The sequence below is a fragment of the Ruegeria sp. CDSA236 genome (assembly GCF_059611285.1).
Window position 1 is genome coordinate 1 of record NZ_JBXWPG010000005.1, and the last position, 57,671, is coordinate 57,671.

At 57.2% G+C, this 57,671-nt stretch carries 51 protein-coding genes and 1 tRNA gene (1 of these 52 running past the window's edge); 20 read left to right on the forward strand and 32 right to left on the reverse strand.

Going from position 1 to position 57,671, the window contains the following annotated elements; translation table 11 throughout:
• Positions 1–45: 45 nt before the first annotated feature.
• A complete protein-coding gene (locus tag AC2FLB_RS09485) occupies positions 46–621 on the reverse strand; it encodes a TetR/AcrR family transcriptional regulator (protein ID WP_496709140.1) in 576 nt (191 codons plus the stop codon).
• Positions 622–917: 296 nt separating this feature from the next.
• On the opposite strand from AC2FLB_RS09485, the gene AC2FLB_RS09490 reads away from it, so the two are divergent.
• The 7 genes from AC2FLB_RS09490 to AC2FLB_RS09520 all read left to right on the forward strand — a co-directional run bounded on the left by AC2FLB_RS09490 (position 918) and on the right by AC2FLB_RS09520 (position 9,339).
• Positions 918–1,382: a nuclear transport factor 2 family protein gene (locus AC2FLB_RS09490; RefSeq protein ID WP_496706332.1), complete on the forward strand. Its 465-nt coding sequence runs from the start codon at positions 918–920 to the stop codon at positions 1,380–1,382.
• A gap of 12 nt (positions 1,383–1,394) precedes the next feature.
• Positions 1,395–2,015 (forward strand): pyridoxamine 5'-phosphate oxidase family protein, encoded by a 621-nt coding sequence (locus AC2FLB_RS09495; protein WP_142635772.1) that lies wholly within the window; start codon positions 1,395–1,397, stop codon positions 2,013–2,015.
• A gap of 47 nt (positions 2,016–2,062) precedes the next feature.
• Positions 2,063–2,224: a hypothetical protein gene (locus tag AC2FLB_RS09500; protein ID WP_185956647.1), complete on the forward strand. Its 162-nt coding sequence runs from the start codon at positions 2,063–2,065 to the stop codon at positions 2,222–2,224.
• 103 nt (positions 2,225–2,327) lie between these two features.
• A complete protein-coding gene (locus AC2FLB_RS09505) occupies positions 2,328–4,808 on the forward strand; it encodes a heavy metal translocating P-type ATPase (RefSeq protein ID WP_496691711.1) in 2,481 nt (826 codons plus the stop codon).
• Positions 4,805–5,194 (forward strand): Cu(I)-responsive transcriptional regulator, encoded by a 390-nt coding sequence (cueR, locus tag AC2FLB_RS09510; protein ID WP_142635768.1) that lies wholly within the window; start codon positions 4,805–4,807, stop codon positions 5,192–5,194. The genes AC2FLB_RS09505 and cueR overlap by 4 nt, the downstream gene beginning before the upstream one ends.
• A 97-nt stretch (positions 5,195–5,291) precedes the next feature.
• Positions 5,292–6,164, forward strand: a complete 873-nt coding sequence (locus AC2FLB_RS09515) for an NAD(P)-dependent oxidoreductase (protein WP_496700757.1) — start codon at positions 5,292–5,294, stop codon at positions 6,162–6,164.
• A 109-nt stretch (positions 6,165–6,273) separates the two neighbouring features.
• Positions 6,274–9,339, forward strand: coding sequence for an aminotransferase class III-fold pyridoxal phosphate-dependent enzyme (locus tag AC2FLB_RS09520; RefSeq protein ID WP_496709141.1), 3,066 nt, complete (start codon positions 6,274–6,276; stop codon positions 9,337–9,339).
• Positions 9,340–9,391: 52 nt separating this feature from the next.
• Here the strand turns inward: AC2FLB_RS09520 and AC2FLB_RS09525 are convergent, their stop codons facing one another.
• Both AC2FLB_RS09525 and hemP read right to left on the reverse strand, forming a co-directional pair.
• The gene (locus AC2FLB_RS09525; protein WP_496709142.1) at positions 9,392–9,868 is read right to left on the reverse strand and encodes a hypothetical protein; all 477 of its coding nucleotides are present in this window, start codon (positions 9,866–9,868) and stop codon (positions 9,392–9,394) included.
• Entirely contained in the window at positions 9,865–10,032 is a 168-nt protein-coding gene (hemP, locus tag AC2FLB_RS09530; protein WP_142635762.1) for a hemin uptake protein HemP, read from the reverse strand. The genes AC2FLB_RS09525 and hemP overlap by 4 nt, the downstream gene beginning before the upstream one ends.
• Positions 10,033–10,252: 220 nt before the next feature.
• On the opposite strand from hemP, the gene gph reads away from it, so the two are divergent.
• Complete coding sequence (gene gph / locus AC2FLB_RS09535; RefSeq protein WP_496700763.1) at positions 10,253–10,918, forward strand: phosphoglycolate phosphatase; 666 nt, start codon at positions 10,253–10,255, stop codon at positions 10,916–10,918.
• A gap of 324 nt (positions 10,919–11,242) precedes the next feature.
• Here the strand turns inward: gph and AC2FLB_RS09540 are convergent, their stop codons facing one another.
• From AC2FLB_RS09540 to AC2FLB_RS09560, 5 genes are all read right to left on the reverse strand, one after another.
• Positions 11,243–11,998, reverse strand: a complete 756-nt coding sequence (locus AC2FLB_RS09540; RefSeq protein ID WP_142635758.1) for an ABC transporter ATP-binding protein — start codon at positions 11,996–11,998, stop codon at positions 11,243–11,245.
• 9 nt (positions 11,999–12,007) lie between these two features.
• Positions 12,008–12,763 (reverse strand): ABC transporter ATP-binding protein, encoded by a 756-nt coding sequence (locus AC2FLB_RS09545; RefSeq protein ID WP_142635756.1) that lies wholly within the window; start codon positions 12,761–12,763, stop codon positions 12,008–12,010.
• Between the two features lie 9 nt (positions 12,764–12,772).
• Positions 12,773–13,978 carry a branched-chain amino acid ABC transporter permease gene (locus tag AC2FLB_RS09550; RefSeq protein ID WP_142635754.1) on the reverse strand — a complete coding sequence of 402 codons (1,206 nt, stop codon included), beginning with the start codon at positions 13,976–13,978 and terminating at the stop codon, positions 12,773–12,775.
• Positions 13,979–13,981: 3 nt separating this feature from the next.
• On the reverse strand, positions 13,982–15,013 hold the full coding sequence (locus AC2FLB_RS09555) for a branched-chain amino acid ABC transporter permease (RefSeq protein WP_142635752.1): 1,032 nt from the start codon (positions 15,011–15,013) through the stop codon (positions 13,982–13,984).
• Positions 15,014–15,109: 96 nt separating this feature from the next.
• Positions 15,110–16,456, reverse strand: coding sequence for a substrate-binding protein (locus AC2FLB_RS09560; RefSeq protein ID WP_142635750.1), 1,347 nt, complete (start codon positions 16,454–16,456; stop codon positions 15,110–15,112).
• A 781-nt stretch (positions 16,457–17,237) separates the two neighbouring features.
• Here AC2FLB_RS09560 and AC2FLB_RS09565 point away from each other — a divergent pair.
• The gene (locus AC2FLB_RS09565) at positions 17,238–18,083 is read left to right on the forward strand and encodes a helix-turn-helix transcriptional regulator (RefSeq protein ID WP_246097200.1); all 846 of its coding nucleotides are present in this window, start codon (positions 17,238–17,240) and stop codon (positions 18,081–18,083) included.
• The gene (locus tag AC2FLB_RS09570; RefSeq protein WP_142635747.1) at positions 18,083–18,574 is read left to right on the forward strand and encodes an A24 family peptidase; all 492 of its coding nucleotides are present in this window, start codon (positions 18,083–18,085) and stop codon (positions 18,572–18,574) included. The genes AC2FLB_RS09565 and AC2FLB_RS09570 overlap by 1 nt, the downstream gene beginning before the upstream one ends.
• 13 nt (positions 18,575–18,587) lie before the next feature.
• Here AC2FLB_RS09570 and AC2FLB_RS09575 read toward each other — a convergent pair whose 3' ends face one another.
• The 9 genes from AC2FLB_RS09575 to AC2FLB_RS09615 form a co-directional block, all read right to left on the reverse strand.
• A complete protein-coding gene (locus AC2FLB_RS09575; RefSeq protein ID WP_142635745.1) occupies positions 18,588–19,571 on the reverse strand; it encodes a type II secretion system F family protein in 984 nt (327 codons plus the stop codon).
• 13 nt (positions 19,572–19,584) lie between these two features.
• The gene (locus tag AC2FLB_RS09580; RefSeq protein WP_142635743.1) at positions 19,585–20,613 is read right to left on the reverse strand and encodes a type II secretion system F family protein; all 1,029 of its coding nucleotides are present in this window, start codon (positions 20,611–20,613) and stop codon (positions 19,585–19,587) included.
• A gap of 11 nt (positions 20,614–20,624) precedes the next feature.
• Positions 20,625–22,022, reverse strand: coding sequence for a TadA family conjugal transfer-associated ATPase (locus AC2FLB_RS09585; RefSeq protein WP_496691717.1), 1,398 nt, complete (start codon positions 22,020–22,022; stop codon positions 20,625–20,627).
• A 48-nt stretch (positions 22,023–22,070) separates the two neighbouring features.
• Entirely contained in the window at positions 22,071–23,276 is a 1,206-nt protein-coding gene (locus tag AC2FLB_RS09590; protein WP_496691718.1) for a CpaE/TadZ family protein, read from the reverse strand.
• 11 nt (positions 23,277–23,287) lie between these two features.
• Positions 23,288–23,926 carry a TadE/TadG family type IV pilus assembly protein gene (locus AC2FLB_RS09595; RefSeq protein ID WP_496709143.1) on the reverse strand — a complete coding sequence of 213 codons (639 nt, stop codon included), beginning with the start codon at positions 23,924–23,926 and terminating at the stop codon, positions 23,288–23,290.
• The gene (locus AC2FLB_RS09600; RefSeq protein ID WP_271948250.1) at positions 23,923–24,414 is read right to left on the reverse strand and encodes a TadE/TadG family type IV pilus assembly protein; all 492 of its coding nucleotides are present in this window, start codon (positions 24,412–24,414) and stop codon (positions 23,923–23,925) included. Before AC2FLB_RS09600 ends, AC2FLB_RS09595 begins: the two co-directional genes overlap by 4 nt.
• On the reverse strand, positions 24,411–25,895 hold the full coding sequence (locus AC2FLB_RS09605; protein ID WP_496709144.1) for a pilus assembly protein TadG-related protein: 1,485 nt from the start codon (positions 25,893–25,895) through the stop codon (positions 24,411–24,413). Before AC2FLB_RS09605 ends, AC2FLB_RS09600 begins: the two co-directional genes overlap by 4 nt.
• 30 nt (positions 25,896–25,925) lie before the next feature.
• Positions 25,926–26,753, reverse strand: a complete 828-nt coding sequence (cpaB, locus tag AC2FLB_RS09610; RefSeq protein WP_142635731.1) for a Flp pilus assembly protein CpaB — start codon at positions 26,751–26,753, stop codon at positions 25,926–25,928.
• Positions 26,754–26,916: 163 nt separating this feature from the next.
• Entirely contained in the window at positions 26,917–27,108 is a 192-nt protein-coding gene (locus AC2FLB_RS09615) for a Flp family type IVb pilin (protein ID WP_496676410.1), read from the reverse strand.
• 381 nt (positions 27,109–27,489) lie between these two features.
• Between AC2FLB_RS09615 and AC2FLB_RS09620 the strand changes: the two genes are divergently transcribed.
• Positions 27,490–28,488 (forward strand): LacI family DNA-binding transcriptional regulator, encoded by a 999-nt coding sequence (locus tag AC2FLB_RS09620; protein ID WP_496709145.1) that lies wholly within the window; start codon positions 27,490–27,492, stop codon positions 28,486–28,488.
• Here AC2FLB_RS09620 and AC2FLB_RS09625 read toward each other — a convergent pair whose 3' ends face one another.
• On the reverse strand, positions 28,489–29,622 hold the full coding sequence (locus AC2FLB_RS09625) for a Gfo/Idh/MocA family protein (protein ID WP_496709146.1): 1,134 nt from the start codon (positions 29,620–29,622) through the stop codon (positions 28,489–28,491). It abuts the gene before it with no gap.
• A gap of 37 nt (positions 29,623–29,659) precedes the next feature.
• A complete protein-coding gene (locus AC2FLB_RS09630; RefSeq protein ID WP_496706315.1) occupies positions 29,660–30,763 on the reverse strand; it encodes a Gfo/Idh/MocA family protein in 1,104 nt (367 codons plus the stop codon).
• A gap of 126 nt (positions 30,764–30,889) precedes the next feature.
• On the opposite strand from AC2FLB_RS09630, the gene iolC reads away from it, so the two are divergent.
• The 3 genes from iolC to AC2FLB_RS09645 are packed head-to-tail and all read left to right on the forward strand — an operon-like array spanning position 30,890 to position 33,540.
• On the forward strand, positions 30,890–31,858 hold the full coding sequence (gene iolC / locus AC2FLB_RS09635; RefSeq protein WP_271948662.1) for a 5-dehydro-2-deoxygluconokinase: 969 nt from the start codon (positions 30,890–30,892) through the stop codon (positions 31,856–31,858).
• Positions 31,859–31,867: 9 nt separating this feature from the next.
• Positions 31,868–32,704 (forward strand): 5-deoxy-glucuronate isomerase, encoded by an 837-nt coding sequence (locus AC2FLB_RS09640; protein ID WP_496709147.1) that lies wholly within the window; start codon positions 31,868–31,870, stop codon positions 32,702–32,704.
• Entirely contained in the window at positions 32,701–33,540 is an 840-nt protein-coding gene (locus AC2FLB_RS09645) for a class II fructose-bisphosphate aldolase (RefSeq protein ID WP_496709148.1), read from the forward strand. Before AC2FLB_RS09640 ends, AC2FLB_RS09645 begins: the two co-directional genes overlap by 4 nt.
• Before the next feature lie 49 nt (positions 33,541–33,589).
• Here AC2FLB_RS09645 and AC2FLB_RS09650 read toward each other — a convergent pair whose 3' ends face one another.
• From AC2FLB_RS09650 to iolG, 9 genes are all read right to left on the reverse strand, one after another.
• Positions 33,590–34,348 (reverse strand): SDR family NAD(P)-dependent oxidoreductase, encoded by a 759-nt coding sequence (locus AC2FLB_RS09650; RefSeq protein WP_496709149.1) that lies wholly within the window; start codon positions 34,346–34,348, stop codon positions 33,590–33,592.
• Entirely contained in the window at positions 34,345–35,151 is an 807-nt protein-coding gene (gene iolB, locus AC2FLB_RS09655) for a 5-deoxy-glucuronate isomerase (protein ID WP_496709150.1), read from the reverse strand. The genes AC2FLB_RS09650 and iolB overlap by 4 nt, the downstream gene beginning before the upstream one ends.
• Before the next feature lie 39 nt (positions 35,152–35,190).
• The gene (locus tag AC2FLB_RS09660; RefSeq protein ID WP_496700782.1) at positions 35,191–36,372 is read right to left on the reverse strand and encodes a phytanoyl-CoA dioxygenase family protein; all 1,182 of its coding nucleotides are present in this window, start codon (positions 36,370–36,372) and stop codon (positions 35,191–35,193) included.
• 48 nt (positions 36,373–36,420) lie between these two features.
• The gene (gene iolE, locus AC2FLB_RS09665) at positions 36,421–37,320 is read right to left on the reverse strand and encodes a myo-inosose-2 dehydratase (RefSeq protein WP_496709151.1); all 900 of its coding nucleotides are present in this window, start codon (positions 37,318–37,320) and stop codon (positions 36,421–36,423) included.
• Complete coding sequence (iolD, locus tag AC2FLB_RS09670; RefSeq protein ID WP_496709152.1) at positions 37,317–39,149, reverse strand: 3D-(3,5/4)-trihydroxycyclohexane-1,2-dione acylhydrolase (decyclizing); 1,833 nt, start codon at positions 39,147–39,149, stop codon at positions 37,317–37,319. Before iolD ends, iolE begins: the two co-directional genes overlap by 4 nt.
• An 82-nt stretch (positions 39,150–39,231) precedes the next feature.
• Positions 39,232–40,053 carry an ATP-binding cassette domain-containing protein gene (locus AC2FLB_RS09675; protein WP_142635708.1) on the reverse strand — a complete coding sequence of 274 codons (822 nt, stop codon included), beginning with the start codon at positions 40,051–40,053 and terminating at the stop codon, positions 39,232–39,234.
• 1 nt (position 40,054) lies between these two features.
• Positions 40,055–41,161 (reverse strand): ABC transporter permease, encoded by a 1,107-nt coding sequence (locus AC2FLB_RS09680; RefSeq protein WP_142635706.1) that lies wholly within the window; start codon positions 41,159–41,161, stop codon positions 40,055–40,057.
• Positions 41,162–41,229: 68 nt separating this feature from the next.
• On the reverse strand, positions 41,230–42,150 hold the full coding sequence (locus AC2FLB_RS09685) for a sugar ABC transporter substrate-binding protein (RefSeq protein WP_142635704.1): 921 nt from the start codon (positions 42,148–42,150) through the stop codon (positions 41,230–41,232).
• Positions 42,151–42,267: 117 nt separating this feature from the next.
• Entirely contained in the window at positions 42,268–43,281 is a 1,014-nt protein-coding gene (gene iolG, locus AC2FLB_RS09690) for an inositol 2-dehydrogenase (protein WP_496691726.1), read from the reverse strand.
• A gap of 364 nt (positions 43,282–43,645) precedes the next feature.
• Here iolG and AC2FLB_RS09695 point away from each other — a divergent pair, with 364 nt between their 5' ends.
• The 6 genes from AC2FLB_RS09695 to AC2FLB_RS09720 are packed head-to-tail and all read left to right on the forward strand — an operon-like array spanning position 43,646 to position 54,344.
• Positions 43,646–45,073, forward strand: coding sequence for a tyrosinase family protein (locus tag AC2FLB_RS09695; protein WP_496691727.1), 1,428 nt, complete (start codon positions 43,646–43,648; stop codon positions 45,071–45,073).
• Between the two features lie 6 nt (positions 45,074–45,079).
• A complete protein-coding gene (locus AC2FLB_RS09700) occupies positions 45,080–45,781 on the forward strand; it encodes a copper chaperone (protein ID WP_496709153.1) in 702 nt (233 codons plus the stop codon).
• Positions 45,768–47,375, forward strand: a complete 1,608-nt coding sequence (locus AC2FLB_RS09705; RefSeq protein WP_496709154.1) for a S8 family peptidase — start codon at positions 45,768–45,770, stop codon at positions 47,373–47,375. The genes AC2FLB_RS09700 and AC2FLB_RS09705 overlap by 14 nt, the downstream gene beginning before the upstream one ends.
• Positions 47,376–47,382: 7 nt before the next feature.
• The gene (locus AC2FLB_RS09710) at positions 47,383–49,191 is read left to right on the forward strand and encodes a S1 family peptidase (RefSeq protein WP_496691730.1); all 1,809 of its coding nucleotides are present in this window, start codon (positions 47,383–47,385) and stop codon (positions 49,189–49,191) included.
• Positions 49,188–52,310 (forward strand): ATP-binding protein, encoded by a 3,123-nt coding sequence (locus AC2FLB_RS09715; protein WP_496709155.1) that lies wholly within the window; start codon positions 49,188–49,190, stop codon positions 52,308–52,310. Before AC2FLB_RS09710 ends, AC2FLB_RS09715 begins: the two co-directional genes overlap by 4 nt.
• Positions 52,311–52,361: 51 nt before the next feature.
• Positions 52,362–54,344 carry a DNA/RNA non-specific endonuclease gene (locus AC2FLB_RS09720; RefSeq protein ID WP_496709156.1) on the forward strand — a complete coding sequence of 661 codons (1,983 nt, stop codon included), beginning with the start codon at positions 52,362–52,364 and terminating at the stop codon, positions 54,342–54,344.
• A gap of 37 nt (positions 54,345–54,381) precedes the next feature.
• Here AC2FLB_RS09720 and AC2FLB_RS09725 read toward each other — a convergent pair.
• The 4 genes from AC2FLB_RS09725 to hutC all read right to left on the reverse strand — a co-directional run.
• Positions 54,382–54,459: transfer RNA gene (locus AC2FLB_RS09725), tRNA-Arg, on the reverse strand.
• 625 nt (positions 54,460–55,084) lie between these two features.
• Positions 55,085–56,461: a formimidoylglutamate deiminase gene (locus AC2FLB_RS09730; RefSeq protein ID WP_496696299.1), complete on the reverse strand. Its 1,377-nt coding sequence runs from the start codon at positions 56,459–56,461 to the stop codon at positions 55,085–55,087.
• A gap of 44 nt (positions 56,462–56,505) precedes the next feature.
• On the reverse strand, positions 56,506–57,309 hold the full coding sequence (hutG, locus tag AC2FLB_RS09735) for an N-formylglutamate deformylase (protein WP_496709157.1): 804 nt from the start codon (positions 57,307–57,309) through the stop codon (positions 56,506–56,508).
• 96 nt (positions 57,310–57,405) lie between these two features.
• A protein-coding gene (gene hutC, locus AC2FLB_RS09740; protein ID WP_496709158.1) for a histidine utilization transcriptional repressor HutC crosses the window boundary here: on the reverse strand, positions 57,406–57,671 show its final stretch. The gene runs 439 nt beyond the window's last position; the window shows 266 of its 705 coding nt (coding positions 440–705); the start codon falls outside the window, past its right edge — the gene reads right to left on this strand; its stop codon occupies positions 57,406–57,408.

Genomic DNA, 57,671 nt, shown 5'->3' on the forward strand with positions numbered 1-57,671 from the left:
GTTGGATGAAACGCTACGCAACGTCTTTTGGAAGATTTCGCCGGGTCACGGGATCGGTGCGGCCAACGCGTTTTCCAGCAAGACCCGCGCTGCAGCTTTGGCATCTTGCGCGGGATCACAGCTTTTCAACAGAACCGCCGTCACGATTGCCCCTTCTTTCAGCAGAAGAATCTGACATCCCAGGCTTTCAGGATCGCAGGCACCGGCTTTGCGGGCCAGATCCGTGAAATATTCCAACAACAACCGCTTGTGTTCCGCCGCCTGCACGTGGATCGGGTGCTCTTTCTCCTGGAACTCGGCGCCAGCCTTGATGAACATGCAGCCGCGAAACCCGTCTTCGGCGAACCACTCGCCCAGTGCATCAAAGCTTGAAATCAACTGGTCCGCAGGGGTGTGGGCCAATTCCTCGACACGACGCATGAACCAGTTGCGGAAATTCTCGTCCCGCAGACGCAAAGCCGCCAGAATCAGATCTTCCTTGGTGCGGAAATGTTTGTACATCGAAGTCTTCGACACACCCGTCTCAGCCACCAGCTTGTCCATGCCGGTCGCATGAAAACCGTCACGATAAAAGACCTTCAGGGCCTTGCGGACCAGCTCATCCCTTTTGTTTGGGCGCATGATTCGCCTCCTATACGTACCGATCTGTACATAATTGTACCCTCCATAATCCGCAAGGGCCACCAATGTTCAGGAAATTCTCTTTGTTTTCCACCTGGATAGAGAGAAATTTTAGATATTTTACAGGCGCCCCTTGCAAAGAGGTACCGATCAGTACACCTTAACGACACGATGTACCGATCAGTTAACTATGGAGCCGTCATGAAACGCCGTACCAGCCCCTTCAACCGCCAGTACATCCCATTTCTGTTGACCCTTGCGCTGCTCGCTGCATCGCTGACCTGAAAGATCATGACATGAGCCGCCCCCCTCTGCCGCCATTCACTGCTGAGACCGCTACACAAAAGGTCCGCATGGCTGAAAATGCTTGGAACAGCCGCGATCCGGATATCGTGACGCCCGCCTATACCGAGCACAGCCAATGGCGGAATCGGGCCGAGTTTGTCGCGGGCCATGCTGAAATTCACGCGCTTTTGACCCGCAAGTGGAGAAATGAGCAGGAGTACCGGCTGATCAAAGAACTCTGGGCCTATTCGGAAACCCGTATTGCCGTGCGCTATGCGTATGAATGGCGGAACGACAGCGGCCAGTGGTTCCGCTCATATGGCAACGAGAACTGGGAATTCGATAGGGATGGTCGGATGGCTAAACGTCATGCCTCGCTGAACGACCTTTCGATCAGGCAACAGGATAGGGTTTTCCTTTGGCCTCTTGGTCCGCGCCCTGACGACCATCCCGGCCTGTCTGATCTGGGCCTGTAGAAAGGACCTATTATGCCACGTGCTTTTTCCAAACTAACCTTCACGCCTGCTGTTCTCACCCATCAAGAAAGGATGGGATCGGCAAAAACCTATGCGAAATTCCTGGAAAGCGGCCCTGTGCAGGGTCACGAAATCAGAGCCGCCGAAAAAGAGTTCATCGAGGCCCGCGACGGGTTCTACCAATCAACCGTGTCCGAGACCGGCTGGCCATATGTGCAGTATCGTGGCGGACCCGCGGGGTTTTTACGAGTACTTGATGCGCAGACCATCGGGTATGCTGATCTTTCGGGCAACAAACAGTATATCTCGCGCGGGAATTTGGATGGCAATGACCGGGTTGCGCTGATCCTGATGGATTATGCCAACCAGCGACGCCTGAAAATACTTGGGCGTGTCGAAATTGCCGAAGGCGCTGCGGCGGCTGCCAGCCTCTCCCCCGAAGGCACCCAGACCCCGGCCGAGCGCGCCGTCATTATCAAGGTCGAAGGTCTGGACTGGAATTGCCCAAGTCACATTACCCCACGATTCACCGAGGCCGAGCTGCGCCCCCACCTGAACGAATTGGGCCAGCAGCTGGCCCAACTTCAGGCGGAAAATGACCGGCTGAAACGGGAACTGGAAAATAAGAAATAAGCCCCAGTGCCAGGCATTCCCCAACTTGTGATTTAAGGACTGACACCATGATAACGTTAACGCTGCACCGAGCCTTCATAGTCCTGTTTGGTTTCGCTCTGTCGATTGCCTTTCTTATGCTGGGATTTTTCGCATCCCCCGAAGCTGTTCGGACATCCCCGCCCGCGCTTTATAATTCGCTGCTGCTGGAAAAACTGGCCCAAGACTAAGAACCGTACGGCCCTCGAAACAATAGATTGTGCCTAAATCATGATCTCTGCCCTTGACCTTCCTGTGACTGGAACCCCCATCTAGGGTTGGAAACAGGACAGGATGAGTCGATTGGCCACTCCACATACTATCAGACTGAAGGTCACCGGAATGAACTGCGCATCCTGCGTAGGCCGCGTGGAATCTGCGTTGCGCAATGTTCCCGGGGTTACCGAGGCTTCGGTCAACTTCCCAACCGAGACCGCACAGGTCACTTATGACGGGCCGATCAGCGACCTGACCGGCGCGCTGGACAAAGCTGGTTATCCGGTGTCAGTGGCAGAAGCCGTTCTGCAAATTGACGGTATGAATTGTGCTTCTTGCGTCGCAAGGATTGAACGAGCACTCTGCGCAGATCCGGCCGTCATAAGTGCTCGGGTCAACCTGGCCACTGAAACCGCGACCATTCGTTTTGCCGACGGGGCAACTGATCCTGTGAAGCTGGCGCAGCTAAGCACCAAAGCGGGCTATCCGGCGCACCCTTCCAGGATGGCCGAAAGCAACGATGAGAAACCGGGCGAAGCCTCTGCGCTGATCCGCACCACCCTGATCGCTGCAACGCTGGCTTTGCCTGTGTTTATACTCGAGATGGGCGGGCACATGATCCCAGCCTTTCATCACTGGGTTCAGGCGACAATCGGGCTTCAGACCAGCCATCTCATCCAGTTTGTGCTGACATCGGTTCTGCTGATCGGCCCCGGAAGGGTGTTCTATGCCAAGGGTATCCCAGCCCTGCTGCGCGGGACACCTGATATGAATGCGCTGGTCGCAATGGGAACCGGTGCCGCCTATCTGTATTCCGTCCTGGCCACCTTTGCGCCTCAGGTTCTGCCGCAAGGCAGTGCAAATGTGTATTACGAGGCCGCCTCGGTCATCGTGGTCCTTATCCTGCTGGGTCGCGCGATGGAGGCGCGGGCAAAAGGCCGGACCGGGGCCGCTATTCGCAAACTGGTCGGGCTTCAACCGAAAACAGCCCGGCTAGAACAGGACGGGGGCACGGTCGATCGGCCCATATCCGAAATCCTGGTTGGCGATGTGCTGCAGATCCGACCCGGAGAGCGCGTCCCAGTGGATGCTCAAGTGTTGGACGGCACCTCATACGTGGATGAAAGCATGATTACCGGCGAACCCGTTCCTATAGGGAAATCGGCCGAAGATCAGGTGATAGGGGGCACGGTCAACGGCACGGGCGCGCTGCGCGTGCGCGCCACGCGGGTTGGGTCCGAAACGGTGCTGGCGCAGGTGATCCAGATGGTTCAGCAAGCTCAGGGTGCCAAGTTGCCGATACAGGGGCTAGTCGACCGGATCACGGCGTGGTTTGTTCCCGTTGTGATTGGCGTTGCCCTACTGACCATTGCGGTCTGGCTGGTCTTTGGCCCCGCTCCTGCCTTGCCGATGGCATTGGTCGCAGGTGTTTCGGTTTTGATCATTGCCTGTCCTTGCGCCATGGGGTTGGCGACTCCGACTTCGATCATGGTGGGGACTGGGCGAGCCGCCGAACTGGGCGTCCTGTTTCGCAAAGGCGATGCGTTACAGCAACTGCAACAGGTCAAAATCATCGCGCTGGACAAGACCGGGACGCTGACAATGGGGCGCCCCGAACTGGCGAATGTCACGACCACGAACGGGTTTGACAGCGACACCGTTTTACGGCTGGCTGCTGCGGTCGAGTCGCGATCTGAACACCCGATTGCCTCGGCAATCACGCGGGCCGGACCGGCGAACCTTCCCCCCATTTCCAGTTTTGAATCGCTGACCGGGCTGGGTGCGCGCGCGTCCGTTGATGGGCACGATCTGTTGATCGGTTCACCCAGATTAATGGCGCAGAACGGCATTGATCTATCCGCGTTGAGCCAACAGGCCGACCAGCATGCCGCCGAAGGGGCGACACCTGTGTTCGTCGCGATCAACGGTCAGGCTGCGGCACTTCTTACGGTCTCGGATCCGGTCAAACCGGGCACGATCGAAGCTTTGCACAGGCTGCACACGATGGGCCTGACATTGGCGATGGTCACCGGGGACAACGCCCTGACTGCGCAGGCCTTGGCAAACAAGCTGGGCATCGATCATGTCACAGCCGAGGTCCTGCCGGACGGAAAGCTCGCCACAATCAACGCCCTGCGCGACCAGTTCGGAGAGCTGGCCTTTGTCGGAGACGGGATCAACGACGCCCCGGCATTGGCTGCGGCGGATGTCGGCATTGCAATCGGAACTGGCACGGATGTGGCGATTGAAACGGCGGATGTGGTGCTGATGTCGGGCGATCTGCGCGGGGTCGCCAATGCGGTTGAAATCAGCCGCCGTACTATGGGCAATATCCGTCAGAATCTGGGCTGGGCGTTTGGATATAACGTTTTGCTGATCCCCGTCGCCGCCGGGCTGCTGTATCCTTTTGGCGGCCCGCTTCTTTCCCCGGTTCTGGCGGCTGGAGCCATGGCTTTGTCCAGCGTCTTTGTCGTCACCAACGCGTTGCGACTTCGCAGGGTTCGCGCCAGCCTGCCCGAGGAATCACAAACGGCGGCTCCACAAATGGTGACGTCATGAATATCGGCGACGTTTCCAACCAAACCGGTCTCCCGGCCAAGACCATCCGCTATTACGAAGATATCGGACTGATCAAACCGCTGCGCGATGATAATGGCTATCGCCGGTTCCGCAGTCAGGATGTGCACAAACTGAACTTTTTGGGCCGGGCCCGCGCATTGGGATTTACGATCGAAGATTGCCGGACCCTGATGGCCTTGTATGAGGATGAAACCCGCGCAAGTGCAGATGTGAAGAAGGTTGCCCGCGCGCATATGGTCCAGATCGAAGCGAAGATCGCCGACCTTAATGCGATGCGCGATACGTTGGGTCATTTAATTGACGCCTGCGCCGGCGACGACAGGCCTGATTGTCCGATCCTGAAGGATTTGGGCGGACAACCCTGACGCGGGGTTGCCCTTTGTCTTCAGCTTTGCTTTGTCTCTGCCAAACAATCCGGCTTGCGGCATCTGACCGGGCCTGGACAGCAGAGAGGTTCACCAAATGGCAAAAGTTGCGTTCCTTGGTTTGGGTGTCATGGGATATCCAATGGCCGGCCACCTGCAGGCTGCAGGTCATGAGGTCACGGTTTTCAACCGAACCACCGCTAAGGCCGAGGCTTGGGTCGCCCAATATGGCGGCTCAATGGCCGCTACCCCGCGCGAGGCGGCTGAGCGAGCCGAGTTTGTCATGGCTTGTGTGGGCAATGATGATGACCTTCGCATGGTCTGCACCGGCGACGATGGCGCCTTCGGCGCAATGTCCAGCGGCGCGGTTTTCGTCGACCATACGACCGTCTCGGCAAAGGTAACCCGAGAGCTTTATGGTGCCGGGAAAACTGCAGGAATCGCTTTTGTAGATGCGCCGATCTCGGGCGGACAGGCCGGTGCCGAAAACGGCGTTCTGTCGATCATGTGCGGGGGGGATCAGGCTGCCTATGACGCGGCCGAGCCCATTATGCAGGTCTATTCCAAAATCTGCCGCCGCATTGGGGACAGTGGCGCCGGTCAGATGACCAAGATGTGCAACCAGATCGCCATTGCCGGACTGGTTCAGGGCCTCAGCGAGGCGCTGCATTTCGCAGAAAAAGCCGGGCTGGATGGCCGTGCGGTTGTGGAGGTGATCAGTCAGGGTGCCGCTGGCAGCTGGCAGATGGCGAACCGCTATGAAACCATGTTGGACGATCATTTTGAGCACGGTTTCGCGGTGGACTGGATGCGCAAGGATCTGGGAATTTGCTTGGATACCGCAGATGAAACAGGGGCATCCCTGCCGGTGACGGCTTTGGTTGATCAGTTCTATAAGGATGTGCAGAAAATGGGCGGGAATCGGTGGGATACGTCCTCGCTTATTAAACGGTTGCGCGCATTGGGGTAACGGGAAAAGGGGGCTGTCTGCCCCCTCTTGGCCCGCAGGGCCAATTCACTCCCGAAGATATTTTATAGCCAGATGAAAAGGACCCCGGTTTACTGGGACAGGGTTTCAAATGAACGACATCATCGCATTTTGGGCTGATGCTTTGCGGCAAAATTGGGGGCTGGACGCGCGGCTGACCCGATTGGACGGCGAATACGATCTTAATTTTCTGGTCCGGGCAACCAACGGACAGGATTATGTTCTGAAAGTCATGCGCCCCGGATGCGAAGCAGAGCTTGTGGACCTCCAGGTCAAAGCCTTAGAACATATCGCCTCAGAAGCACCGGGGCTGCCATTTCCTACAGTGTTTCCCGATTTGCAGGGGGATTATCTGCCCAGGATCGAAGATCACGAGGGGGGACCGCGCCTTGTTTGGTTGCTGGAATGCCTGCCTGGGCAATGCTATGCGAAATCGGCACCCAAATCCGAAGAGTTGATCCTAAAGCTGGGTCGCGTTCTGGGTGCTACAGACCGCGCATTAGAGCGGTTCACGCATGAGGGTTTGGCCCGGGGCGATTTCAAATGGAATCTGACGCAGGCAGGGTGGATCGAACAGCATCTGGACACCGTTAGTAGCCCCGCACGGCAGGCAGTGCTGGCCGAGATATGTTCCGAATTCAATGCGATATCAGACAAGTTGGCAGGCTTGCCCAGTCAGGCGATTCATAATGACGCCAATGACTATAACGTTCTGGTCGAAGCAGAGCCTGGCCAGCGCCCGGGGGTGTCGGGCTTGATTGACCTTGGCGATATGTGTGCCGCGCCACGCGTTTGCGATCTGGCGATTGCCGGGGCCTATATCGTATTGGATCATCCGCAACCCGAACGCGCATTGGCGGCACTGGTGCGCGGCTATCAGGCGGCAAACCCCCTGCGCGCGGACGAAGTCGATCTGATCTGGCCTCTCTTGCGGATGCGACTGGCTGTGTCGGTTGTGAACTCGACCCTGATGGCCCTTGAAAACCCGGATGATCCTTATGTCACCATCAGTCAGGCGCCGGCCTGGCGGTTTCTTGAGGACCAAAACGTCAACGGCGGATTGATGCCAGCGCGCCTGCGCGTCGCCTGTAGTCTGCCGGTCACCGATGGGGCCGAACGCATCCACGCCTATCTGTCCGCGCATCGCGGTCAATTCGCCGAGATGTTTGGACAGGGTCTAAAAGATGTGCCCATGGGCTCGCTATCGGTCGAAAACTCGGTGTGGCCGCAAAACCCATTCCACATGCCCCTGGCCGAGGCGGCACGTGTTGGCGAGGAAAATGGCACAGACTTCTGGTTGGGATATTACAATGAACCCCGCCTGATTTACGCAGAGCCGGGGTTCCGCAAAGGGCCATGGAAAGCTTCGGACCGACGCACCGTGCATCTAGCGGTGGATGTGTTCGCGCCTTCCAGCACTGTCCTGAATGCCCCGATCAGTGGCCGGGTCGAGGCGGTCGAGAACCGCGACAGTCACCTTGACTATGGCGGGGTGGTGATCCTGCATCACGAAACACCCCAAGGCGATCCGTTCTATACACTCTACGGACATTTGGATCCCGAGGTCTGCGACAGGCTGAACCCGGGCGATCCAGTCGCACAGGGAGCGGCTTTTGCACGGCTTGGGGATGTCACACAGAACGGGGGCTGGGCCCCACATGTACATTTCCAGCTGGCCCTGACTACGAACGGGATGCAGGCCAACTGGCCGGGTGTTGGCGACCCTGACGAGCTTGAACTGTGGCACGCCGTCTGCCCGAATCCGGCGGCTCTGCTGAACCTTCCCGATGACAAGGTGTTCTATCGGCCGACCGATAAACAGGCGATCCTGCAGGGACGGCAGGACCACTTCGGAGGCAACCTGTCCCTGACCTATGACGATCCAGTCTTGCTGGTACGCGGTTGGAAGCATCACCTGTTTGACGAATGGGGTCGCCCTTATCTGGATGCGTATAACAATGTACCCCATGTGGGCCACGCCCACCCGCGCATTCAGGCTGTCGCAGCAGATCAGCTCAAGCGGATGAATTCCAACACCCGGTATCTGCATCCGGCCCAGACGGCTTTTGCCGATAAGGTTCTGTCCAAGCTGCCCGATCACCTCGAGGTCTGCTTCTTTGTGAATTCCGGCACCGAAGCCAATGAGCTCGCCCTGCGGCTGGCCCGCGCCCATACCGGCGCCAAAGGGATCGTGACGCCCGATCATGGGTATCACGGCAATACCAACGCCGCGGTGGCAATTTCGGCCTATAAGTTCAACAAACCGGGCGGAGTTGGTCAGGCGGATTGGGTGGAACTGGTTGAGGTCGCGGATGACTACCGAGGGTCTTTCCGGCGCGACGACCCCGATCGCGCCCAGAAGTTTGCAGATCTAGTGGACCCAGCGATTGCAGCCCTACAGGACAAAGGTCAGGGCGTTGCCGGTTTCATTGCCGAGACCTTCCCTTCAGTTGGCGGGCAGATCATACCACCCAAAGGCTATCTGCCCGCGGTTTATGAGAAAATCCGCGCCGCTGGGGGTGTCTGCATCGCCGACGAGGTGCAGACAGGTCTGGGGCGTCTGGGCAAATATTATTTCGGCTTTGAGCATCAAGGCGCGCTGCCGGATATCGTGGTCATGGGCAAACCCATTGGCAACGGTCATCCATTGGGCGTTCTGGTTACTACCAAAGAGATCGCCCGCAGCTTTGACAACGGGATCGAGTTCTTTTCGACATTTGGCGGATCGACCCTGTCCTGCCGCATCGGCAAAGAAGTTCTGGATATCGTCGATGATGAAGGCTTGCAGGACAATGCCCGCCTGATGGGCGACAGGTTGATGACAGGCCTGCGTCAGATCGAAACCGATTTCGGATCTGTCGGTGATGTGCGCGGCATGGGCCTGTTCGTTGGAGTCGAACTGATCAACCCCGATGGCTCTGAAGGCCGTGAGATCTGCAAATATGTCAAGAACCGGATGCGCGACCACCGGATTCTTATTGGCAGCGAAGGCCCAAAGGACAGCATCCTGAAAATTCGCCCGCCGCTGACGATCGAAGCGGAAGATGTGGACATGATCCTGTGGGCATTACGGGATGTGCTGGCAGAAGTTGGTGATTACAGCCCGCCACCCTCATGCGATCATGACCATCACCACGCAGGGTGCGGCTGCTGCTGAGGGCACGGAACCCCGGCGCGCATTCGCCGGGGTTCTGCACCTGCCCTGCTGCTTAGTGCAGCGTGGCAGTGGGGTTCTGATGTCTTGAGGTTGGCATCGGGATCGAGACCGTCATGCGTCGCAAAGCCAGCCCTAATTCCTCAGACAAAGCGGCCAATGCGGGGGCAAAATCGGGGCGGACGATCAGGGACGCCATCATCATAGCGTCTTCGCGCGCGCCTTCTGATGCCGCCGCAATCATCTGGGCGAAACAGTTTTCATCCGCGCCAAGGCAGGCACAGCCCAACCCATGCCGGATCAGCGGGCGTCGCCCGTGATGGGCACAAAGCGAGCACAGCCGGTCCAGCGTCAACATCGCTGCCCGGCCCTGATCCGTACCCAGGGCGATCTGAAAGTCCTGCGCCGCATCCATACGCGTTTGCATTCCGTCCCCCCAGAGGCGCAGATACATGACCGCACCGGCCTCGACAGGGCTTAGGTCGGACAGACGGCCAACGGTCGCGCCACCCCGGGCTGTAGGCGCGCTCATTTCGTCAAGATCAGTTTGCCCGCGCGCGTGATGCGCAGGGTATACAGCTGATCGCCCAGCTCGATATGGGCCAGATTGCCCCCTTTGGTCAGATCTTCAGCCTTATGTGCAGGCAGCATTGATACGGCAAAAGACTGGCTGGGATTCGGGTTCTGAACATTCATCAGGATCACTCCAGAGGGTTTCGGGCAATGCGCCTTATCGGTTTACTTTTCGGGTATCTGGCTGGCCCGATTCCGGGGTTGCTGACGGCTTGAAATATAATCTGATTATTTTAGTCAGGTATGTCAAGCCTCAATATCCCACTCTCGCAACCGGGTTGAATTGCACTGCCTGAACACACCAGTTAGGACTTGCGGTGCAGCTTCAGAGGCAAGGATTTCAATGAGCGCTACAATTATGTTCGATTTGGACGGAACACTGGTCGACAGCCTTCCGGACATCACCGCCGCTGCGAATGCAATGCTGCGGGACACTGGTGTCCCGCCCCTGCCCCAGGACACGATCAAACAATTCGTCGGCAATGGCCTCCCGAAATTGGTAGAACGTATGATGTTTCATTGCGACCTGCCTATGGATCGCCATGCCGAGCTATCGGAACTGACGCTGACCCACTACAACGCAGCCTCCAGCGACAAAACCGTCGTTTACCCTGGCGTGGCCGAAGCGCTTGAACAGCTGCGCCAGATGGGTTGTGTTCTGGGTGTTTGTACAAACAAACCCAAAGCACCGGCTGACCATGTTCTGAAGTCGATGGGCCTGACCCATCATTTCGATGCCACCCTGGGTGGTGACAGCCTGGCCACGCGCAAACCAGACCCAGCCCATCTTGAGGCAAGTTTTAGCGCAGTGGCCGCTATAGGTCCGCGCCTGTTCGTGGGTGACAGTGAGGTCGATGCAGAAACCGCTGAACGGGCCCAGGTGCCCTTTTTGCTATTCACGGAAGGCTATCGGAAAAGCCCGGTTTCTGAACTGTATCATACCCGTAACTTCGCCGACTGGCACGAAGTGCCTGCGCTTGTAAGTGAGCTTTTGGGGGAATTGGGTTGATGTCCCCCAACTAGTGAGGGGCCGGCCGAGGGGGTAAGTAGCCAGCCCCTCAAGGGGGAAAAGTGGTAGGTCCTTGGAAACTCCTTGGATGATTTGAAGTTAACGAATCGCTCCAATCAAAGATATAGGGGGTTTCCCGTAGCCCTAGATAGGGTGTTGAAATTAAATAATAAATTATCCGTAAATTCTAGAAATTCGTTGAATATTGTCATTTTCCGTTGGTGACCCGAACCCAGGTCACCGCCAATCGAAAGCTGAACAACGAAAACGGGCGGGGATGAACACCCCGCCCGACGGTTCAGAACAATTGCTGAATCCGCATGTTCAGATTGCCAGATATTCCTCGCGCAGCTGTGGATTCTCTAACACCTCGCTGGCGGCTCCATCAAACACGATGCTGCCCGTATCCAGAATGATCGCACGGTCCGCCAATTCCAGGGCGCGCACCGCGTTCTGCTCGACAATGATCGTGGTCATACCCTGCTGTTTGACGTGAAGCAGAGTCTTTTCGATCTCATCCACGATCACCGGGGCAAGCCCTTCATAGGGTTCATCCAGAAGCAACACCTTGATGTCCCGTGCCAAAGCCCGCGCAATCGACAGCATCTGCTGCTCTCCGCCAGACAGGGTAATGCCTTCTTGCTTGCGGCGCTCACCCAGCCTTGGGAACAGCTCATAAAGCCGTTCCAGCGACCAGCCGACAGGTGGAGCGATCTGGGCGAGTTGCAGGTTCTCTTCGACCGTCAGACCGGGGATGATACGACGATCCTCGGGCACAAGGCCAAGGCCTGCGGCGGCAGCCTCATAGCTGGTCATTTTGTGCAGCGGCTTGTGATCCAGCCAGATCTCACCATGACGCACCTCGGGGTCACTGACCCGCGCGATGGATCTGAGCGTCGAGGTCTTGCCAGCACCATTCCGGCCCAGCAGGGCCAGAATTTCACCTTCGTGCACGTTAAAGCTGACGCCCTGCACGATATAGCTTTCGCCATAGTATGAATGCATGTCCCATACGGATAAAAACGCAGGGGCGGTGCTGGCCATATTGGCGTTTTTCGAAAAGTCAGGTTTCTCGTTCATTGCTTTTCCTTACGCGGCCTCACCCAGATAAGCTTCGCGAACCTTGGGATGCCCGCGGATGTTTTCTGGCGTATCTTCGACCAGAGGTGTTCCCTGCGCCAGAACGGTGATGCGCTCGGCCAGGCTGAACACCACATGCATGTCATGTTCAATGATGGCGATGGTAATGTCACGCTCGTCCTTGATCTGTTTGAGCAGGTCGATCGTGTTGTTGGTATCTGCCCGGGCCATCCCGGCGGTGGGTTCGTCCAGCAAAAGCAGGCGCGGGTTCTGGCTGAGGCACATGCCGATCTCAAGTCGTCGCTTGTCCCCGCGTGACAGCGATGCCGCGTGCATCTCGCGTTTGTCAGCCATGTTCATCTCTAACAGCATCGCCTCGGCCTGCTCGACAATCGCCTTTTCACTGGAGATGGTTTCATAGGCGTGCATCCGAAACGCGCCGTCCCGCATCGCAAAGATCGGGATCAACATGTTCTCCATCACAGTCAAATCGCCGAAAATCTCGGGCGTCTGGAACACACGGCTGATACCCATCTGGTTGATCTGATAGGGTTCCAACCCCAGAACAGAATTGTTGTCGAACAAAACAGAACCGGTATCCGGCATCAGCTTTCCCACCAAACAGTTCAGCAAGGTTGACTTGCCCGCACCGTTCGGGCCGATGATCGCGTGGACCGAGTTTTCTTCGACGTTGAGGTTCACATCCGACAGCGCCTTGAGGCCACCGAAGCGTTTGCTGACGTCTTTGACTCGTAGAATTGCCATGGTGCCCCCTTATTCCGCTGGCTCGGTTTTGCCCTTCGGGGCATCATCGGCGCCCGGTTTCTTACGCTTGAACCAACCCATCAGCCGCTGACCACCTTCAACCAGCCCACCCGGCAGATAGATCACCACCAGCATGAACAGGATACCCAGCGTCAAATGCCAACCCTTGCCGATGAACGGATGGATCAGGAACACAACCGCGTCCTCAAGCCCATCGGGCAGGAAAGCGAACCAGCTGTGCAGAACATTGTCGTTGATCTTCGAGAAGATGTTTTCGAAATACTTGATAAAGCCTGCTCCCAGTACCGGCCCGATCAGAGTCCCTGTACCGCCCAGAATGGTCATCAGAACCACCTCGCCCGAGGCGGTCCATTGCATCCGTTCGGCCCCCGCCAGCGGGTCCATCGCGGCCATCAACCCCCCCGCCAGACCGGCATACATGCCCGAGATCACAAAGGCCGCCAGCGTGTAGGGTTTGGAGTTCAGGCCGGTATAATTCATCCGCTGCTGGTTGGATTTCACCGCCCGCAGCATCATGCCAAAGGGCGAGCGGAATATGCGGATAGAGAGATAGAACACGGCCATCATGATCACCGCACACAGGTAATAGCCCGCGTTAAAGTCAAAGCTCCAGGCACCCACATCCAACGTATAGGTCGCGCGCATGGGAATGCCGAACAGATGCGGTAGGTTCGGCGCGCTGGCCGATTGCAGGATCTGCGGATCGTCCGCATATACCTGCAAGCCGGTCTCACCATTTGTCAGGTTGAATTTTGGGTTCGAAAGCACCGAATAGGCCAGAGCAAAGCTCATCTGTGCAAAAGCCAGCGTCAGGATCGAGAAATAGATGCCCGACCGACGCAGGCTGACAAATCCGATCAGCAGCGAAAACACCCCGGCGACAAGAACGCTGAGCGCGATGGCCGGAACGACGTTATAGCTGAGCAGTTTGAACATCCACACTGCGGAATACGACCCCACCCCAAGAAAGGCCGCATGGCCAAAGGACAGGTATCCGGTCAATCCAAACAGAATGTTGAAGCCGATCGCAAAGATCCCAAAGATCACGAACCGCTGCATCAAATCGGGATAGCCCGCGTTGAACTGCGCCATGGCGCTGCCTTCAGGGAACGGGTTCAGGATAAAGGGCGCCAACAGGGTCAGTATGGCGACGATGATCAGCAGGCTGGTATCTCTCTTGTTCAGTCCCAACATGGCTTATTCCTCCATCACGCCTTTGCGCCCCATCAACCCGCGTGGACGGGTCAAAAGCACGATGATGGCGACAAGGTAGATGATGATCTGGTTGATGCCGGGGATCGTGGTCGTGGCCCAGGTGGTCGACGCAAAGCTTTCGAGCACGCCCAGCAGGAACCCGGCCAGAACCGCGCCCGGCAATGAGCCCATCCCCCCCACAACCACAACCACAAAGCTGAGAACCAGAAAGTCCATGCCCATGTGATAATTCGGGGGGTTGAGCGGCCCGTACATCACGCCTGCGAGGCCCGCGACCGCGGCCGCAATCCCGAACATGATGGTAAACCGCCTGTCGATATTTATCCCCAGCAGGCCCACCGTTTCACGATCTGCCATGCCAGCCCGCACGACCATGCCAAAGGTTGTGAATTGCAGGAACGAGAACACAGCTCCGATAATGCCAACGGCAAACCCGAAATAGACCAGCCGCCAGATCGGATAGATGATGGCGTTGGGATCGAATCCAACCATGATGCCAAGATCAACAGACCCACTCAGCATATCGGGGGGCGGGGTCTGGATCGGATTGGCACCGAAGAAATATTTGATGATCTCCTGCAGCACGATCGCCAGGCCAAAAGTCACAAGGATCTGATCCGCATGAGGGCGCTTGTAAAAATGTTTGATCAGCCCGCGCTCCATCACGTAGCCGACAAACAACATGATCGGGATCGCGAACAGGACAGCCAGAGGAACGGACCAATCTATGATTGACGCGCCAATCTCGGGGCCGAACCAGGCCTCAATATACGGGGTTTCAACCTTCAGCGGGTTGCCCAGAAAATCTTTCTGACTTTCATCAAGGGTCACGTAGCTCAAGTTAAAGAGTTTTTGCAAAGACACGGCGCAGAACGCACCAATCATGAACAGCGCCCCATGGGCAAAGTTCACAACTCCAAGCGTTCCGAAAATCAGCGTCAGGCCAAGCGCGATCAGCGCATAAGCCGACCCCTTGTCCAACCCGTTCAGAATTTGCAGAAGAATGGCGTCCATAGTCCCCACCTTTGGCCTGTCCAGTGGACTCCCCCATAGGTGGGAGAGCCCGTTTTCTAGGTCAGAGAATTTTCGTCGAAAATTCTCGCGCTTGTGTTACGCGCCCGGATTGCATTTACCCAGTTCGCCACCGGCAAACATCGGGTGCTCGGGATCGTATTCGACCTGCGCGCGTGGGGTGATCTCGACGATCTCCAGCGTGTCATAGGCGTTGGTCGGGTTCTCGTTGCCCCGCACCACCAGCACATCCTTGAAGCACTGATGATCCGCGCCACGATACCATGTCGGTCCGTTGCCCAGACCGTCGAACTCGAAATCTTCCAGCGCTTCGGCGACACCACAGGGGTTGAAGGTACCCGCCCGTTCACACGCATCCGCATAGAGCAGAACCTGCGCATAGCAGGTCTGAGCCGAATTGGACGGCGGCTTGCCGTATTTCTCACCAAAGGATTTCACAAAGGCCTTGGTGCCTTCGTCTTGCAACTGCCAGTTCCAGTTCATCGAACCCAGCACGCCCTTGATGTTCTCGCCAGCACCGGCAGCCATCAATTCGGAATACAGCGGCACGACAATCTTAAAGTCTTTGCCGTTGGCCACCTTGTCGAGCAGGCCGAACTGAATCGCATTGGTCAGCGAGTTCACCATGTTACCGCCATAGTGGTTCAGAACCAGCACATCCGCGCCCGAGTTCAGAACCGGCGCGATATAGGACGAGAAGTCCGTCGACGCGAGCGGTGTTTTGACCGTGTTGACCGTTTCCCATCCCAGGGCTTCGGTCGAGGCCACAATCGACTCTTCCTGAGTCCAGCCCCAGTTGTAGTCAGCGGTCAGATGATAGGCCCGGCGTTCACTGCCCATTTCGGCAGCAAGAACCGGCGCCAGAGCAGCGCCCGACATGTAAGCATTGAAGAAATGGCGGAAACCGTTCGCCTTCTTGTCCTTACCGGTCGTGTCGTTGGCATGGGTCAGGCCAGCCATGAAGATCACGCCCGCTTCCTGACACAGACCCTGAACTGCGACAGCCACGCCCGAGGACGAGCCGCCGTTGATCATGATCGCACCGTCTTTTTCGATCATCGACTTGGCCGATGCGCGTGCGGCGTCAGATTTGGTCTGGGTGTCGCCGGTTACGAACCCGACTTTTTTACCAAGAATCCCGTTCCCTTTCAGGGCCTTGGACGTAAAGGTGTTCAGGCAACCGCCATCGCCCTCACCGTTCAGATGCTCGACTGCAAGCTGCTGTGCCAGCAGTTCATCATTACCCTCTTCTGCATAAGGCCCGGTCTGCGGAACATTGAAACCCAATGTGACGGACGACCCAGAAGGTTCGTTAGTATATGCAGCAGCCGACGATGCGGTAAAAATCGTAGGTAGGGCCAGACCGGTACCGGCAACAGCACCAGACTTCAGCACGCCGCGGCGTGTGACAGATTTATTAGTCATTCATTCCTCCCAGTTCCCTGTTTTACGTCTGTTGGCTCCTCTTCCAGCAAACGATTGCGCAGGTTTACGCACCGCGAGTATGGCGGGGGTTCTGAAAATTTCTCAATAACCTATTCAAAAAGCAGCTATGTTATGTAAACAAATGAACACCTAGGTGCGGATTTTTGTAAATTTTCAAACATCTTATGCTTCTTAAGAGTTGAAATTAAAAGGTATTATTTGAAAACATGCGGGTGATCGCCATGCAGGCAGTGCCGCTCTGCTCGGCAAGCAAGAAGTTGTTGCTAAATCTACAAGAAGTTGTTGCTAAATCTAAAGGAGAGCCCGGGCCGTATGATACAGCTCAGATGGTCACCGGGACGAGCTGACTTCCCCTGGAGATCAAGCCGTTTGAACCTGGGTTCTCAAACCCGAAGCATCGTGCAAATCAAGAATTGTGACAAATTGAAAAACGCTTAATCCCTCCACGGCTGTATCGGTGAATACAGGCAACCGCCCGACCAACCGACGACCAAACAAGCGCAATAACCTTACAAAAAAGGCATAAACCACTACGCTTCACCCCGTATTCCGCGAATAGGTCAAAGAAATAGTCCGCGGATTTTGTGCAGTTTGTTTACTGAAACGCGACGAATTGATCGTACATAATTAGGTTAATGATTTTTTAGATGAGTTTTAGACGATTATATAGAACTATAGGAATGTAAAGAATCGGTAGGAGGTTGCGCACTCTTATATTGCAAATGCGCGTTTATGTTTGTTCGAGTACAGGTTGTTATCTATGGTCCGGGGGAATGCTCAGAGCGCTGCGTGGTTGCCAAACGCGCTTCATGCCAGAGCCATCATTAATTTCATTCATTGGAGCCAGGCAGGCGTCGTTCTTGATGCCGCGCTTGAAGGTATCGTCAAAGCATTTGGCGCCGATTGTGCTGTCATCAGCCGTGTGTGGCTGAACAAAGGGGCCCATCGTGTTGCCGCACGGGCTGACACACGGGATCCAAAATTCCAAAGACCATTGTTTCATTCTTTCGCCAACGACGCCCTCGGCCCGTTTCGGAACAAACCAAAACGCGCCTCGGTGTTTAGTCTGCGAGATGACGGGGCAGACCCCAGTGATATCTCCGCAGTTTTGTTGGATTGGATGTCGCACCGCAAGCTGGATGACATTCTGTTCATATGCCTGGACCATAACGGCGGCGAAATCGACTTTCTGGAACTTCATTTCGGGCAGAGTTCCGAACCCGGTTACCGCGAAGCCATTGAACAGGTGGCTCCGCAACTATCCGAGACCTATCAGGCCCGCCGAGCCGGACTGATCACTGAATCACTGTCTCGGCAATCAGTCACCGCACTCAGGAAATCATACAGTGAAGCACCTATTCTCAGCACCGAGAACCCAACGGGCCTGACCCGTGCCGAATGGCGTGTTTGCGTTCTTGTTTCACGCGGGCTGTCGCCCCAGTCCATTGGTGCCGAACTTGAGATCGGACCAGCGACAGTTCGCACGCATCTCAAGCATATCTATTCAAAAACGGCGCTGGACACCTTCCACATGCTGGCCCGGCGCTTGGTATCGGTAGAAGAACGCGAGGCCCTTTTTGGGAAACCTGGCCAGGCACGTGCTTGATGCCTGAACTGGACTGGCAGTCCTGGCTGACATTGTGGGTATTCACACCGCTGTTCGTAATGATCGCCTGGACGGATTTCACCCAAATGCGCATCCCTAACCTGTACTGCCTGCTGGGCGGTGCAGTCGTGCTTGTGACCGCGCCGTTTCCGGATTGGAACCAACTGCTGCTGCGCCTTCTTGTGGCCGCAGCGTGTTTTGCGATTTGTTTCGGTCTGTTTGCTGCGGGTTGGCTTGGCGGCGGCGACGCCAAGATATTGCCAATCGTATTTGCCGCAATTCCGGTCCCGGTCGTATCGACCTATCTGCTAATACTGGCAGGCTGCATGGCAGCGGGGCTGATCGGAATGTCGCTGTTTCGGCGCCTCGCCCGACAAACTTCCCCGCATATCAAGTCGACCGCCCAGTCGCGCGAATTTCCTCTTGGAATCGCTATCGGATCATCCGGGGTGATCCTAGCAATCTGGTCGGCTACTGCGCTTTGGTTCTGACCATGTCAGCGTCTTAGGGGCCAAACGCATCCATATAACGGATCACGATCGGGGCCAGGATCAGCCCAGCGATTGCAGGCAGCATAAAACTGGCCATAACCGCCGACATTTGGACAGGCAACTTATTGGCCTTTTCCTGTGCCCGCACCTCGCGCAGTTCACGCATTTCTTCGGCATAAGTGTTCAAAGCCGCAGCCAGGGGAACGCCAAACCGGGTCGATTGCAGCACAACGCTTACGAATGAGCTCATTTCCTCGATACCTGTTCGACGCGCCATACGCATCAGCGCGGTATCTCGGTCGCGCCCTGCCTGAATCTCGGAAAGCGCAATCAGCATCTCTTCGGACATTTCCGGCGCGACAAGCTGCATTTCGACCGCCACTTTCAGTAAGGCCTGATCAAAACCGAGGCCAGCCTCGATACCGATCTGAAGCAGATCCAGCATGTTCGGAAACGCATTTTCCATCAGACGCTTGCGCTCTTTGATCCGGGCGCCCATCCATAACTGCGGTATGAGATACCCGATCCCGCACAATACGCCGACATTCCGGATAATCTCGAACGCGTTCAGGCTGGACGTATATTCCGCGATCCGCGCACCCAAGTTGTTTGCCGGTTGCCAGGACATCAGGAAGAGGAAGGCCAGCGGCAGGAACGTCGCCAGCCCCAAACGGATAAGATAGAAATTCACGATTGCGTTTTTGCTACGAAATCCGGAACGCGCCAACACTTGCCCAACTTCGAAACGTACACTGGCATCGCTGGGTATCAGGGCCGCACTCAACCCTGTCGGCGCTTCGCCCTCGACTTTTTCAGGAACTGCCCGTGACAAAGCCTGACGTGGTCGGCTTGACACCATGCGCTCTGCGGCTGTGGACCGTTCGCTAAGCGAGGACGAGATACCAAGAAACGCTACGACCGCACCTATCAGCACACAACCCAGAACCAGGATCTGCGTTGATAATTCGCTATCAAAAATCGAACTCAAATACTCCATCGAATACGCCTCTTCAAATCCGGAAATTCACAAGCTTGAACATCACAATCGCGTTCAGGACGATGGTCACGGCGATAACGCTCATGACTGGCACAAAGGCCGGAGAGTCCGCGACATCGCCATAATATGTGGGCGTCATGATGGTCATGAACACGGCAATGCCAACGGGAATGGATGACAAGATATATGCTGTCATGCGGCCTTCGGCCGAGATGGCCTTGACCTTGCGACGCAATGACATGCGCGCTCGGATCACGCGAGCCAGCGTGCGCAAGATGCCGGCCAGGTCGCCACCTGTGCCGTGCTGCATCATCAGCGCAACAGCTAGATATTGGATATCTTCTTCATCGATGCGGTCAGCCATGCTTTTGATCGCAGTTGTCAGTTCTTCGCCATAAGAGACCTGATCAACGACCAGCCCAAACTCGGTTCCAATCGGGTCAGGCATTTCTTCGGCGACACTTTGTAAGGTTGTGTTCAGTGGGTGCCCCACCTTCAATCCACGGGACATCAGGTCCAGCGCATCGGGCAACTGCTTGATCAACGCCGCCTTGCGCTTGCGCAACGTCACACCCAACGCAACCAGTGGCGCAATCAGGAAAACAAGGGCGCAGGTGGGGACCACTTTCAACGGATCAGCCACCATAGACCCACCAATGGCCGAGATCAGAAAGGCTGCGCCACAACCGGCCAGAAACATTTCGGGAACCATGTTCAGGCCCGAAACCTTCAACGCCAGAGGCAAATCCCCCACCAGCGGGAAACTCCGCAACAGTGGCTTGGCTTCCTGCGGTTTCAACAGGCTGAGGACATCCTCACCCGACTTCCCCTCGGACAGCATCTGAATTCGGCGGTTGATCGCCTCTTCGCGGTTTTCGCCACGCCGCATAAACTGACGCAGCCCTTCAAAAGCAATCAGCGCACCCAGGAAAACCGCAAGCGCAAGAACAAACCTGACATCGAACCCGGCAACTTCCATTTCCGGGCCGATCAGGTTGTTGATGTTCAAATTGGCCAGATATGACCTGATTTTCTCGAACATCCCAGACCTCCTTAGTTGAACTTGACGGTGGACAGGTCGACCCCGGCAGCCGCCAGTGCATCACTGGATTTTGGTCGAATTCCCGTGGGCATGAACCGGCCCAGAACCTTGCCGTTTTCATCCTTGCCTTCGCGCTTGAAGACAAAGATGTCCTGCATGGTGATGATGTCGCCTTCCATTCCAGTCACTTCCGAGATCGAAGTAACCCGGCGCGTCCCGTCTGACAGTCGGTTCAACTGAAGCACAAAGTGGATGGCCGAAGCGATGGTGGCCCGGATCGCCGAATGCGGCAGCTCCATCCCGCCCATCTGTACCATCTGCTCGACCCGAGACAGCGCATCGCGTGGACTGTTGGCATGAACGGTCGTCATCGAACCGTCATGGCCGGTATTCATCGCCTGCAGCATGTCGAAGGCCTCTGATCCGCGCACCTCGCCGACCACAATACGGTCAGGGCGCATCCGCAGCGCATTGCGGACAAGATCACGCTGGGCCACAGCGCCGGTCCCGTCCAAACCGGCTGGGCGGGTCTCCATGCGGAGAACATGTTCCTGCTGCAGTTGCAGTTCAGCAGCGTCTTCGATGGTCACGACCCGTTCGTTGCCGCCGATATAGGAAGACAAGGCATTCAGCATCGTCGTTTTACCTGATCCGGTTCCTCCGGAAATCAGGACATTCATCTTTGCCTCGACCAGACCGCGCAACAACGCCGCGGCACTGTCATTCAATGCATCGTTCTTAACCAACCGCTCCATCGTCAGCGGTACGCGTGCGAATTTACGGATCGACAAGGCCGGCCCGTCCAGCGCGCAGGGCCGAATGATCGCGTTTACACGGCTGCCATCCTCAAGCCGCGCATCCACCCAGGGTTGGCGTTCATCGATACGACGGCCGACACGACTGACAATCTTGTCGATGATCCGCAGCAAATGACGTTCATCCCGAAAACGGGCCGAGGTTTTTTCCAGAATACCCGAACGTTCGACGAAAATCTGCTTGTGACCGTTCACCAGAATATCGTTGATCGAAGGGTCGGCCAGCAAAGGCTCCAGTGGCCCAAGCCCAAGCACCTCGTGCATCAGTTCTTCGACCAAAAGCTTGATTTCCTCGGACCGCATGGCCCGGCCCTCGGACCGCAACAGATCAGTTGCGTGTTTGCCGATTTCGCCCCGCAATGTGTCTTCTTCGACCTTGTCGATCACAGCCAGATTCAGCTTATCAAGCAACGAGTTGTGCATCCGGGCCTTGAGGTCAATACGGTCCATCTCGCGCTCGCGCTCCATGGCACGGCGTTCGGCGTTCTTGACCTCGATATCAGCAACATTTCCGTTCGGCTGTTTCGTGTCCAACGGCACAACTTTTGGGGATTGGGATGTTGTGCGACCCGTTCTGTCAAATTCACGAAACATTCTGCTTTACCTTTTACTTAACTAATCTTCACATCTTCGGACTTCGATTTACTGTTTGCCCACGCGTGGCGGCAGAGAAACTGTGGTTTCCTGCGCGATGCGGCGGATGGCCCGTGTCAGAGGCGCCCGATTTGAGACCTCTTGCAGAGGTACGCCCCGGTCCACGCATTCACGAACGGTTCGCTCATCCTTGGGAACCCAGTGGGCGAAATCCTGTTCCAACAACTTTGCCGCTGCGCGGTGGTGCGCGGCCGGGATCAGGGGTTTCTTTTCCAGGCTCGCAACCAGCTGGATTTCCAAGGCCGGGTTTTCGGCGTGATAGAAATCCATCAATTTCCGCGCTGACCGGATCGAAGGTACCGCGACATCTGTCACCAAAAGCAGCCGGTCGGCTTGGGACAAAACCGGCGTGATCCACTCGACCAGAGCTCGCGGCAGATCAATAATCACATAATCATGGCTGCGCTTAAGGCTGTCCAAAATGGCCGAGATCTGTTCTTCATTAATGGCACTGAGAGGACCAAAGCGCGACGGTGCAGCCAGAACATCAACCCCACAGGGGGATTTGGTCATGGCCTGTTCCAGAAAGGCGCCATCGGGAATGCTCTCATCCATCGCCATCCGCCACATGGCGTCACTTTCCTCAACATCCATCAGGGCGGCAATAGATCCGAACTGAAAATCCAAATCGACAACCGCGACTTCGTTGGCGGCTTTCTTCTTGAAGAACCCTTCCTTGGCCTGTAGCTCGTTGGCCAGATTGGCAGCGACGATAGACGATCCAACCCCACCACGGGATTTGGCCACGGCGATCACTTTGCCCAGGGTTGCTTGACCGCCCCACACGGCCGGCAACTGCGCTTGACGGCGGGCCCGGATTGCGTCCACCTGCGGCACAATTTCCTCGTCGATCCACTTTCTCGGAAGAACGTCGTCGACACCAAGCTTTTTCAGCTGGCGCGCCTTTTCCAAGGGCAGATCCTCGTGGGCCAACGCAATGATGATCGCATTTGGCATACGGGCATCACAGATTTTCCGTGCGGTTTGCAGTAGGTCCCCGGAATTCTCATCCACATCGAACAGAACAACATCATGCTCTGCAGTCAGCGAGATCGCAGAGCCGTTTACCCCCGCAACGGTGTCCTGACGACCGGTGAACCGGCAGTTCGCCTGCCCCCGCAACGAGCCTTCTATGGCCGAGTAAATCTGCTCGTCCGGTGAAATCAACAATACTGAAATCTGCTTGGCACTCATTATGTTTCTCCTTACTCACTCGCCCCGGCCGCCAGATCTTCGGCGGGAACCGATGTGCTCATCGCGGGAAGAGAAATACTGTTGGGGGTATTTGACGCAGGTGTTGTGCCGTTCGACGCAAGAGCGGCAAGACCGGCGATTGGCATCATGAAGTTAAAGTTTACGTTAACAAGTTCGGCGGTAACGACCGGCGTGTATGGCCCCCCTAAAAATCCAAGGCGCGCGTCATGCGAATATCCGATCTGTACGTTGGCGGCAGTCGTTCCCGGTGGCAGCAACATGCGGATATCATTCCAGACACGTGCGCCGTAATCCGTCGCGGTATTCAAAGGGCAAGGCGCAGGCAGGGCAGGCACGGCACAGACATTGCCACTGCGGCAGAGCACCCCAAATTTCGTACTTGTAGGAGCGCCGCTTGCCAGCGTGTGCTCGGTCGGCAACGCGCCGCAAAGCGGAGGCCCAAGAGTTGCCAGCCGGGATGCTTTTTGCATCGCCTTCTGCGCCATGGTAGTCGACCAGAACAACCGGCCATAATCCACAATGCCGAACATCAGCAACAGGAACAGTGGAATGACCATCCCCAATTCGACCAGGGCAGCGCCACGCTCCTGATGCCGGAAGGTCCGCAGGATATGCGACAACCGGGTCATACGCCGAACACCCGGCTCTGATCCGAAATCACCGTGTCAAGCGTGCTAACAGCCCCGCCGAACAAGCCCAGAACATTGCCCAGGATAAAATCAATCTGGATTTTCGCGGTCACTTCGACCACTGAGGTCGGGTCAATACGATAGCTGCCAGACCGCGATATGCAGGTCGGGGTTACATCCACCAGCGTTGTTCCGACCGGCAAATGCGCCCCACCGCCCAGTCGGTTGGCTACAATATCTGTGGCCATTGCATCATAGCTTGCGACGCCGCCCGCGCTGCATAGATCCAGCGGTGCGATGCGAGCGATCATGCGTGACGCATCCCGTACGCCGGCAGATGTCGCCTGATGTATCCAGGTGATCCGGCTGCCCTCGATGATCACAACAAAGAACAGCAAGATAACCGGCAGAACCATGGCGAACTCGACCATCGGCGCGCCAGACTCGCAGCGCTGAAAGCGTGAGAGGAAGCGACCCAGCGGCTTCATCGGTACAGCCTCACAACATCGCGGAAAATGCCATCAACGGCACTGCCGCCAACTCCGCCGCCAACCTGTTTGACCACCTCGACGAAGATGTCAAAATCCGAACCTGTGGATTCTTCAAGTGGCTGAAACAGAAAGACTTTTACGAATTCCTTGACCGGCACATCGGTGGCCCGCCCGGAAACCGGGTTCGCGGTGCAGTCAATCGCTGCGGCGATGAACGTACGCCGCTCGGGGTCGGTGCTGGGCTGGCTTGAACATTGGGCGCGGCCGGTCTCGTCCCGTCCGGTGACGATATCGCCTGACCCGGCCCGGCTGACCTCATCCAGATATACCTGATACCGGGTGTTTCCTGTCGGTGCACCCTGCGCATGCGGTGTCAGCGTACCGTCCGGTCCAACGCCATAATTCATAAGATTGTAAGCCGCTTGCCCTGACGTCCAGTTGCCATTGCCAAAACGGCTGCCGTTGCAAAGACCACTCACCGGGTCAAAGCAATCATCCGGCGGCATTGGAATAGTATTGGTCGACAGGTCCGGGTTGTTTTTCACACAGCCCCCGCCGGAATGGTCCCAGCCTGAAATCACATTTGGACCCGGCGCATAGTCTGGATCGTTCTTCAGTTGGTTCATGGTCGCCTGGAACATATCGAACCGCGAATTGTAGATCGCGCTGCCAATCCCGTTCCGCTGACCGGGTTCGGTGTCGACACCGCGCTGAGACACGCATTTGGTCAGGTTCCCATTCGCAGCAATGAGGCAGATATACAGCTTTGAGCCGGTCAGACCGGCGCATGGTCCGTTTGGATTGATCCCGATATCCGTTGGATCTAGAAATCCGAAATTCCCCGGCCCCCAGGCTGAGTTGTTGCCGCCAGTACGCAATTTGATGGAAGCGCCGATATTGGCGCTGGAGGTCCAGCCCGACGGGATACAGAACATCAACGGCGTTACGTCACAGGCATATGCTGAATACCCAGCGATCGAGACTGAATTCACCTCTCCGGACGGGCTGGCGACACCCAGTAAGCTGGCCAGCGATCGGCCAAAAGGCAGGAAAACAGTCCGTGGTGTCGCGGTCACCTCGACCAAGACGGCACGCGCCGGGTCTGTCGTCACAAAAGGCGTAACCGAGTCGTTATCGTCTGGGTCTGCCGCCGGAGTAGGCAATCCGGTCAGAAAGCGAAGCGAAAAATCCGCTGAAGTTCCAAGGCTTTGGCTGCCATCCGCGAAAAACTGTTCGTCGTCGATCATGCCGGATGCCGCAGCTGTTGCACGGGTGATGGCGTCAGCATTGCCATCCAGCTCTCCTGCGGCGGCAAGCGCCACGTGGTCGGTATAGGCTTGCAGGTCAGTTTGGGTAGAGGCGATACGCCCCAGATCAAAAGTCAGTGCAGCCATTCCGATCATGACGACCATGAACATGCCGACAAAAACCAGAATTGTGCCGTCTTCTTTATCCCTGATTTTGCGTAGCGAAGTCATATCAACCTCCCTCGAAAGACCAACCTGACCTCAGTTCACCGGCTCAGTTGTTGCACTGGTGTTCCCAAAGACCTGAATTTCCTGAACGTCGGTTGCCCCACGGCGAACTTTCACAATCGGCCTGGGCGTACCCTCTTCTAGCGGTGATTTTTCAAGGAGGATGTCGCTGAGGCGAACCGCTTCCAGCGGCTTATCCTCTTCTGTTTGCAGAGACCGCAGAGACAGACTGAGCTGCCCGGCCTTCTGCGCCAGAGCCAACTTCTGACCTTCATCCGGGGTGACCTCGATCGTAACCGTGCGGGCAATGCCCGGTTGGTCAAGCTCTTCATCCGCGGTTTGGTCCACGCCGATGACCCGGATATTCTGCAGGATCGTCACTGCACGCAGTGTATCATTGGTGCCGCGGGTCAGAACAATGTCGACAAAGTCGCCAGGCGTTACAAATCCGCCTACCCCTGTCTGCGCGTCGACATTGATCGCCATCGCGCGGTTATTCTCGCCAATCGTCTGAACGATTGTCACTTTTTCACCAAAATCGGAAACTTTCGAGGTCAAAAGAATTTCACCCTGCGCCAAAGCGCGCTTGGCCCGGCGAGGTTCTATGCCTGCGGCGGGCAGGACATCATCAAAGCTTGTAAAAACACCTGCAGGCACAGATGCAGTAGGCCAATCAATGGTCGTCAGCTTGTGCCCTTCGATCGGCGTTCCGAACGCGATATCTTCGGCCACGGCCACAACACGAACTATGGTTGGTTCACCCGCTGACTGATTCCTTCGGATCTGATCCTGCGCCAGAATGACTGCGCCACCCGCCAAACCTATTCCCAGGAAAGTCATCAAAAATGATTTAATACGCATGGTATCCTCCAATTCCCGGGAAAACTCAGGATAATTACTTAATTGGGCCTGACTGGCCAAACAGACCGCTTATGCAAATCAAAGGTGGTCTGGTAGGAAACTGACGCCCCACGCTTGCGAGTGGGAAGTCAGATTTTTAATGCTAGAAAAATCGGCCCGCCGTTTAAGGGGTTGTTGTCCGCTTGGCTGCCGAGTTTGCATCACTAAAGTTGCTGCTGGTCGTGCCAGCCAAATTGGTCAGAATTGTCCCGCCGACGACAATCGCAACAAACAGCGCGATGCCATATTCAACAAGGGTCGCGCCGCGCTCGTCTTTGCGTAGCTTCAGAAATACTTTGCGAATTCCATTCAACATTACTTGAACTCCAGACTGTTTTACCAAAGTGCGAAATCCCGCACTGACACGAGGAACACACCCCCGTTAACTAAATCGTTACTGATGAGGCGGTGCCGAAACCTCCCCACAAACGAAAAGAAATTCCCGCTTAGGGCGAATTTTCGATCATTTTGGGCGGAAATGTGTCAAATCGCGGACCGATTTACGGTGCGCGACGGCAGATTTACCTGATCTCCCGTCAGAAAGAATCGATTGGTGAGAAGCTGCTCGGGGTCAATAAACCGGGCCCCGCGTCAAACGAGCAATCATTTGCAACCGATTGCAGCCACCAGACTAACTGGCTTAGTATCACGACATGAAAATGTCTGTCATCCCACCTTTCTTCTGCAGGTACGAAACATGAGCGTCACCCTAAAAGACGTCGCAGCTCTGGCCGGGGTGTCGCGCTCTGCCGTGTCGCGCACCTTTACCGAGGGTGCCTCGGTTTCGGCAAAAACCCGAAGCAAGGTGGAAAAGGCCGCGGCGGAACTGGGTTACAGCCCAAACGCCCTGGCCTCGTCCCTGACCACGGGGCGGACAAAACTGATTGGGTTGATCTCGAACAACTTTCACAACCCGATTTTCCTTGAAGTCTTCGATCAATTCACGCGCGCCTTGCAGGAACGCGGTTTGCGCCCGTTGATCGTGAACCTGACCGATGAGACCGAGCCTGCCAATTCCGTTCGGATGCTGCGCCAGTATTCTGTTGACGCTGCCATCGTGGCCTCTTCGACCCTGCCGCCAAGTTTCGCCAAGGCGTTTCACGATGCCGGTGTTCCGGTTGTGCATACGTTCGGGCGCTCGGCGACCTCACCAGAGGTACATGTCGTCGGGATCGACAATGTCGAATGTGGTCGCATGGCAGCCCGCGAGCTGCAGGCGCGGGGCTATCGGCGTGTTGGATATCTGGGCGGGCCAAAGGATGCGACCTCGGCCATGGATCGCTATCAGGGCTTTATGGAAGAGGCCGAAAAGCACCCTGGTCTTGAGGTCACATACTCTTTCGCCGGGGCCTATTCATTTGAGGCGGGGCGCGCGGAAATGCTGGATCTGCTAAAGGGTCAACCAGCCGAAAGCTATTTCTGCGGCGATGACATTCTGTCCGTCGGTGCGCTGTCCGCCCTGTCGGATCACGGGCTTAAACCGGGCAAGGATATCGGGATCATCGGCCTGAATGACATGGAGATGTCGCGTTGGGAAAGCGTAAATCTGACAACCATCCACCAACCGATCAAGCAAATCATCACCTCGTCTGTGGATCTGGTGGAAGAAATGCTGAAAGACCCCGAGCGTTATCCCGAGGCCCGCATTTTCCCCTGCCGCGTAGTCGAAAGGGGCACGCTGCGCTCCCGCGCCTAGTCAGCGGAACATAGGGGGGCGCGCATCCTTCCAGGCTCCGTCTTCATTGCCCGACGCAACGGCAGCATGGACCGCTGCGATAGACCGCACCCCATCCGCTGCGCCTGGCAACCCGTCGCGGGTTTCGCCACGAATGGCATCGGCCAGATCGCAATAGATGTTGGCCACAGCCAAGGGAAACCCTTCAGGATGTGCGATGGCCACCCGCGACAGGCGCTGGGCGTCCTCGTACAAGCCACCTTCGCCCTTTTCAATGATCTGTGTGCGGCCGCCGACCGGTGTATAGAGCAACTGGTTGGGCTGTTCCGAGGTCCAGCGCAGACCGCCGGTTTCACCGAAGACCTGAATGTCGAACCCATGTTGGCGCCCGATCGCAACGGACGAAGTCCACAAGCGCCCGACGGTGCCACGCTCTGTCCGGAAGTTGACCATGGCATCATCCTCCAGCACGCGGCTTGAGATGGTCGAGGCCATGTCGGCGGACAGCGACGTGACCTCATCATCGCAAATGAAGCTGGCCATATGCAGCGCGTGTATACCGCAATCCGCGAACTGCCCCGAGACACCGGCCATCGCCGGATCATACCGCCAGCGCACGCGTGGATTGTCGGCGTCAGTGGCATCCCCGTGGTGGCCGTGGCTGAAATTCGTCACGACCAGACGCACCTTGCCGATATCCCCGACCCTCACCATTGCACGTGCCTGGCGCACCATCGGATAAGCCGAATAGCAATAATTCACGGCGCATAGCTTGCCCGATGCTTCGGCGATGCGCACGATCTCTTCGCCTTCGTCCACGGTCATCGTCATCGGCTTTTCGCACAGAACGTTAAAACCCGCTTCGAGATAGGCCTTGGCAATTTCAAAATGGGTCGAGTTCGGTGTCGCGATGGTAACCAGATCGATGCGGTCGCTACGGTCTTTTTCACCGGCTAGCATCTCTTGCCAGTCGCCATAGGCGCGATCAGTTGCAACGCCCAAACGCTGTGCATATTCACGTCCCACGTCGGGGCGGTGGTCCAACGCTCCGGCAGCGAACTCAAACAGCCCATCGGCCTGTGCGCCAAGGCGGTGCGCAGGGCCAATCTGGCTGCCTTCACCGCCACCGATCATGCCCCATTTCAGCTTAGTCATGGTCTTAGTCTCTCTTTGGAAATTGGGTGGTGAGCTTTCAGAAATCGCTGATATCTGTCCATTGCCGCCCGTCTGACGATGCCAATGCAGCCGCCAGAACGCGGTTCACCTCGTGCCCATCGCGGAAGGTGGGCCAGATATTCTGCCCAGAATGGATGGCCTGCAGGAAATCCTTGGCCTCGATAATGATCTGATCCTGATATCCTGTGCCGTGCCCCGGACCCTGGCAAAAAGGTTCGTAATCCGGGTGCGCAGGGCCTGTCAGGATCTTGGTAAAACCGCGTGCAGCTTCGGGACCTTCGCGGCGATACAGCCACAAGGCATTCTGGTCCTCCTGATCGAACCGGATCGCACCTTTGGTACCCGAGACTTCATAGGCGTAGCCCATCTTGCGACCCGTTGCGACACGGCTGAAATAGAGGTTGCCCATGACCCCGCTTTCAAAACGGCACATCATCTGCGCGTGATCATCATTGGTAACTTCGCCGCCGGGGCGATGCCGGTGCACCGTCTCCACATCGGCCATAACCTGAGTGATCGGCCCGATCAGCGCCAACGCACCATTCACCATATGCGGAGCAAGATCGCCGATGGTTCCATTGGCCATTCCCGTTGTGCGCCAGGTTGCTGGGGCCTCGGGGTCGGCATAGAAATCCTCGGTATGTTCGCCACGGAACCATGTGACCTGACCGATTTCCCCTTCAGCAATAAGCTGACGCGCATATTGGCTAGCGGGCGTACGGATATAGTTGAACCCGACCATGTTGATTGCACCTGTGGCCTCGGCTGCCGCCACCATCGCGCGGCTGTCGTCCAAGGACGCCCCCAAGGGTTTTTCGCACAGCACCGGTTTACCAAGGGCAAACGCCGCCTCAGCGATTTGACGGTGTGTCGATTGAGGTGAGGCGATCACAATGGCCTCGACCTTTGGATCCTCGACCAGCATGCGCCAGTCATCGGTGGCGCGCTGGAACCCGTAGGCGGCGCGATAGACTTCCGCGCTTGCAGATGTCGAGGCACAGATCACCTCAAGCCGCGGGCGCAGCGCGGTGTCGAACACCGCACCTACCGCTGACATCGCGACGGAGTGGGCCTTGCCCATATAGCCGCCGCCAACAATTCCAATTCCAATTTCAGGCATCTGCCGCGGCCTCGCACATATCATTTGCAACCGGTTGCAAAATCAGTATCGTGTGAATCGATTCAACGCAAGGATCAACACACCTTGCCGACCCTTTTCGCCGGAGGAAATGACGTGACCGCTTTGATGGACGGTATCAAAGGAAACCGCTTTGGCGTCTTGGGTCGTGCGGGCATGGACCTGTTTGCCGATCCCATCGGCGAGAAAAGTGAGGATGCCGACGCGTTCCGGGCCGATCTGGGCGGTTCATCGGCAAATATATGTGTGGGTCTGGTCAAGCTGGGCAGTCAAGCGTCGCTGATCACCTCGGTATCTGACGACGCGGTCGCGCGGTTCTGCCTGAACCGGCTGGCGCATTACGGCGTCGATACGTCCAACATACGGGTTGTAAGGGGCGAATACCGCATGTCGCTGGCAATCTACGAAAGCCGGACAGAAGATTTCCAGAATGTCATCTACCGCAATGGCGCAGTCGATTTCCAAGTCACCGAAGAGGATATGGACCAGGTAGATTTCAGCTCCTTCTCGGCTGTGATCTCGGCCGGAACCGTCTTTGCGGCCGAGCCTTCGCGCAGCGCCACATTCCGGGCCATCGACACGGCCCGCAAGGCCGGTGTGCCCGTAATTTTTGACATAGACTATCGCCCTTACAGTTGGCCCTCACCCGAAGTCGCGTCCGAGGTCCTGTCCCGCGCCGGTGACGCCAGTGATCTGATCGTAGGCAATGACGAAGAATTCGGTTTCATGGCGGGCGGGATAAACAAAGGGTTTGCCAAGGCGCAGGAACTGGCGGCCAAACCAGGCCGCGTGGTGATCTATAAAATGGGTGAAAAAGGCGCCATCACGCTGATGGACGGGCAGGAATTTCAGACAGGCATCTATCCGGTGACTGCCGTCAAGCCGAATGGCGCAGGTGACAGTTTCATGGCCGGGTTACTGGCCTCGGTTGCAGCGGGGTACTCGCTGAAGGACGCGGTGATGCGCGGTTCGGCCTGCGCCTCGATCGTCGTGTCTCAACCCGGCTGCGCGCCCGCTATGCCGACCACCGAACAGCTGGACACGTTTCTGGCCACCCATCCCGGCCCCACGGCATAGGAGATCCCAATGCATATCGCCCCCTATGAGAACCAGAACAAACCCATCGTGGATGCCGATGACCCAATGGTGCCCCTGAACTATTTCAACATCGTCAAACTGAAACAGGGCGAGGCGTTCGAATATCAAGTGCCGGGGTATGAGACCTGCATCGTCCCGGCCACAGGTACGGTCGATGTGGATGTCGAAGGCGTGCAATTTGCCATACTGGGCAACCGAGGAGAGGATGTCTGGGATGGAGAGCCAGAGGGCGTTTATGCACCCGTTGGCGCCAAGGTGCAGATCGTCTGCGCCTCGGACCACACCGAAGTCTTCATCGCGGGCGCCAGATACGACAAGGTGCTGGACCCGTTCGATGTCCGCCAGCACGATCTGGTGCAATACGGCAGCGACGACACCAAAACCCACCGCAAGATCAAGCACATCCTGGGCCAGAAACAGCATGACAAGGTGGGCCGTCTGCTGGTGAGTGAGTTGTACACCGTGGGTCAGGGGGGATGGTCGGGGTTTCCCAGCCACAAACACGATACCAACCGGTTGCCGGATGAAACCCGCCATGACGAGACCTATAATTTCCGTTTCAAACCCAACTGGGGCTCGGGCCTGCAGATGCTGCAGCGCGAGGATAACGAACCGGGCGACGCCTATCATATCATGGACGGATCGACCGTCTGTATCGACAAGGGTTATCACCCCTGCTGCGTCCTGCCGGGGTATGAGATGTACTATTTCACGATCCTCGGCGGCCTGACCCAACGCTCGCTGGTCCAGTATTTCCAGCCCACCCATGCCTATCAGATCGAAACCATACCGGGCATCAAAGACATGATTGCAAAATTCAAATGACCCTCGCCACACTGAAAGACGTTCTGCAACCTGCCTATGATCAGGGCTATGCCGTCGGTGGTCTGGTGACCCTGGGCTGGGAAGACATGCGCGCTTATGTGGCCGCTGCCGAAGCTGAGAACGCGCCCGTGATCCTGCAGGCCGGTCCCAGTTGTCGCGAGCACACACCCCTGCCCATTCTGGGCAAGATGTTCCGCTATCTGGCCGAGAATGCCTCGGTCCCGGTCGTCGCCCATCTGGATCACGGATATACGTTCGAGGATTGCAAGATCGCGTTGGACAGCGGCTTTACCTCGCTGATGTTCGACGGGTCGCGCAAACCCTTGCAGCAGAATATCAACGAGACTGCGGCCATTGCCGAGATAGCCCATGCGGCCGGGATTTCATGCGAGGGAGAGATCGGCTTTGTGGGGTATTCCGGTGGCGAAGGCTCAAATGGTACCGACCCCGAGGAAGCCGCGAAGTTTGCACGCGAAAGCGGCGTCGACGCGATGGCGATTTCGGTTGGCAATGTTCACTTGCAGCAAAACAAAGAAGGTGGCCTGGATGAGGCGCGTATCGCCGAAATCGATGCCGTGACCGAAGTGCCTTTGGTCATTCATGGCGGGTCCGGTGTGCCGGTAGAGCAGCGTATGAAGCTGGCGCGCGAGACCTCGATCTGCAAGTTCAACATAGGAACCGAGCTGCGTATGGCATTCGGAAATGCCATGCGTGAAGCCGTCAATCGTGATCCTGAACGGTTTGACCGCGTCACGATCCTGAAGGAAACGCACGACCCGGTTGAGGCAGCTGCCCGCACCGTGATCCGTGCCTTTGGCGCCCCGCCGCAGCATTAGGGCGTCAAGTTACCAGTCGACCGGAAGCGCATCGCCAAGCGGCATCACCTCAGATCGAGCCGCCTTCGACCATGAAGTTCCCCGCGCTGCACATGGCCGCGTCGTCCGAGGCCAGAAACAGGACCATGCGCGCCACATAGACCGGCTCAATCGGGTCCGGCAGACATTGACGATCCACCTGCTTGGCCAGCGCCTCGGGTGTCACCCATAACTCTTTTTGCCTCTCCGTCATGATCCAGCCCGGAACTACCGTGTTCACCCTGATGCGATGGTCGCCCAACTCGCGCGCCATGGTACGGGTCAGGCCATGAACGGCAGATTTGGCGGTGGCATAGGCCGGGAATCCCGCCCCGCATTCCCACCAGGAATTCGAGCCCAGGTTGACGATGGCCCCCTTGCCCTTAGCGATCATGCCCGGGGCCACCGACTGGATGGCAAAGAACATATGGCGGATATTGGTGGACATTCGGTCATCCCAATACTCCGGCGTCACCTCGCGCCAGTCGTGGCGTTCGTCATGGGCGGCGTTATTGACCAGAACATCCGCCTCGCCCAGCGCGGCGACCAGCCGCTCGAACGCGGCCTGCAATGCCTCAATGTCGCGCAGATCGCATTGGGCAAAGGCATGCTGCCCGTCCAGTTCCGCCAATAGCGCTTGGCCCGCATCTGCGTTCAGATCAACAAACCCGACCCTGGCCCCCTGGGCGGCAAAGGCGCGAACCGTTTCGGCGCCGATCCCACCGGCCCCGCCGGTGATAAAAACTGTTCTTCCCGCAAGACCGGGGTAATTCGCAAAATTCGCGCTCATGCGTCACGCTCCATGATCCATTCTACTTCGGGGGCGGCTACAAAGCGCCATTTCCGCAACGGGCCGGCCATGACGTTCAGGTAGTACATCTCAAACCCATAGGGCGCACCGCAGGGATGATGCCCGCGCGGGACGATCACGACATCGCCATCAGATACAGCCATAGCCTCGTCCAGATCGCCATCATCGGTATAGACCCGCTGAATGCCGAACCCGTTCGAGGGGTTCAGACGGTGGTAATAGGTCTCTTCCAGATAGGTTATGCGAGGAAAGTCATCTTCATCATGGCGATGGCTGGGGTAGGAGGACCAGTGGCCATTGGGCGTGAAGACCTCGGTCACCAGCAGGCTGTCAGCGACGTCTTCGGCCTCCATCGCGATATTGTTGATATAGCGGGTATTCACACCCTTCCCGCGTACGGTCAGTGTGATGCCACCCGGCCCGACCCGTCGCGCCGGGTGGCCACCTGTGCCGGGGGCTGAACACACGGCCACAACACAATCGGTTTCCGCCACGGCCTGCCAATCGGTTCCGTTGGGCAGGTACAGACAATGCGGCGGCGTCTTTTCAAAGACATCCATGCGGTCACCCAGCACACCCCAATCCTGCCCGGCCCCGGTGATATGCGCCTTGCCCTCGACCATGACCAGTATGACCTCATTGTCACCGGTTTCTTCGGTCGCCCTGTCGCCTGCGCGTAGGTGGTAAAGACCGAACCCGACATAACGCCATCCCGCAGAGGCAGGGGTGATGTCATGCACCTTGCCATAGGGGCCGCGTGGTTTCCTGAGCAGGTTGGCCATGGGGCCTCCTTTCTGGGCGCGCCGGCCCGGTTCGTAACGTCAGGCGGATTGTCGGGTTTTCAACGCCGAAAGTGCCGAGGTCAGTTGCTCTGGCGTCCATTCTTCGGCGACCGCACGCCGCAAGATATCCGCCTGGCTTTCCGGAGCATTACCGCCAATCGGGGGATCTGTGTCCAGATTTGTCGGAAACGGATAGCCTTCGGCAGTCGCCGCGATGGCCGCGTCCAGCTCGGACCCAGTCAGCTCGCCGCTTCGCTTCAAGGCCACCAGTGACGGCAGTACGGCCAGCGCCATGGACCGGCGGTCGATGGCCTCCATCGCACGACCAAAAGCGGATGAGATCTGCAACAAGTTCGCCATACGGTCGATATCCGTGCTGCGGTTCTCGCCGGCCGAGTGGAACAGCGCGGGGTTGAAGAATACCGCGTCGCCTTTGTTCAACGGCACCTGAACATAGCTCTTCTCAAAGTGGTCCCTGTGCGCGGGGTCGTGAAAGCCAATATATCCGGCTGGATATAGCTGTGAAAACGGCAACAGTTTGGTGGGCCCGCTTTCCACCGGCATGTCACAATGTGCCACTGCCCCCTGCAAGGTCAGCGCCGCCGTCAGCAGATGTGCATGCACAGGGTACCGGGCAGCGCTTTCAGCGGTCTGAAAGCCCAGATGGTAGTCCCTATGCGCCTGCTGTGCCTTGCCGCTGGGGCGGACCTGATTGACCTGAGCCGTGACCTGATAGTTCGGCCCCAGCCATGCCTCGCAGGCGGTGGCAACAGCAGCGTTGCCGAAGTATTTTGAGAAACCTTCCGGATCGCGCAGGCAGTGCTTTTGCAGCGCATTCCAGATCCGGTCATTCGCACCCGAGGCGGCAAAATGATCACCCTCGCCTTCGCCGCTTTGGCGTTCCTCGTCGATGATCTGCCGAAAAACCTCGGTCGCCCGGTCGATCACCGACAGATCCTGATAGGCCCCTTTCAGCGCGATCACCCCGGCGGATTGGTTCAGCACATGGCCCCATTCCGCCATCAAAGCGCGCCGTTGCCCTGTATCTTCCAGCGCGGGACGCAGGGCATTCATGTCATAGACGGGGACGTTCTTTTCGATCATCGCGGCCTGCGGAACCATGTCCGAGGTCAGTTTCCGAGAGGTCAACACCTTGAATTCGTCCAGATCACAGGATTCCCGGTCAAAATACCCGACATATCCAATTCTTTGACTTACCATGATTTTCTCCTTCTTCATGGCCTTGGTGTTGCCCCTTGGGGCGGTTTGTTAGTTGGTGATCTCCAATCTTGCCTGAGCGCAGACATCGACAATGTGGTCGTAGCCCATCTTGGAATACTCTTGGGGTGGGGCCTTGGCGGGGTCCTGTTCGGCCTCGACCACGATCCAGCCGCTATAACCCATAGATTTCAACGCATTCGCCACGGCTTGAAAATCAATGCAACCATCGCCAGGCACAGTGAACGCTCCCGCGACGACAGCATCCAGGAAGCTGCGGTTGTTTTCGCGCACATCCTGTACGACCGCCGGACGGATATCCTTGAAATGGACGTGATGCACCCGGTCACCCCACCGATTGAGGGTCGCCATCACGTTGCCGCCACCAAACAGCAAGTGGCCGGTATCAAAGCACAAGCCGACCTCGGGGCCCGACCCTTCCATCAACCAGTTCACATCCTCTTCGCTTTCGATAATCGTGCCCATGTGGTGGTGATAGGCCATCGGCATGCCCTGATCAGCCATCCATTTGGCCAGCTCGGTGATTTTGGCGGCATAGGCCAACACCTCATCCCGGGACAGTTTCACCCGGTCATTAACCGCGACCCCGATCTGCCCCTGCACGGTGTTCGAACATTCGGCATAGACGATGCACGGGCTGTTGAGCGCTACGAATTGTTCGACCTGCGCGCGCACGGCCTCGCGCTCGGTGGCAAAATCGTTAACCAGAGAAGCCCCAGAACACCAACCGCCACACAGGACGATATCATTGGTGTCGAGATAGGCGCGCAGACCTTCGGTATCGCCGGGCATCCGCTGACCGCGTTCGACGCCGGTATAGCCGATCTCGCGCGCCTCTTTCAGGGCCTGTTCCATCGTGTAAGCCGCGGTCAGGTCCGGCAGATCATCATTCTGCCATGCAATCGGAGAGATGCCGATCTTCACGCTCATTTCGTGTTTCTTTCCTTGATGGCAACCTCATAGGCTGCGCGCTTTTCATTCACTTCCGGGCGGATGCTGACCTCGGGCACGGCCACTTCCCACCAGGTGCCGCCATATTCGGTCGACGGGTACGGATCGGTGTCTATGACGACCACATAGGGGCCGGTGACCTCGCCACGTTTGGCCAATGCCTGCTCCAGCTCAACGATCGAGCCCACCTTGACCGAGGTCGCCCCCATCGCCGCCGCATGCGCAGCGAAGTCTATGGCCGAGGGCGTTTCGTGCACCGCATGATCCAGCAGATTGTTAAACTCGGCCCCGCCGGTGCCCATTTGCAGACGGTTGATGCAGCCAAATCCACGATTGTCGGTCACGACGACAGTAAAGGAGATGCCCATCATCGCTGCCGTCGCCATTTCGGAGTTCGCCATCATATAGGTGCCGTCACCGGTAAAGCAGATGACGTCGCGATCAGGCTGGGCCATCTTGATGCCCATTGCACCGGCGATTTCATAGCCCATGCAACTGAACCCGTATTCCATGTGATAGGCACCGGGGCGGGGCGCTTTCCACAGCTTGTGCAGCTCACCTGGCATCGTGCCCGCGGCGCACATGACTACCGTGTTATTGTCCGAGGCGCGTTGCACCGCACCCACTACCTGCATATCCGTAGGCAACGCGTTTCCGTCACCGGGCGCGTCGGTCAGTGCATCCACCTTGCCAAACCAATCTGCCTTCAGCGTGTCCGCCACCGGGTCGGCCCGGTAGCCGTGCAAGGCTTCGCCAAGTTCCTCTAACCCGACACGCGCATCGCTTTGCAGCGGCATTGCGCCGTGTTTTTCGGCGTCATAGGCGGCTGTATTCAGGCAGATCATCTCGCGATTCGGATTGGAAAACAGCCCCCAGGACCCGGTGGTAAAGTCCTGCAACCGCGTCCCAACAGCAAGCACCAGATCGGCCTCGGCGCAGGTGGCGTTGGCCGGTTCACCACCGGTTACACCAACCGGGCCAAGGTTCAACGGATGATCCCAAGCCAGCGCCGATTTCCCGGCTTGCGTCTCGGTGATCGGGATATTGTGGGATTCCACAAAGCTCTGCAGCACATCCGTCGCTCCGGAGTAATGCACGCCACCTCCGGAAACGATAACGGGACGTTTGGCTGATCTGATCGCAGCCACCGCACGGGCCAACTCCGCCTCATCCGGGCGAATGCGGCGCTGATACCAGACCCTCGGCTCGAAGAAACTCTCGGGATAGTCATAGGCTTCAGCCTGAACATCCTGGCAAAAGGCCAACGTCACAGGCCCGCAATCGGCCGGGTCGGTCATGGTGCGAAAGGCGCGGGGCAAGGCCGTCAACAGATGTTCAGGCCGCGAGATGCGATCATAGTACCGGCTGACCGGGCGAAAACAGTCATTGGCACTAACCGTACCATCACCAAAGCTTTCGATCTGTTGCAACACAGGGTCAGGCCCGCGGGTGGCAAACACATCGCCGGGGATAATCAGAACCGGCAACCTATTCACATGCGCCAACGCCGCCGCGGTGACCATATTGGTGGCCCCTGGTCCAATGGATGAGGTCACCGCCATCGCCCGCGTCCGCCGCGTCTGCTTGGCGTAGGCAATCGCGCAATGTGCCATTGTCTGTTCATTTTGCCCGCGATAGGTTGGCAGGCTGTCTTTCGCGCCGTGCAGCGCCTCGCCCAGCCCGGCCACATTGCCATGGCCAAAAATGGCCCAGACACCGGCGATAAAGGGCTTGCCAGCTTCGTTCATCTGCGCGCCCAGATAGCGCACCAAAGCTTGCGCTGCGGTCAGTCGGACTGTGTTGCCCATAGTGATACCTTTCAACACAAGGCCATCTCGGCCATTCCTGCAATTTCGAAAATAGGGGCCTGTGGCCCAGACGGGGGAACGGTTAAACCGTTCCGCCCAAAGAGCCTTCCAGCTGGGCCATTTCCTGACCTCCGGCCATCAGGTCCTGCAATTCCTCGGGTGTGATCTCTCCACGTGTGGCCGTGCCCAGCGTCTTGCCACGATTGAGCACGGTAAAGCGATCACCCACTGCCAGCGCATGGCGCACGTTATGGCTGATAAACACCACACCCACGCCCTGATTACGCACCTTGTCGATGGTTGCCAAAACATTCGATGTCTGACGTACCCCAAGTGCCGACGTCGGCTCATCAAGGATCAAAACCTTGGCCCCGAAGTAAACCGCCCGGGCAATGGCAACCGTCTGACGCTCGCCCCCTGACAGGGTTCCAACGGCCTGATCCGGCCCGCGCAGATTGATACCCATCTTGCGCATCTCGGCCATACAGACCTCATTGGCCTGGTCGATATCGAACCGTTTCAGCAATCCCTTGCCCTTGGTCGGTTCGCGACCCATGAAGAAATTCCGCGTCACACTCATCAGCGGGATCATCGCCAGATCCTGAAACACGGTCGCAATGCCCGCCTCCATCGCATCGCGTGGCGTGTCAAATTGCAGCGGTTTGCCTTCGAAAAAGATCTCGCCCTTGGTGGGTTTGTGAACTCCGGACATGGTCTTGATGAAGGTCGACTTTCCGGCACCGTTGTCGCCCAGCAGGCAGTGGCATTCGCCAGGCCTGACGTCAAAGCTGACGCCTGCCAGGGCAATAATGTTACCAAAGTGCTTTTCGATATTCTTCATTTGCACGATCGGCGCAACATCCTTTACCGCATCCCCGTGATGGAACTTGCTGTCTTCAGTCATATCAGCGCTCCCCGGTTACGCGTTTGCGGATGGCGTTGTTGAACAATACCGCGATCAGAAGCATTGCGCCCAGGAACACCTGGAACCAGTCCTGATCGAAATCCGTGTAAGTCAGCCCGATGACCACCATGCCAAAGATGATCGCGCCAAAGAACGCCCCGATGGCCGATCCATAGCCACCGGTCAGCAGACAACCTCCGATCACCGCCGCAATGATGGCCTCAAACTCTTTCTGGAAGCCACGGCGCGCATCGGTCGATCCCGCGTCGATCACGGTGATGATTGCGACCAGCGCCGCACAGCAGGCGGTTAGCATGAACAAAGACACTTTGATACGGCTCACCGGCACACCAGAATTCGACGCCGCATTGCTGTCGCCACCGGCGGCAAAAATCCAGTTTCCAGCTGGGGTCCGCAGCAAAACATAGGTCGCCGCTAGGGCCAGAACGATAAACCACAGAATCTCGACCGGAATGCCCGGTACTTTCGGCGCCCCGTTTTTGAATGTATCGATCAATCCGTTTGCAGCCAGCCAGGCAAACAAACCGGCAAAAGCTTCGCCCGAGAAGAACGGGGCCAGCCAGTCGTTTTCGACTACATCGCGCACGCCACGCAGCTGGGTTGACCCGCCAGTGGCTGCTTTGAGACCCACCAGTGAGAGACCGCGCAGAATGAAAAGGAAAGCCAGAGTTACAATAAAAGAAGGTAGGCCCGACCGTATGACGATATTGCCGTTCACCGCCCCAACAAAGGCCGCAAAAACAAATGTCATCGGGATCGCAATGATCAGAGGTAACTGCCAAGTCACCACGCAGACACCAAAGAACAAGCCTGCAAAGGCAACCATCGAACCGATCGACAGGTCAAACTCACCCCCGATCATCAGCAGCGCCGCTCCGATAGCCAGGATACCCAGCTGTGCCGCAGGCGTCATGAAGTTCATAACTCCAGCCAGCGTGAACATGGAATCGTCTGCCGTGAGCGCGAAGAAAATGACCACCAGGACCACACCGGCCATGGCACCAAGCTCTGGACGTTTCATCAGCTTGGTCAGAAACGGTTCTTTCTTTACGCGTTCGTCCGTAGTGACGGGCGCTGACTCACTCATGTTTCCCTCCCAATTCGGTTGAAACGGCGCACCTGGCGCCGTTTCTGTTTTTCACTGTCCCAAACGGATCAGCGGATACCCTGTGCCGATAGGTCGATAACCTGGGCTGCCTTGTCCTGTGTGATCAGGTTCGGACCCGATGGCACGTTGCCACCTGGCATCAGACCGTATTTGGCATGCAGGCCCATGAAGTTCACAGACAGATAGCCCTGCAGATACTGCTGCTGGTCAATGGCAAATGCCGCATCTCCATCGGCGATGGACTGCAAGAAGTTCGCAGACAGGTCGAACGAGGCCACGTTCACATCACGGCCCGATGCTTTCACAGCCGCTACCGTGGGTTCACCAGCCGAACTTGCACCCAGCGCCATGACTGTGTCGACAGCGTCATTCGCGGCCAGAGCGGCCGAGACCTTCGCTTCGATTTCTGAAGGATCGTTCGAGGTCGGCAGAACTTCTACGCTGCCACCAAAGCCTTCGGCAAAACCGGCGCAACGCAGGTCAAGCGCCACGTTTCCGACTTCGTGGTTCACACAGATCGCATTCGCGCCACCCATCGAAGCCAGCTTTTCGCCTGCGGCCTTGCCCGCATCAAACTCGTCCTGACCGACATGCAGCAATGCGCCCAGCTGTTTGGACACGTCCGAACCCGAGTTGATCGAGATCACTGGAATTCCGGCAGCAACAGCACGTTCGATTGACGGGCCAAGCGCATCGGCATCCGGGATCGAGACAATCAACCCGTCCGGTTCCTGGTTCACGGCGGCGTCGATCAGCTGTGACATCGCAACCATGTCAAAGGTCTCGGGTGCGCGGTATTCCACGTTCACGCCGACATCCTTGCCCGCTTGCTCAACGCCGTTTTTCACGACGTTCCAGAAGGCGTCATTGGCCTGACCATGAGACACAACGACGATCTCCTGCGCGAATGCAGGCGTGGCCATCGCCAGTGCACCAGCTGCCAGTGCGCCTTTAAAGAAATTATTCATATGGTTTCTCCTCCCGTTTGAACAGTGTGTTGGGGTCTTGGCCCCAATCTTCCGATTAAACCGAATCTTCTTCGCCCCGATCCGGGGCGAAGCTGCCCCAAGTTTCCGCATATCCGATCATTTTGCAACCGGTTTCAAAACTTTGGCCAAAACCATCGACTGTCCGGACTGCGCAGAACGGGTTGCGGCCTCGGCCATAGCAAGCGCGGCGACACCGTCGTCCAGAGTTACAGGCACCCCTGATCCAGAATTTACTGACCTAACGAATGCATCCCATTCGGCGCGATAGGCAGACATGTAGCGTTCAAGGAAAAAGTAAGTCGGCTTGGCACCGGTCACGCCATTCGAAGTTGACTTAACTACTGAGTTTTCAAGGATATTTTGCGCCTGAAGCATCCCTTCTGATCCCAACAGTTCAACCCTCTGATCATACCCATAAGCCGCACGCCGAGAGTTTTTGATCACAGCGATCCGGCCATCTGCATAAGTCATTGTCACGACCGCCGTGTCCACATCACCTACGGCACCGATTTCGGGGTCAACAACCGATGTGCCCACTGCCGAGATTACTTCCGGCAGGTCACCCATCAGGAAGTTCGCCATGTCGAAATCATGAATCATCATGTCCCGAAACAGCCCTCCTGATACTTTGACATAGCTCACCGGTGGCGGCGCTGGGTCGAAAGATGTAATGGACAACAACTCGGCCTTGCCGACCTCACCAGCCTCAAACGCGGCCTTCAAAGCAGCAAAATTCGGGTCGAATCGACGATTAAAACCGACCATGACGGGCTGGCCGGTGGCTTTTGCAACGGATTGACAGGCGACAGCCCTATCAAGGCTCAAATCAACCGGCTTCTCGCACAATACCGCTTTTCCGGCTTGAGTGGCCGCTTCGATCAGGTCGGAATGCGTATCCGTCGGCGTGGCGATCAGCACTGCATTTATCGAAGGATCGGAAATAATCTCTTGTGACTGTCGCGCACTGGCCCCGAATTCCTCAGCCAAACGCGCCGAAGCTTCGGGCAGTGCATCAGACACCGCGCTCAGTTCACTGTAGGGATGCGCCGCAATAGCCTGCGCGTGAACACGCCCAATGCGCCCAGCCCCCAGCAATCCTACTTTTAGCATCCCGCGCCCCCGAATCCCTTTTTTCGACACCACAATGATTCTCTTTGCAACCGGTTGCAAGAATTATTTCACTGTTACTCGAATTCACCCTTGTTTTCGGGTACTCGGCATGTGTGCCCACTGCAGCTGCGGCCGTCCAATTCACAAATATACAGTAACTGGCGCCTCTGACTTAGAACGCAAGCGAAAGGCCACGCGTCACCCTGAATTCATCTTATCTGGGAAACGCACATTGGCACAGTCAACACCTGCCAGGCCTACCCTGCTTTGGCTTGGATTCATTTTGGTTAACATAAAACCACGCAAGTGTTACACTCGGCGCATTATTAGATTCCAAGATTTATTTGCAGTTTGAGGTATTGTTATGGCCACAAGAATCCGCAAAAACGTTTGGACCCTGCCAGCCAACGACGAAACTCTGATCTGGTATGAGCGTGCTGTCGAAGCTCTCTGGGACCGAGATCTGGAAGACCCGACATCGTGGTTTTTCATGGGCGCAGTTCATGGGCAGCCGCAGAATTTTCCGAACATTCCCGGTTCCGGACAATTCTGGAACCAATGCCAGCACCAAAGCTGGTTCTTCCTGCCCTGGCACCGCGGATATATCACCGCATTTGAGGCCGTCGTCGGCAAAGCCATCGCCGATCTGGGCGGGCCGCAGGATTGGGCGCTGCCTTATTGGGACTATTCCCAACCCCTGTCAGAAAACCCGAATGCGCGCCGCCTTCCTGTGGCGTTCCGTGAGCCGACCAAGTCAGACGGCACGCGCAACTTCCTGTTTTCCCGCCGACGTGTAGTGGTGAATGGAGATTTCGGATTTCCGGACGACGTGGTGTCGCTGGATGCGTTGGATCATGAAGATTTCACCAATGATACGCCCGGATTCTCATCAGGGTTTGGTGGCCCGCAAACCGGGTTTCACCCCGGCGGTGGGGACAATGGCGCATTGGAAAGCACGCCCCATAACGACATACACGTTTGGATTGGGGGCTCTGGCGGTTTTATGGCAAATCCGGCCACTGCGGCCTTTGATCCGATTTTCTGGCTGCACCATTGCAACATTGATCGGCTATGGGAAGTCTGGCGCAACGCCGACCCGAGCCATGTCGCCCCACCCTCGCCACTGTGGCGCACTGGCCAGACATTCTCGATGCATGATGGCGATGGCGCGGCATTCACCTTCAACAGCGAAGAAATGCTGGACAGCACAAGCGTCCTGCACGGGTTTCAATATGACGGCGTTCCACCCGCAGTAGAACCCGCCATTCCAGCAGAGGAGTTCGTCATGGCAGGCAAGGAACCCGAGCTTGCCGGCGCAAGCGAAGCTCCGGTCAAGTTGCGTGGTGCAATGACCACTGCCGGCGTAAAGCTCGACACTTCAGTCGCGCTGATTTCCGGCGCCGAGGCCCCCGGCACCACCCGGCGCGTTCACCTGCATCTTGAGGGGATCAAGGGCCGTGGCATGCCCGGATCTTACCGCGTCATGCTGGATCTTCCGGATGACGCTTTGCCGCCAGCGATTATCGGCACCTTGTCGCCGTTTGGCCTTGAACAGGCAAGCAACCCGGACGGCCCACATGGCGGCAACGGCCTTGCGGTGACTTACGAGATCACAAAGCTGGCCTTTGCACTGGGGCTGAGCCAAGGCGACGCCAACAGGTTGCAAATCCGGTTTCAACGGATGTTTGATGACAGCGAGGCCTTTGGCCAAGTACCGGGGTTGGAACAGATCGCCCCAACAGAACAGCAGCCAGACATTGAGATCGGCCGCATAAACCTTTATTTCGACTGATCGCCCATGGCGTCGGCTACCGGAATAGATCGCCCTCGCCTGTTTGGACAGGCCGATATCGAAATACGCACGACACTTGGCGTGGCCGCGCTTGCATGGCTTTGGCTTGCTTTGGTGCCCGCGCCCTCATTGCATTGGCCGGCGATGGTTCTGGCGATGATGCTTCCAACGCTTGTTCCGCAGATCGCACATGTCCGCGCGCGCAGCTTCGCAGATCGAAGATCACGCGCGGCACTTCTGTTTGTTCTGCCATATCTGTTGGCCTGGCTGGTCGCAGGCGCGCTTGCTGCGTTTCTTCTGGCGCCGGTTCTGCACCAAACCGTGTTTGCGCCGTTGGCTTGCCTGTGCGCCGTAGCATGGCAGTTCAGCCCGCAAAAACGCAGCGCATTAAGGAAATGCCACAGCCGTCCGGTCCTGGCCGCCTTTGGTCCAAGTGCCGACCGCGATGTGCTGATCTTTGGGCTGACCTATGCGCGCGATTGCATCACCTCTTGCTTGCCGATGATGCTTGTCATGCTAGGGACCCACGACTTTGCCGTCATGATCTTTTTGACTGTGATCATCCTGTCGGAGCGCGCCGTTCTTCGCCCCGACCCCCGCGCCAGCGCATTCTCCCTGTTGCTGACCGCGCTGGCGCTTACGGCGGTGGCCCATGCGCCCAACCATCTTTTGCTTTTGTATAAGGATATTTGCCATGCAGGAATATGACGCCCTAACAAGGTCCGATGTCTCGCTCGACGGCGATCCGCTAGTCATTGAAGTGGTCTCGGATACACCCCAATCCTTGTCGGCTATTCAAGAACGTGTGGGTAGTGCACTTCCTGATGTTGCCACCAGTACCCAAGCGGTCTTCGACGCAGATGCGGATCGATTTTTCTTTGTTGAATTCCCCGAGATCAATCCAAAAGGCCAAGAGCGTGAGGTTTTTGCATTTGGCCGTGCCCTCCGTATGGCGCTGGACGTAGCCGAGGCCAACCCGGTCTTGCCAGACAGCCTGTATGGCGCGGCACATGTGGGTACGGAGAGCTTTCTCAGTTTCTGCGAAACCAAGCGTGACAACTCTCGGCCCTATGGCTGGCACCACAAACGGATCAAGACACCGCTGGCCTGGCAGCACACCCGGGGTCAGGGCAGCAAGGTCGCGGTGATCGACACGGGCTATTCCGACCATAGCGAACTGGCGGGCGTGATCGAAACCAACGGCATGTGGAATTTTGTCGAAGGGAACGGGGATGCGCGTGACCGGTTTTCAGGCGGCGTCCTTAAACATCCCGGTCATGGCACGCTTGTCACCTCGGTCGTCGGATCGCGGGGCGGGGCCGATATGAATGGCGATACCACCTCGCCGGGGGCGATAACCGGTACGGCCCCTGCGGCCAAGGTTCTGCCAATCCGGGCGATCAAATCGGTGATCGACATGACCCAGCTGCGTATTCCTGCGGCAATCTCTCATGCGGTCAGCCAAAACGCCGATGTCATCGTGATGGCGCTTGGCGGGCCGGTACGGGTCTCTTCGACGGAACAGGCGTTGCGCAATGCGGTACAGGCCGGATTGGTCATCGTCTGCGCCGCGGGCAACTGCTATCCGAACGTGGTCTTTCCCGCCGCCTATGCATCACTGGAAATCTGCACAGCGGTCGCTGCACTGCAGCCCGACAGACGCCCCTGGCGCAAAACTGGGCGTGGCCCCGAGGTCAGCTTTTCGGCCTATGGCGAAAACGTGTGGGGCGCGGCCAAGAACAAGGCGACCGACCCAAACTCGGGTATCCGCGCCAGCCAGGGTACCACGCTTGCCACCTCAATGACTGGAGGCGTTGCAGCGCTGTGGGTCGCACATCACGGCGGTCGGGCGGCGCTGTTGCAAAAGGCCCAGAATGCTGGGACCACCGTTCAGGCGATGTGGTTGCACTGTGCCAAACACGGGATGAGCAAGCCAGCCGTCTGGAACGGCGCCACCGATCTTGGCGCGGGCATCATCAATGCCCAGGCGGTCCTGAATGCGCCACTGCCAACAGGCGCTGAAAGTCCGGCAGCACCCGACCCGAATGCAACCCCGACATTGAACATTCTGGTCTCGCATCTTGCGGGAACAGACAGCGAGGCCGCCGGAGAAATTACCCCAGACATGGCCGATTACGCCAATGAGATCATCTGGCTCAGCTATCGTCGCGGGGCCCGGAAGCGTATCGTCGAAAGCGATGGTGGGGCCGAGGCCATGGTTGGCGAAGACGCCCCGACCTCGGGGCTGGACACCGCATTGTCGGACAAACCGGCCCTCAGCGCCTATTTGGGCATGGGATAAGCCACGGATGGTGAATGCAGCGCATATCCGGATTGCAATCCGAAAGCATGAACCGATTGTGCGTCATGCTTTGACTGCGCTGTTTCCCGACCCTGATGACCCGGTGAATTATGAAGCCGTCGAGGAAAGTGTAGACGAAGATATCGGCGAAACGCTTGCCGATGTCTTGCTGGAAATTCTGGTCGACGCTGCGAAGGTCAAGCAGTTCCTCAATTTTCTGCGCGCGCGCGGCGCGGACCCTGTGCCGCGCGACCGTAACCTGATTTTTGCCGAAAACATCGCTCGGTTTGACGGCACCCTGATCGGCACACCGGCGAATAATTCGTTCGACTTTGCTGCATTGGGCGATTTTGCCCCGCGCGCTGAAAGCTTTCGCTGTCAGATCTGGATCAACAACACATTCGAAGGTTCTGGAGCGTTTGTGGCCCCGAACCTTGTGCTGACCGCAGCCCATGTCCTGGATGCTCTTAGCACCGTGCCCGCCGGGGTTGATCCACGCCTTGAGATTCTTGCCTCGGACGAAAAGCGGTATGCTGCAAAATGCGTAAAGCTTTGGCCCTATCACAACAGTGAAAAGGCCGGAAACCTGCCGCCGGGCGATGAGGTGGACATCGCGCTGCTGCGGATATTCCTGCCGCTGGGGCATACCTATGGCAGTGTCGATGTGACCGGCGATCCCCCCGATTTTGAGGGTGCAGACCTGTTCACATTGGTCCACTACCCCGAAGGTGTCACCAAGGGGTTCATGCCCGGCAAAGTGCACCGAGAACCTGGCGCCAAGCGGTTCCCTCATGACATCGACACATCCGGCGGGTCATCCGGTGGCCCCGGTTTTGACAGCCAATTCAGGTTTTTGGGCATCCACCAGGGCAAATGGGAGACAACCAAACGGCTTGTCCCTTTCGAGCAGTTCCACGATGACCCCGACTTCCAAGATCTGATCAGCAAGAACTCGAAACAGCGGGACATGTGGTCGCTGAGCCGCGACATTGACGGGACCATCATCATCGGCCGCAACCAATTCGTATCCGGGCTTGCCCATATGCTGGATCATCCCAAATCCAAACTGCGTGGGATCTGGATCAGGCGCGAGGATACGACGTCTATTCGTGGTCTCGGATTCAGCTATGACATGCTGGAATCCTATCTGCTGATGCAAGAAGCACCTAACGCCGCGCCGCAACATCGTTGCATCCGATTGGGGCCGACCCTGAATACGGACGATTTGCTTGCTGATCTTGCCGAGAAGGCCAACGGGACCGTCGCCTCGCCAGACGCTGCTGCTGGAACAACCGCCGCCCAGACTACCGATGTTGCATTCGAAGGCAGCCGCGTGGAGACCCTGATTGCTGACATGGATCAGGCCGCCAAAACCGCAGGGCAAACATGGTGGATCTATTTCGACAACCCGCCCGAAGGGCTCTCACCACGTGCCCAGGTACAGTTCGAGCATATCGCCAAATGCTTGCCCACATCCGAGAATCTGCGCCTGATCCTCGCAGGCTATGAGACCTATCGCCTGTCGCCCCTGCGTTTTGCCAATGTCGGCGCTGTCGACGGCGCGCAGCGCAGCGGCCTATTGGTGGAAGAGCTGGGACCATTCACACGTAGCGATGTTGAGGCTACAATTAACAGCATGATCACTTCGCTTGACCCGGCAAAAGAGCTGACACCGGCTGCTCGACGGGCAATGGTGGACTCTGCTCTGGCCGGGTTGAGCCCTGACAACACAGGTGAATTCGATGGCGAACATCTGGAAACCGTTGTCACCCGTGTTCGCCAAGAGGCCAAACGCTTTCTGGAGATAGAAGGATGAACGAGGCGCAGGAAGAACTCCGTTCGCGCCTGCTGCGCGCCGCCGCCCTTCGCGGGGCATTTGAACCACGGCAGCTTATGCGCGAGGTGCTGAGCGAGGATGAATACCGCAACCGCGTGCTGCGGGCGCGGCTGATGTCATCCCTTCGTGAGCTGAGCCATGTTGATAAGTCGGGCGACTCGACCAAATGGATTCTCCGCCTGACCGCCCGACATCGCGAATTGTCTGAGATGGAAGAGTTCGACTCGGCCACCACGCAGTCCGAGATCGTGCAGGCCCTGTCGGGCCAAGAGGGGTTCGCACCGGGCGCTCTGGATCACCTTATCGAGGCGGAAACAGATGAACAAAACCTGTCGCAGCACCTTGTCACGTTAGAGCGTGCAGGCCAAAAAGCGCCAGGATATGACCGCCTGTTCAGGCTGCGCAGCCGATTGAACCTGCTCAGACGCGAGCGCCGGTCAAAAGAGCGCCTGGGTGAAAAATTCGTGGGGCGTGTCAGCGAAATCGACAAGATTCAACGCTGGATCGACCACCCTATGCGCTCGGCCCCTTTGAAAACCCTGCATATCGAAGGTCAGTACGGGATCGGAAAATCCTACCTGCTGGAACGCATCATCCAGATTACAAGCGAACGCGAAGACGTCATCCTGATCCGGCTGGATTTCGATCAGCCTTCATTGCAGACCGGTCCAATCTTTGAAGAGATCTCGCGTCAGATCGGTACCGCAATACCCCAAGCGGCCCCCGAACTCCGCAAATTGCGGTTGCGCTATTCCGAACAGGTCACACGGGAGATATACGAAAGCTCGGACCTTACACCGCGTCAGTTGATCCGGGCGATGATCAATGCGGTGGCTGATGCCGGTCTGCGCCTGGTTATCCTGCTGGATACGCTCGAAGTATTGCATGGTCAGGGCGCGACCTTCGTGAATAACCTCATGAACGATCTGGATCGCTTTGTCGAAAAGGAACAGATCGAAGTATCGATCATCTCAGCCGGTCGCGGGCCGATTTTCGGCGAAGATCACCCAAGACGGGGCGAATACATCAAGCTCGACCAGATCGAAGACGAGTTGGTCAATCAAACGCTGGATGAGGCCGGAATCCCCGAGGAATTCCGCGATCAGATCATTTTGCGCTGTCAGGGCAATCCGTTGAAATTGCGGCTGCTGATTGACGAGGTGCAGACCGAGGGCCGATTGGCCGAAGTCACCGAAGACGAGAATGACCCGATTGCCGCGGGCATCGTGAACCGGGCCATCACATCGCGCCTGCCAGTACACCTACGTGGCATTGCCAATTACGGCTTGGTTCTAAGCGAGATAAACGCCGACAACCTGAACGGCATCGTTGCACCGGCGCTTGGGCTGGGTGACCTCAGCAGCGAAGCAGGCACAATCGTCGCGGATCTTGGCCTGCAATCCTGGCTGATGGACGCCGCCACCGAAGGTCAACTGACCCATAAGGCCGATATGCGGCGGGACCTGTTGGAACCGACCTACAGCCAAAGCCCCATCGAAACCGCGCAGGTCAACCGCGCGGCCTGTGCGTATTACGCCGACCGCGATCCGCTGCTGTTCCTGTACCATTCGCTTCAGCTTATGCGCGTCGGAGAAGCCCCTCCAAGCATCAATCCCTCACTGGCTGAACGCTTCCCCGAACAGCTGTTGAAAGAGCTGCCAATCGACGCGCAGGACCTGATCCGTCAAGCTCGCGGCCAGCGCTCGGCCCCGGTGCAAGAAACCAAACAACGGGAATACGGCGCCACTGGGCTGGACAGCGGTTCTGAACTTCCCCCCGAAGACCTTGTACAGGTTGAGTCCAAGGCCGCGACGGCACGAGCACGGATCGTCAAAGGTCGCGGTTATGTGGCCGCACCAGATAGTCGCGCAGTCAAAGACCTGCGAGCGATGTTGGAGCAGGGCCAGCGCCGCGAGGCAACGCATATCATACGCGAAGGATTGAAAGGCGCCTATGATCCGGCAAGCGAAGTTGGCATCCTGATCCTGTGCCACAACTGGCAGAGCGGTCATTGGTCCATGGCGCGAAGCCTATTCAATTTGTTGCCAGCAGATACCGTGCTGAGAGAGGCACAACAAAGGCCCGAACTGGAAGGCCGGATGCTCCTAGAGATTTATGCCGAGTTTGAATTCGAAGAGCTCGTTAACCGACTCCGCGATAAGGACTTTCGCGACATAGCTCTTCGCGTCGTGAACAGCTCGTCTCGAATTGGAATGCAGTCAGCAGCGCTTGAATTCGCTCTTCTGGCAACGGGTATGAGCTTTGAGGGTGATCATGAGGTTCTGGGCCTGATCGCCCCCTATCTGGATCACGGCCCCCGCGAGCTGACCTATGAAAGGCTCCGCTATGCGGCGGGTATCCGTCAGGAGTTCGGGCTGGAATATTCAGAGCCGGACATGCCCGACCCCGCTTTACCGACGGATGATTACGGGCTCGCGTTGGCCCCATTGAATCCCTATTTCGACCGGATGCTGGCGCTTGTGGAAGAGTTTCAAGCAAGTGGCCGGGGTCGTGTTCTGCGCGATTTGTCCAACCTTGCCACCGGCCTTTATGAAGCGGCTGACATTTTTGCCCCGGGTTTACAGGGAATCAACAATGCGATGTCCCAGCTGTCAGAGCGTCCAACGGATGTGATTTCGCTATTGCGCGCGATGGGCCTTACCGCTGATTGGGCCGAGGGGTACAGTTTTTACCACCCGATCCCTGACTTGCCAACGCTCGCACGCGCGGCAAGACGTTGGCAACAAGTCATCGGCGGCTATTGGGCCTTCCCCTCACCACCGCCACCAGAATGGAATTCCACACGGAAATGGAGCGACCTGACATCAAGTCGAACCGTCGACCTTTTGGAACGCGGCAGTCATGGTCTGGCAGACCGAGTTCTAAACTTCTGGGCGGATCCTTTGAACGAAGGGCGCGGTAAGTCCACTCAAACCCTGCAACGCCGCCTTGCACCAGTTGCTCGGGGGCTCACCCATGGTTCAGGAACAGAGGAAATCCTTGGTTGGCTTACCAAAAGCCGGGCGCCCGTGGTGTTTCATCCGGCACTGACCATGTTTGCCGAAACAGGGCGGGGGCCAAAATACCTCGATCCCTAGAGGCAGATCGACTGAGTTTGAAAACTTCATATTAGCTGAGGAACCAATGCCATGAGCGATTTCGAAAAGGAAACATTCAGCCGGCTGGAAGGCCTTGGAAATGCCGGAACAATCGACAAGGCGCGTGAGGCTCTGGATACCAGTCCGGGCATTCTTGGTGAAATGGGCCTGACACCGGATCGTGCCCGTGAATTGATGGGCGCGCAGATGAATAAGCTGGAAAGCTTTGGCTCTACGCCCTCGCAACTTGAAGCCATCGTGCGTGCGGTCGGACGCCCGCCCCTGATCGTGCGCGGCGGCAAGGTTGAAGGCAAACAAACACTTTCGTCCGACTTTCCGCCAGATATCGATATTCGTATCGGCAAGGCCGAAGACAAAATCGCCTCGGTTGGGCGTATCGAGTTTATCAATCATGACTTTAGCTGGGGTGGCACCGGTTGGGTGATCGAAAAGAAGGACGACCATCTGCTGATCATCACCAATCGCCATGTTGCCAAGCTGGTCGCGCGGCGCAGTTTCCTGGGCGATGGTGTCTTCATGTTTGCCCCCGGCAATGCCCGCTATGGCGCCCGGATAGATTTCCTCGAAGAGGTCGGCGCAGCGCAAGACCCCGAACGGCTTTTCGACATTCGCAAGTTCACCTATATCGCCGAAGATGCGGCCGCAGATATCGCGCTTGGAAAGATCGACCTGCCCGCAGATACGGCCAATTTCACGCCTGCGCCGATCCCGCGCGCCGATACGGATGCCCAGCACGGCGAATGCGTCGCGGTGATCGGGTATCCCGCCAAGGATTCCCTGCGCAATGACCCCACGCAGATGTCCAACTATTTCAACGACCTGTATGACGTGAAACGCTTTTCGCCCGGATTTCTCATCGAAGACGGCGGCGTGACGATCCTGCGCCATGACTGCACGACTTTGGGCGGCAATTCGGGCTCGCCTGTGATCTCGTTGGACAGCGGCAAAGCGGTTGGTCTGCATTATGCAGGTACCTTCGGCGTCGGAAACTCGGCGGTCAGGATCAGCACGGTCAACGCATTGTTGGACGGGGCGGTGCCGACCTCGATCCCCGGAACTGAAATCGTCCGGCCAGAACGACCTGACGGAAACCATGACGCAGACCATTTTGAACCGCGCGACGGGTACAACCCGGACTTCCTTCAAGTGGCAGAGGTCCCTCTGCCGGTGGTACCGAATGCGTTTGGGCTTGCCACTCCGTCGGATGCGACCCCGGAACGCCCCAACGAATTGCGCTATCAGAATTTCGGCATTCTCTATTCTGCGACTTTCAAAACACCGATCATTGCCGCGCTAAATATCGATGGTGCCAAGACCCGACCGCAAAAACGAGGTAGCGACAAGTGGTTCGCTGACCTGCGCATCCCAGCAAATGTCCAACTCGGCAAAGAGGATTATGATCACGCGGATATTGACCGGGGCCACCTGGTTCGCCGTGCGGCGACAAATTGGGGTGTCGATGATGCACAGGCCAAACAGGCCAATGATGACAGCTTTCACTATACCGCTGCTGCCCCGCAGCACCGGGCCTTTAACCGGAGCCACGCGCAATGGTTGGGTCTTGAGAACTTTATCATGACAAATGTGCGCACACATGGATTCAAGGCCTGTGTGTTCACCGGACCAATCCTGACCGGTGACGAGCCGATGTTGAAAGATACCGGATCGCCGGTACCCCTGAAGTTCTTCAAGCTTGTGACCATGCTGGCCGAAGAGGATGGCAGCGAAGGCATTCTTCGCCTTCATTCCACCGCCTATGTACTCAGCCAGGTTGAGGTCATCCAACAGATGCTCTCGAACCAGGGGAGCGTGGAATCTGTCGGTGGATTTGAGTTTGGTGCCTATAAGACATTCCAGATCCGCGTCCGGGATTTGGAAAAATTAACCGGGCTGAACTTTGGCCCCCTTAGCGACGCCGACCCATTGGCGCAGCGTCTGACCGATGCAGAAAGCCTGGCGGGACAACCACGTCCGATCGTCACAGTCGAGAGCTTTGCCAACGTCGTAATCTGAGGGTGGCGGATGAATACTCAATTAGGAATTGTGCATTTGGCGAGCCGTGGAGGACTCGAACCCCCGACCTGAGAATTAGAAGTTCCCTGCTCTAATCCAGCTGAGCTAACGGCCCGCTCATATTCTGGCTGTATCAGCCAAATCCCTCGCCTTGTCAACTTGATGGAGAGATGAGGTTTTGGGGCAAAAAACCTCTCTGATTTCAGCATTATCTCTGACCGGAGCAAGCTTATACAGGTACCTTGATTGCTGGGTGAACTGCACCTCGAAGCCATGCCTCAAAAGGCCCTAACCGAGTCGAACTTACCAGACTAATTCAGGCCGCATATGCAGCCTGTCACGATGACGGAATACATCGGCAAACTGGGATGCCGCCACCTGCATCACTGCAATTTGATATTGCGCCGCGCAGTGGCAAACCTGTTTGATCAGATCTTCCGCAGATCCCAGCTGATTGCGGTGGCCGGAATTGTTAATAGCACCGCACACATGCCCAGACCCGTCATTGGGGGGTACGGTGATCCAGTTCCGTTTCGCTCAGATCCGCCAGCATCACGCGCGCCATTGATGTGACAAGGTTCGGAAGGCGCGTACCAACTGGAATGTTCGATGCCGATGGGCTGGGTGACAGAAAATTCCTCGGCGATCTCGGACAATGTCTTCAGCCTGACCAGCACCAAGTGCCCCAAGGTTCTTAAGCTCGCACAGTAATGAGTTCCACTGGTTCTATTCACCCTACATCATAGTTTTTGCGCCAACCGACGCATGGTGGAAATATATCCGGCGTCGATGGACTCGTGATCGGGGTGCTGACCATCTTCAATAACCTTTTGACCAGCAACATAGACGGCAATGATTTCTGCCTGCTGACCCGAGAACATGTGGAAATCCAGCACGGCTCCGGGCGACACCGCCGCCATCAGACCATTCCTATCGTAAGACAGTTCTACAAAATCAGCACGGCACCCTTTTGCGATACGGCCGATATTGCGCCCGGCTGCACGCGCTCCACCTTGGGCGGCGGCTTGCCAGAGATAACCGCCAACATTGGGCATGTCCTTGGAGCACATAACATTGCGCTGCCGGTGCAGCAGGCGCTGACTATATTCCAGTGTGCGCAGCTCCTGAACTGCCTGGGTACAGATGTTGCTGTCCGAGCCGATACCAAAATGGCCATTTGCTGCCACGAAATCGACCGCCCGGAAAATCCCGTCTCCAAGATTTGATTCCGTCAGCGGGCACAGACCCACGGTCGCGCCCGAAGCGGCAATGGCCGCAACCTCGGCGTCATCCAGATGGGTGGCATGGATCAGGCACCACGCGGCGTCAATCTGGACCTGGTCCATCAGCGCCGCAACAGAGCGTTTGCCACTATGCGCGATACTGTCTTCCACCTCTTTGGTCTGTTCGGCCACATGGATGTGAATTGGACACCCCGGCAACTGGTCTTGCCGAAGCTCCATAAGCCATGACATTTCATCCTCGGTTACGGCGCGCAGGGAATGCGGCGCGATTCCGAGGTTAAGCTTTTCATGCTGCTGCTTCAGGGTTTCGATCAGCAAAGCGTATTGATCACGTGCATTGGTGAAACGCCTCTGAGCATCTTGCGGAGACACGCCGCCGAAATTTGCGTGTGCATAAAACACCGGAAGATGCGTCAGGCTCAGGCTCGTTCGATCTGCAGCAGAGACAATAGCAGAAGACAGCTCCTCAGGTTGGGCGTAGCGCGCTCCATCCTCTTCATTGTGCAGATAATGAAACTCGACAATCTCGGTATAACCGCCTTTGAGCAATTCCATATACAGCTTGGCAGTGATTGCCTGCAGGTCCTCGGGCGATACGTTATGAGCGAAATAATACATCATTTCGCGCCAGGACCAGAAGCTGTCGACCGGATTCCGGCGCACTTCTGATAACCCTGCCATCGCGTATTGAAAGGAATGACTGTGCAGGTTGGGCATGCCCGGCACAACCGGGCTTTCAATCACCGGATAGGCGTTGGGATTGTCGTCCGCGACCAGTGCTCCGAACTCACCAGATTCCGTAACGGTTACGGAGATATTGCTAAGCCAGCCCTGGTCCGTCAGTGCCTGTTTGAAATGAAATCCAGTTGTCATCCACTTTCCTTTACTTGGATGCCGTATCGGCGAGTCTGTTTGGGTCATCCACGGGTGGTGTTAACTTCATCCAGCAACGCGGTAACAAGGTTCTTGATCGCGGCGCCAAGCATCTCTGCCTTAGGGGGCACAAGGTCCCAAGGGGCGTGCTCGATCATATAGGTGGACTGTGCAATTTCGAGTTGCAGCGCATGAATGTTCTGGTCGGGTTGGCCATAGTGCCGGGTAATATAGCCTCCCTTAAAGCGGCCGTTTTTGACAAAGCTGTATTGGCCGGACCCCAGCGATCTTTCGGCGCAGGCCTCAAAGAGCGCGGCTGTGCTGGCCCCGCTATTTGTGCCCAGATTCAAATCCGGCAGCACCCCATCAAACAGCCTTGGCACTTCGGAACGGATGGAATGCAGATCCAACAGTATGCAGGTGCCAAACTGCGCCCTGATCCGCAGAATCTCAGCCTTGAGCGCCTGATGATACGGTGCCCAATAGGATTGGATGCGCGCCTGTGTCTCCTGCCCATCTGGCTCTTGCCCTTCCAGATAAAGCGGCTGACCGTCAAAATCGATTTGCGATATCAGGCCGGTTGTCGGACCGGAATAAAGCGGCGCGTCATCAGCTGAACGGTTCAGGTCCACCACATAGCGCGAATACTGCGCCGCCATGACACCCACACCCAATTCGGCACAAGGCAGCGCCAGCTTGTCCATGTGCCAATCCGTATCCTTCAGCTCCAGCGCGGCGGGTCGCAAACGGCGTTCAACCTCCGGAGGCAGCAAGGTTCCGGCATGTGGGACATTCAGCAAAATCGGCGTTGAACCCGCCTTAAACGTCATTAGATTCTGAACAGCCATCGCGTTCCCTTTGTTTGATGTTCTGTCAGCCCATAAGTCGGCAGACCGACGAAGACCGACATTTTTTATCGCCCCAAAAGCTGGACTCCGGTCAGATCAGAGATGCGTCGTCATCCGGTAACCCGGTGCAAAGTAAAGCTTGGCATATGTCACCGGCGCGCGACGCAGCCAGGTAATGCGTTCGGCGGTAAAGATCGGGTCGCCAGGTGGCGTGTCCAGGAACTTGGAGATTTCACCATCAGCCTTGGTCGCCATGAAACTAAGCTCCAGATTGCTGAATGGCACCCTGTTAACCAACCAGTCATTCGGCCCCGATTGTTCGAAACTTTTCTCCAACACTTCAGGTACAACGTCGGCAACTA

What these genes read in the sequence shown, in the direction of transcription:
- AC2FLB_RS09585 (WP_496691717.1), bottom strand. Translation starts at nt 22,022, where the DNA reads ATGTTTCGTGAATTTGACAGAACGGGTCGCACAACATCCCAATCCCCA.
- AC2FLB_RS09615 (WP_496676410.1), bottom strand. Translation starts at nt 27,108, where the DNA reads ATGTTGAATGGAATTCGCAAAGTATTTCTGAAGCTACGCAAAGACGAG.
- AC2FLB_RS09570 (WP_142635747.1), top strand. Translation starts at nt 18,083, where the DNA reads ATGCCTGAACTGGACTGGCAGTCCTGGCTGACATTGTGGGTATTCACA.
- AC2FLB_RS09700 (WP_496709153.1), top strand. Translation starts at nt 45,080, where the DNA reads ATGGCGTCGGCTACCGGAATAGATCGCCCTCGCCTGTTTGGACAGGCC.
- cpaB (WP_142635731.1), bottom strand. Translation starts at nt 26,753, where the DNA reads ATGCGTATTAAATCATTTTTGATGACTTTCCTGGGAATAGGTTTGGCG.
- AC2FLB_RS09650 (WP_496709149.1), bottom strand. Translation starts at nt 34,348, where the DNA reads ATGAGCGCGAATTTTGCGAATTACCCCGGTCTTGCGGGAAGAACAGTT.
- AC2FLB_RS09560 (WP_142635750.1), bottom strand. Translation starts at nt 16,456, where the DNA reads ATGACTAATAAATCTGTCACACGCCGCGGCGTGCTGAAGTCTGGTGCT.
- AC2FLB_RS09730 (WP_496696299.1), bottom strand. Translation starts at nt 56,461, where the DNA reads ATGACAACTGGATTTCATTTCAAACAGGCACTGACGGACCAGGGCTGG.
- hutG (WP_496709157.1), bottom strand. Translation starts at nt 57,309, where the DNA reads ATGGCTGTTCAGAATCTAATGACGTTTAAGGCGGGTTCAACGCCGATT.
- AC2FLB_RS09710 (WP_496691730.1), top strand. Translation starts at nt 47,383, where the DNA reads ATGGTGAATGCAGCGCATATCCGGATTGCAATCCGAAAGCATGAACCG.
- AC2FLB_RS09490 (WP_496706332.1), top strand. Translation starts at nt 918, where the DNA reads ATGAGCCGCCCCCCTCTGCCGCCATTCACTGCTGAGACCGCTACACAA.
- AC2FLB_RS09645 (WP_496709148.1), top strand. Translation starts at nt 32,701, where the DNA reads ATGACCCTCGCCACACTGAAAGACGTTCTGCAACCTGCCTATGATCAG.
- AC2FLB_RS09505 (WP_496691711.1), top strand. Translation starts at nt 2,328, where the DNA reads ATGAGTCGATTGGCCACTCCACATACTATCAGACTGAAGGTCACCGGA.
- AC2FLB_RS09695 (WP_496691727.1), top strand. Translation starts at nt 43,646, where the DNA reads ATGGCCACAAGAATCCGCAAAAACGTTTGGACCCTGCCAGCCAACGAC.
- AC2FLB_RS09595 (WP_496709143.1), bottom strand. Translation starts at nt 23,926, where the DNA reads ATGACCCGGTTGTCGCATATCCTGCGGACCTTCCGGCATCAGGAGCGT.
- cueR (WP_142635768.1), top strand. Translation starts at nt 4,805, where the DNA reads ATGAATATCGGCGACGTTTCCAACCAAACCGGTCTCCCGGCCAAGACC.
- AC2FLB_RS09555 (WP_142635752.1), bottom strand. Translation starts at nt 15,013, where the DNA reads ATGGACGCCATTCTTCTGCAAATTCTGAACGGGTTGGACAAGGGGTCG.
- iolB (WP_496709150.1), bottom strand. Translation starts at nt 35,151, where the DNA reads ATGGCCAACCTGCTCAGGAAACCACGCGGCCCCTATGGCAAGGTGCAT.
- AC2FLB_RS09625 (WP_496709146.1), bottom strand. Translation starts at nt 29,622, where the DNA reads ATGACTAAGCTGAAATGGGGCATGATCGGTGGCGGTGAAGGCAGCCAG.
- hemP (WP_142635762.1), bottom strand. Translation starts at nt 10,032, where the DNA reads ATGAATGTTCAGAACCCGAATCCCAGCCAGTCTTTTGCCGTATCAATG.
- AC2FLB_RS09565 (WP_246097200.1), top strand. Translation starts at nt 17,238, where the DNA reads ATGGTCCGGGGGAATGCTCAGAGCGCTGCGTGGTTGCCAAACGCGCTT.
- AC2FLB_RS09485 (WP_496709140.1), bottom strand. Translation starts at nt 621, where the DNA reads ATGCGCCCAAACAAAAGGGATGAGCTGGTCCGCAAGGCCCTGAAGGTC.
- AC2FLB_RS09550 (WP_142635754.1), bottom strand. Translation starts at nt 13,978, where the DNA reads ATGTTGGGACTGAACAAGAGAGATACCAGCCTGCTGATCATCGTCGCC.
- AC2FLB_RS09715 (WP_496709155.1), top strand. Translation starts at nt 49,188, where the DNA reads ATGAACGAGGCGCAGGAAGAACTCCGTTCGCGCCTGCTGCGCGCCGCC.
- gph (WP_496700763.1), top strand. Translation starts at nt 10,253, where the DNA reads ATGAGCGCTACAATTATGTTCGATTTGGACGGAACACTGGTCGACAGC.
- AC2FLB_RS09520 (WP_496709141.1), top strand. Translation starts at nt 6,274, where the DNA reads ATGAACGACATCATCGCATTTTGGGCTGATGCTTTGCGGCAAAATTGG.
- AC2FLB_RS09590 (WP_496691718.1), bottom strand. Translation starts at nt 23,276, where the DNA reads ATGAGTGCCAAGCAGATTTCAGTATTGTTGATTTCACCGGACGAGCAG.
- AC2FLB_RS09580 (WP_142635743.1), bottom strand. Translation starts at nt 20,613, where the DNA reads ATGTTCGAGAAAATCAGGTCATATCTGGCCAATTTGAACATCAACAAC.
- AC2FLB_RS09600 (WP_271948250.1), bottom strand. Translation starts at nt 24,414, where the DNA reads ATGAAGCCGCTGGGTCGCTTCCTCTCACGCTTTCAGCGCTGCGAGTCT.
- AC2FLB_RS09525 (WP_496709142.1), bottom strand. Translation starts at nt 9,868, where the DNA reads ATGAGCGCGCCTACAGCCCGGGGTGGCGCGACCGTTGGCCGTCTGTCC.
- AC2FLB_RS09500 (WP_185956647.1), top strand. Translation starts at nt 2,063, where the DNA reads ATGATAACGTTAACGCTGCACCGAGCCTTCATAGTCCTGTTTGGTTTC.
- AC2FLB_RS09675 (WP_142635708.1), bottom strand. Translation starts at nt 40,053, where the DNA reads ATGACTGAAGACAGCAAGTTCCATCACGGGGATGCGGTAAAGGATGTT.
- AC2FLB_RS09540 (WP_142635758.1), bottom strand. Translation starts at nt 11,998, where the DNA reads ATGAACGAGAAACCTGACTTTTCGAAAAACGCCAATATGGCCAGCACC.
- AC2FLB_RS09495 (WP_142635772.1), top strand. Translation starts at nt 1,395, where the DNA reads ATGCCACGTGCTTTTTCCAAACTAACCTTCACGCCTGCTGTTCTCACC.
- AC2FLB_RS09605 (WP_496709144.1), bottom strand. Translation starts at nt 25,895, where the DNA reads ATGACTTCGCTACGCAAAATCAGGGATAAAGAAGACGGCACAATTCTG.
- iolE (WP_496709151.1), bottom strand. Translation starts at nt 37,320, where the DNA reads ATGAGCGTGAAGATCGGCATCTCTCCGATTGCATGGCAGAATGATGAT.
- iolD (WP_496709152.1), bottom strand. Translation starts at nt 39,149, where the DNA reads ATGGGCAACACAGTCCGACTGACCGCAGCGCAAGCTTTGGTGCGCTAT.
- AC2FLB_RS09620 (WP_496709145.1), top strand. Translation starts at nt 27,490, where the DNA reads ATGAGCGTCACCCTAAAAGACGTCGCAGCTCTGGCCGGGGTGTCGCGC.
- AC2FLB_RS09720 (WP_496709156.1), top strand. Translation starts at nt 52,362, where the DNA reads ATGAGCGATTTCGAAAAGGAAACATTCAGCCGGCTGGAAGGCCTTGGA.
- AC2FLB_RS09705 (WP_496709154.1), top strand. Translation starts at nt 45,768, where the DNA reads ATGCAGGAATATGACGCCCTAACAAGGTCCGATGTCTCGCTCGACGGC.
- iolC (WP_271948662.1), top strand. Translation starts at nt 30,890, where the DNA reads ATGGACGGTATCAAAGGAAACCGCTTTGGCGTCTTGGGTCGTGCGGGC.
- AC2FLB_RS09685 (WP_142635704.1), bottom strand. Translation starts at nt 42,150, where the DNA reads ATGAATAATTTCTTTAAAGGCGCACTGGCAGCTGGTGCACTGGCGATG.
- AC2FLB_RS09680 (WP_142635706.1), bottom strand. Translation starts at nt 41,161, where the DNA reads ATGAGTGAGTCAGCGCCCGTCACTACGGACGAACGCGTAAAGAAAGAA.
- AC2FLB_RS09575 (WP_142635745.1), bottom strand. Translation starts at nt 19,571, where the DNA reads ATGGAGTATTTGAGTTCGATTTTTGATAGCGAATTATCAACGCAGATC.
- AC2FLB_RS09630 (WP_496706315.1), bottom strand. Translation starts at nt 30,763, where the DNA reads ATGCCTGAAATTGGAATTGGAATTGTTGGCGGCGGCTATATGGGCAAG.
- iolG (WP_496691726.1), bottom strand. Translation starts at nt 43,281, where the DNA reads ATGCTAAAAGTAGGATTGCTGGGGGCTGGGCGCATTGGGCGTGTTCAC.
- AC2FLB_RS09515 (WP_496700757.1), top strand. Translation starts at nt 5,292, where the DNA reads ATGGCAAAAGTTGCGTTCCTTGGTTTGGGTGTCATGGGATATCCAATG.
- AC2FLB_RS09660 (WP_496700782.1), bottom strand. Translation starts at nt 36,372, where the DNA reads ATGGTAAGTCAAAGAATTGGATATGTCGGGTATTTTGACCGGGAATCC.
- AC2FLB_RS09640 (WP_496709147.1), top strand. Translation starts at nt 31,868, where the DNA reads ATGCATATCGCCCCCTATGAGAACCAGAACAAACCCATCGTGGATGCC.
- AC2FLB_RS09545 (WP_142635756.1), bottom strand. Translation starts at nt 12,763, where the DNA reads ATGGCAATTCTACGAGTCAAAGACGTCAGCAAACGCTTCGGTGGCCTC.